The organism is Pseudomonas sp. GW821-FHT09C10 (genome assembly GCF_059418085.1).
Genome location: NZ_JBWKPE010000003.1, coordinates 151,979 through 207,313, shown reverse-complemented (window position 1 = coordinate 207,313; position 55,335 = coordinate 151,979). Strand labels below are relative to the sequence as shown.

The following is a 55,335-nucleotide window of genomic DNA, read 5'->3' as shown; positions in this document are numbered from 1 at the left end:
GGCATTCCAGCTCCAGGTCCGGGTAGCGCTGTTCAAAGGCGCTGAGGGCGACCTCGAAACGGTCGGACTGGTAGGTGTCGGACATGGCGATACTCAGCTTCGGCTCCAACCCCTGGGCCAACTGGCTCGCCGCCAATTCCAGCCGGCTGCTGGCCTCCAGTACCTGCTCGGCGCGTTGCAGCAACACATGGCCCGCCGGCGTCAGCGTCGGCTTGCGGCTGCTGCGATCGAACAGCACCACATCCAGGTCAATCTCCAGGCTCGCCACGGCCGCGCTGACGGTGGACTGGCTCTTGCCGAGCTTGCGCGCCGCCGCCGAAAACGAGCCTTGGGTGGCCGCCTGCACAAACGCCTGCAGCACTTCGTTAGAGGCCATGACTATCGCCTTGATCGATGGTTATTGGTTATGAAGTATCGAGTCAAAGGCTAATGATGACAACCATCGTCACTCACGGAGCCGGGTCATGAACCCTACCAAGTCGATTACTGAACGCGTTTGCCAGGCCATTGGTTTCGAAGCCCTGGCATTGTTGATCTGCACCCCGTTGCTGGCGTGGATCATGGACAAGCCTGCCCTGGAGATGGGTATGGTCACCCTGGCGATCAGCCTGTTGGCGCTGGCCTGGAACGTGATTTTCAACGGCCTGTTCGACCGCCTCAAGGCGCGCCTGCAACTGGCCAGCAACGGTTGGACCCGCGTGATGCACGCCTTGATGTTTGAAGGTGGGTTGATCCTGGTGTGTGTACCGCTGATTGCCGCCTGGCTGAACATCAGCCTGGTGCAGGCGTTTATCCTCGACATAGGCGTACTGCTGTTTTTCCTGCCGTACACCTATGTGTATCACTGGGGGTATGACGTCCTGCGCGACAAGCTCCTACAGAAACATGCCGCCCGACGCCTCGATACGCTGGCCGGTGATCCAGGCACTACCGTCGGCAAGCAGGCTGGCAATCGCGCCGCCGATATCGTCCGGTAACCCGGCGCGGCCCAAGGCGGTATTGCTGGCGACCATGGCGTTGAGGTTGGCGTTGTCGCGCACGGCACCACCGCCGAAGTCGGTTTCAATGGCGCCGGGGGCCAGGATGTTGACGCTGATGCCACGGCCGCCCAGCTCTTTGGCCTGGTAGCGGGTCAGCACTTCCATCGCGCCTTTCATGGCGGCGTAAGCGGCGTAGCCGGGCAGGCTGAAACGCGCCAGGCCACTGGAAATATTGACGATGCGCCCACCGTCGCGGATCAACGGCAACAGCTGTTGGGTCAGGAAAAACGGACCCTTGAACTGGATCGCTACCAATTGATCGAACTGCGCTTCGGTGGTCTCGGCGAAGCTGGCGTGAATGCCGATACCGGCGTTGTTGATCAGAAAATCGAAGCGGTCCCGTGCGAAAACATCCTTGAGCACGCCAGCAACCTCGCCGACGAAATCAGCGAACGTCGCGCTCTGGCTCACGTCCAGTTTCAGCATCGCGGCACGGCCGCCCAGTTGTTCGATCTGTGCGACCAATGCCTGCGCTTCATCGGCCTTGCTGTGGTAAGTGCCAATGATGTCGACGCCTTGTGCCGCCAGGTGCAGGGCGGTGTTTTTGCCCAGGCCACGGCTGGCCCCGGTGATCACTGCGATTTTACGGGTCATGGTGATGTCCTCGGTGATTGAGTGTGGGAAACAGTGTATTTGTCCGGTCGTAACGTGATAAACAGCGCTATACCGGAATCACTGGCCGAATAAGGCGAACAATCCCATGAATAAACTGGAGCTGCTGCGCACCTTCGTGCGCGTTACCGAGCTGTCGAGTTTCACCGGTGCCGGCGAGAGCCTGGGCCTGCCGCGCTCCACGGTGTCGGAACATGTGCAGGCGCTGGAAGAGCTGCTCGGCGCCCGCCTGTTGCAGCGCACCACGCGCAAGGTGCAGGCCACCCAGGATGGCCGCGTGCTGTATGAGCGCAGTAAGGATTTGCTCGCGCACATGGAGGAGTTGGAAGGGCTGTTTCGCCAGGACGAAGCGCAACTGGCCGGGCGGATTCGGGTGGACATGCCCAACATGATGGCGCGGGACCTGATCCTGCCGCGTCTGCCGCAATTCATGGACGCGCATCCGCTGATCGAACTGGAGATCAGCACCACCGACCGCCAGGTCGACCTGCTCGCCGAAGGCTTCGATTGCGTGCTGCGCGTGGGCGCCCAGCCGGACCAGAGCGTGGTGGCGCGGCTGCTGTGCAGCATGCCGATGATCAACTGCGCGAGCGCCACCTACCTGCAACGCTATGGCGTGCCCCGGACACTGGCCGACCTCGCCGACCATCACCTGGTGCATTACGTGCGGCCGTTGGGTGCACGCTCTGCGGGGTTTGAGTACGTGCAGGGCAACAAGGTGCTGCGCATTCCCATGGGCGGGCGGGTCACGGTCAACAGCACCGATGGCTACAAGTCTGCCTGCCTGGGCGGTTTCGGGATTATTCAGGTGCCGGCCCTGGGCATGGGTGACGAATTGGCCAGCGGGGAGTTGGTGGCGGTCCTGCCGGACTATCCGGCCCCGCCGCTGGATGTGTCCCTGCTCTACGCCGGGCAGCGGCATCTACCCCTGCGGGTGCGGGTGTTCATGGACTGGCTGGCGACCATTCTGCATTCGCAGCTTTAACGCCGCGCCGACAGCTGTTGCGGCGCCAGGAAGGCGTCGTGGAAGTACTCGCGAAACGCCTGCATTGCCGGGGTAAAGGCGCGTTCGCGGTGCCAGGCCAGGCCGACGCTCATGGGCGTGACGGGGTCGGTGACGGTCAGGGTTTCGATGCGCTTGCCTTCCAGCGACCAGGGCCGGTGCACCAGGTCCGACAGGATCGCTACGCCGCTGCCATTGGCGACCATGCTGCGCACCGCCTCCACCGAGCTGGTGCGCAGCCGCACCTTGGGCGTTTGCCCGGCCTGTTCCCAGTACCGCATGGCGCTGTGTTCGGCCTCATCGACGGTGAGCAGGATGTACGGCTCCTGCGCCACATCCGCCAGGCTCACCGCACCGCGTTCGCATAATGGGTGATGGCTGGGCAGCCATAAACGACGTTCCGAGTTGAACAGGATTTCCGAGACGATCGCCGGGTGGGTGAGGTTCGCGGTGAGGACCACAGCCATGTCGAACTGGCCATCGAGCAGACCCTGTTCGATGGCCTGGCGCTCCTGCTCGAACACCTCCAGGGTCACATCCGGGTGCCAGTGCTCCATGCGCTGCAAGTGGTGCGGCAGGAAGTAACCCAGCACCGTGTAGCTGGCCGCCAGGCGCAGCACGCCGCTGGCGCGGTAGTCGGGCAACGGGCTGTTAAGCGCATCGTCGACACTGCGCACAATCACGTAGGCGCGGTTGAGAAAGTGCCGCCCGGCATCGGTCAGGTTCATGCCCTGGGCCGAGCGCACAAACAGTTGCACGCCGAGCAAGGCTTCCAGCTCCTTGATCGCCGTGGTCACGGCAGACTGGGAGATGTTCAGGTGAATCGCCGCCTGGGAAATCTGGCCGATTTCGGCGGTGGCCACGAAGTAGCGGATTTGGCGCAAGGTCAGGGACATGGCTTTATCTGATTTTCAGAAGATGAGCCATCTGATAATAGATCTTCCCAAGGGGTCAAGCCGCAGCCTACTTTCGAGCATCACCTTTTGGCGGAGCGTCCCCGATGCAGGCAGTGGATTTCAATTCAGACATGGGCGAAGGCTTCGGTCCCTGGACCATCGGCGACGGCGTCGACGCCGAGCTGATGGCCTATATCAGCTCGGCCAATATCGCCACCGGCTTTCACGCCGGCGACCCCGGCACCATGCGCCGCACCGTCGCGCGGGCCAAGCAATTGGGGGTGGCTATCGGCGCGCATCCTGGCTTTCGCGACCTGGTGGGCTTCGGTCGTCGGCATATCCATGCACCGGCCCAGGAGCTGGTGGACGACATGCTCTACCAACTGGGCGCATTGCGCGAAATCGCCCGCGCCCAGGGCATGCCCCTGCAACACATCAAGCCTCACGGCGCGCTCTACATGCACCTGGCCCGTGACGAAGAAGCCGCGCGCCTGCTGGTACAGAACCTGCAAATCATCGAGCCGACGCTGTTGCTGTACTGCATGCCCAACTCGGTGATCTGGCGCGTGGCCAAGGAACTCGGGCAGCCGGTGGTGCGCGAATTCTATGCCGACCGTGAGTACGATCTGACGGGCTTCATTGTGTTTACCCGCAACGTACGCGCGCTGGATCCGGCCACGGTCGCAGCCCGCGTCCTGCGCGCGTGTCAGACGGGGCTGGTGCGTACCGTAGAAGGCGAAGACCTGTTTATTGAATTCGACTCCATCTGCCTGCACAGCGACACCCCCGGCGCCCTGGAGTTGGTGGAGGCCACCCGTGAAGCATTGGACCAGGCCGGCATCACAGTCAAAACCCCCTAATAAGATCGAACATTTACTTTTTTGCCTGCCTTTCTATAACGATTCCAAGAGGAACAGACATGGCTGAAACGTCCCCCATCCGCTACAGCTTCGGCGGTGATGAACACTTGTTCGCCGAAGTCAGCGAGAGCATGTCCCTTGAGGCTTTTTTCAAGGGCATGGCCGTGACCCGTGCCGTGGAACGCCTGGCGCTGGAGGGCGTGCTGGACGTGTGCCTGGCCAATGCCTCGTTCCAGATTCGCTTCGACCCCGACCGCATCGCCCCCCATGTGCTGCTCGACGCCGTGCAGAGCGCCGAAGCCCAGGCCGTGGCCGAACGCACCCTGCACACGCGCATCATCGAAATCCCGGTGCTCTATAACGACCCCTGGACCCATGAAACCCTGATGCGGTTTCGCGACCGCCATCAAGACCCCGGCGGCACCGACCTGGAATATGCCGCGCGCATCAACGGCCTGGCCGATGTCGAGGCGTTTATCGCCGCCCACAGCGGTGCGCCGTGGTTTGTCTCGATGGTGGGCTTTGTCGCGGGCTTGCCGTTCATGTTCCAGATGGTCGAGCGCGAGCGGCAGTTGCAGGTGCCCAAGTACCTGCGCCCGCGCACCGACACGCCGAAGCTGACCCTCGGCCATGGCGGTTGCTTCGGCTGCATCTACTCGGTGCGCGGCGCCGGCGGCTACCAGATGTTTGGCGTGACCCCGGCGCCGATCTACGACCCGGCGCAGCAGCTGGCTTACCTCAAGGCGCATATGGTGTTTTTCCGGCCGGGTGACATCGTGCAATTCAAACCCATCGACCGGGACGCCTACGACCTGGCGGTTGCCGAGGTGGAGGCAGGACGTTTCGACCTGCGCATTCGCCCGGTGGATTTTTCCCTCGATGCGTTTCTCGCCGACCCCATCGGCTATCCGAAAACCCTGCAGGAGGCGCTGGCATGATCAAGGTCCTCAAACCCGGCCTCGCCACCTCTGTGCAGGACCTGGGCCGCGAAGGTTATTACCACCTGGGCATTCCGCCATCGGGTGCTTTGGACCAATACGCCCTGAGTGCGGCCAATCATCTGGTGGGTAACCCGGTAGGCGCTGCCGGCCTGGAATGCACCTTGATCGGGCCGGAATTGGAGTTTCAACGCGATACCCTGGTCGCGCTCAGCGGTGCGTTGATGTCGCCGCGACTGGACGGTGAAGTGGTGCATCAGGACACCGCCTTCGAGGTGCGCGCCGGGCAGGTGCTGCGTTTCGAATTTCCCAAGGCCGGTGCCCGCACTTACCTTGCCGTTGCCGGTGGCATTGACGTGCCGCTGGTGCTTGGCAGCCGTTCCACCTACACCCTCGGCGCCCTGGGTGGTTTCCACGGGCGACGCTTGCAGGCAGGCGATGAGCTGCCCATCGGTGAAGCCAGCGGTCTCGGGCGGGCAGGCAACAGTTTGCCGATGGCATTGCGCCGCTCGGTGGGCGGCGATGTCACCTTGCGCGTGGTGCCAGGACTGTATTACGAGCGCCTGACCTCGGGCGCCAAGAGCAGCTTTTTTGCCGAACCGTGGACGGTCGGCTCCGAGGCGGACCGCATCGGCTATCGGTTCAAGGGCGGCAGTGCGCTGAGCTTTCAACCGCGTGAGCAGCCGTTCGGCGCGGGGTCGGATCCATCGAATATCGTCGACAGTTGCTACCCGATTGGCTCGATACAGGTACCGGCGGGGCTGGAGCCGATTGTGCTGCATCGGGATGCGGTATCCGGCGGTGGCTACGCGATGATTGGCACGGTGATCAGTGCCGACCTGGACTTGATCGGGCAGATGCAGCCCAACCAGCGGGCGGGGTTTGTGGCGGTGACGTTGGAGCAGGCACTGGAGGCGCGGCGGGTGTACAAGAAGCGGCTCAAGGCCATGGCGGGACTCTTCAACAACTGACACGACACACATGCAAATGTGGGGGGAGCAAGCCCCTCCCACATTTTCAATCTTGGGTTGGTCAGAAGAGTTGGGTGAACAGCCAGTAGAGACTACCCGACAACACAATCGCCGCCGGCAAGGTGAGCACCCACGCCATCAGCAAATTGCGGATGGTCCGCATCTGCAGCCCACCCCCATTGGCCACCATGGTCCCCGCCACACCCGACGACAACACGTGGGTGGTCGATACCGGCAGCCCGAACATATCCGCTGCACCAATGGTCAGCATCGCCACGGTCTCGGCCGAGGCGCCCTGGGCGTAAGTCAGGTGGGTCTTGCCGATCTTCTCGCCCACGGTGACCACGATGCGCTTCCAACCAACCATGGTGCCCAGCCCCAGGGCGATGGCCACGACAATCTTCACCCACAGCGGAATAAAGCGCGTGGCATCGTCGATCTGTTGCTTGAACAGTTGCAGCTTGCCTTGGGTGTCGGCGTCGAAATTGCCGACCTTGCCTTTGTCCATCAGGCGAATGGTTTCGCTGCTCAGGTACATATCGTTACGCACGTTGCCCACGGCTTCGGCGGGGACTTTGGCCAGGGAACCGTAGCCTTTGACCTGGTCACCGATCTGGCCGGCGAGGGCGGCGAGGGCGGGAATCAACTCGGGCGTGGCTTCCTTGGTGCGCATGTAGGTCGACAGCACCGGCCGCGGGTCACCCGCCAACGCCAGCGGCGCTGTTTTCATCAGCGCCACCTGGGTCACTTCGGCGACTGCGGCGAACTGCAACGACTGTTCGGCCGGCATGGCGCGGTTCAGCGCATAGGCCATCGGCAGGGTACCCACCAGGATCAGCATGATCAGGCCCATGCCTTTTTGCCCATCGTTGGAACCGTGGGCAAAGGACACGCCGGTGCAGGTGGCGATCAGCATGCCGCGAATCCACCAGGGCGGCGGAGTGTCGCCCTTGGGGGCCTTGTACAACGCACGGTTTTTCACAAAGGCGCGCAGGGCCAGCAACAGCAAGGCGGCAAAGGCGAAGCCGATCAGCGGCGAGAGCAGCAGCGCATAACCGATCTTGATCGCCTGGCTCCAATCCACACCGCTGGTGCCGTCACGCCCGTGCATCAAGGCATTGGCCACGCCGACGCCGATGATCGAACCGATCAGGGTGTGGGACGACGAGGCCGGCAAACCCAGCCACCAGGTGCCGAGGTTCCACAGGATCGCGGCGATCAGCAACGCGAAGATCATCGCGAAGCCGGCCGATGAACCCACCTGCAGAATCAGCTCCACCGGCAGCAAGGCAATGATGCCGAACGCCACCGCGCCGCTGGACAGCAGCACACCGAGGAAATTGAAGAAGCCCGACCACACCACCGCAAACTGCGGCGGCAGCGAGTTGGTGTAGATCACCGTTGCCACCGCGTTGGCAGTATCGTGGAAACCGTTGACGAACTCGAAACCCAGGGCAATCAACAGCGCCACACCCAGCAGCAGGAACGGCGTCCACGTGGTGAGCTGGGCGCCCATTTCGTGCATGTCGTGCATGAGGCTGTAGGCGGTAAACAACAGGCCCATGGCAAGCACGGCGAAGAAAACGATCACCGTCACCAGGCCGGGTTTCTTGTCCAGGCGCGGTTTTGAATCGACGGAGGATGAGTGCGTGGAGGCAGTCAGGGAAGGGGTGGCCATGCCGGGCATCCGTGTGGGGAGGATGCCGTTCATATTCATTGCAGAATGTTACAGCGATGCTGCCGCAGGTCATTGTTTAGGTAATTGGATCTGCCACTGGTCTATAAACCGCTGGAGAGCCACGTGTCTACACAACTTTTCAGACCTTGAAAAATCTCCCTGTGGCGAGCGGGCTTGTCCCGCGTTGGGCTGCGCAGCAGCCCCAGTAAAGAAGAACGCGGTGTATCAGACACTCTGTAGAGGCTGGTTTTGGGGCTGCTTCGCAGCCCAACGCGGGCGGTGCGACGATTCGACAAGCCCGCTCACCACAACAGCCCTATTTGCCGGACGTTCAGCGTTCAGCTAGCGTTGTGTGGATACCCACGGTCATCGGGACCAAGCCCCTCCGACAATTGATCGCATTTCAATTTGAAAACTTGCGAAACGCCCAGCGCCCGGCGATCAGCGTGAAGGTCGCGACCAACGCCACCAGGATCCAGAACCCCTCCGGGTCCTGTGAAAGCGGCACACCGCCCACGTTCATGCCGAAAAAACCGGCGATGATATTGATCGGCAACGCCAGCACCGTCACCACGGTAAGGGTGAACAGGGTGCGGCTGCTTTGCTCGTTGAGGTTGGCGGCGATCTCTTCCTGCAGCAGCTTGATCCGTTCGCCCAGCGCCGTCAGGTCGTTGATGATCAGCGCAAACTCCTCGGTGGATTTGCGCAACTCCTTCACGTCTTCCTTTTGCAGCCATTGCGGCGGGCGGTTGAGCAGGCGCAGCAGCGAACCCGGCTCCAACGCGAGCAGGCGTTGCAGGCGCACCAGCACCCGGCGCGCCGCGCCCAGTTCCGCGCGGTTGGTGGACAGGCGCGAGGACAGCAACTGGTCCTCGATATGGTCGACGCTGATGCTGGTCTTGCGCACGATCTGGGTCAGCACTTCCCCCTGGTCGCGCAGCAGGTGCACCAGCAGTTCCAGCGGTGAGCGAAAGCGTTCGCCGGCCTTGACCGACGAGCGCAACTTGTCCACCGAGTGCAAAGGTTGCAGGCGTGCGCTGATCAACAGCCGGCTGCGGGCGCAGACCCACAGCGTGGAAATATCCGACGAAACCATGCTGCTGAAGTTGAACACCACGTCGTTGACCACCGCCAGTAAGGCTGAGTCGACGTGTTCGATGCGAGTGGAGCGCGAGCCTTCGTGCAGGGCCTCGAAGAATTCTTCGGGTAAATCCAGGTTGGCCTGCATCCAGCGTTCGCAGGCGGCGTGGGCCAGGTTCAGGTGCAGCCACAGGAACTCTTCCGGGTCGGCGGGTTGCTGCAAGGCCGCGAGGGCCGCGGCCGAATCAATCTGTTCGCCCTTTTCACCGGGACGAAAACGAAAACCGTAAAGCAAGCCAAACAGGTCGGAGTCCTGGTGGCTGTGGTCGAGGCTGTGGTTCATGGAGACTCGCAGAGAAAGCGCCTGTAGGACGTTTCACAGGTTCGCGTGGGCGAATCATTGCAAGGAGGTATGACAGTTATATGACGTTTTAACGGTGCGCATAAAAAAACGCGCCACCCGGAGGTGGCGCGTTTTTTCGAGGTTCAACTCAAGTGTCTTGCTTGTTTTCCAGCACCGCGCCGGTCTTGGCGTCGAGCTTCACTTCAAAGCGCTTGCCGGCGGTGTCGGTCAGGTCGACTTCGTAGACCAGTACCCCGTTTTTGTGGTCCAGCTCGGTGTCGGTGATGCTGCTACCGGCGTGGGTGGCCACGGCGGCGGCGTTGAGTTTCTCGAACGGCATCACGGCGCCGGACTTGAGCAGGCCTTCAATCTGGTCCGGACGAACATCGGCCTGGGCCAGGCCGGCGGTCAGGGTCAGGGCGGTGGCGGTGAACAGGGCGGTCAGGGTTTTCATGGTGTGTGTCCTTCTCTGGTGAGCTGTTTAAGTGGCGCCAGATTAACCGGCGCAACTTAACTCATCCTTAATGGCGCACTGACACCAATGCCCGACTCACTCAGTACTTATAGTCGTTCAGCAGGTCCTGAACGCTGGACGACGGCCAGCGCTTGTAGAACTTCAGCAGCTCGGCGGCGCGATTGGTGAAGATGCCGTCGACGCCGGCCTTCATCACTTTGTCGAAGTCGACCGGCTCATCCACGGTGTAGACGTGCATCAGCAGGCCCTTGTCGTGGGTCAGCTTGTTCATTTCAGGTTTCACCAGGTCGGTGTAGCTCTGGTCGCCATGGGCGGTCAGCTCAGCCGATGGGCCGGTGCCGATGGCGCCGAGGCGCTTGGCTTCGTCGACCCACTTTTCGAACTCGGCGGCGTCTTTCGGCTCTTGCTTGGCGTAGTAGGCGGCCTTGGTGGTTTCGCCGGATTCGGCAAAGGTCTGCGTGGATTTCGGCTCGATGCTGCCCGGGCCAACCCACAACAGCAGGATTTTCGGGGTGTTCGGCATCTCTTTCTGCAGCTCTTTCAAGCTGTCTTTTTCAAACGTCTGCAGCACCACACGGCCCTTGCCCTGGCCGACGCCGGTGTTGCTCTTGCCCAGCTTGGAGCCGGCGGAGCTCAACCAGCCTTTATCCAGCAGCTTGTTTTTCAGGTCGGCTTCGATACCCGGGAATTGCTTGGGCTCCTTGGTTTCGATGTACAGGCCGGGTTTGTGCTGCGGGTTGCCTTCGGCGATCTTGATGATGTCGTCCAGGCTCAGGATCTTCAGGCCAACGAAACCTGGACGCGCACGGTCCGGGTACGCAGCGTTGAACCAGCTGCCGGCGTCGAGGGTTTGCAGTTCTTTCCAGGTGAACTCGTTGGCCGGGGCGTCCTTGCGCTCAGGGAACTTGGTGGCCACGTCGGTGGTGCGCTGCAGGTTGTTGTCATGCAGGGCGAACAGCACGCCGTCCTTGCTGCGCTGCAGGTCCAGTTCCAGGTAGTCGGCACCCAGGTCGCGCGCGACTTTGTAGGCGGCGGCGGTGGATTCCGGCGCGTCGTAGGACGCGCCACGGTGAGCGATCACGGCGGGGTAGGGAATGCCTTCGTTTGTCGCCAATTCAGCCGGGCTGATCGGTTCGGCAGCCTGTGCCTGGCCGAGGCCAAGCGCCAGTGCGAGCAGCAGGGCGCTCTTGGAAAACGTGACAGGCATATGCGAAGTCCTTTCGTGGAGGTAGCTTTGAGAAGGCCTCCTTTTTAACAATTGATTGCGAAAGGCGCTATCACCAAACCGACATTAACGTGCGCACGTGCCAATTTTCTCGGTTTTTTTGCGCTGCATTGCAGTACTCTTGCTCGCAGCCGCCCCGCTAGAGGACGGTATTTTCTGCCACGCGTGTAAACCATCTTTCCAGTCCCTGTGGGACTTTTCAGTGAGGTTTACCATGCGCATCACCTCCGAGCTTATCTGCCAGGCCGCCGACCAACTCCACGGTTTTGTTGGCCTCAACCGCAAGACCGGCCAGTACATCGTGCGTTTCAGCGAAGACTCCTTCGGCATGGACGTGGCCGACGACGGCATTATCCCCACCGCTGAATTTGTCTGGCTGCCGGCCCCCGAGCAGACCATGACCCTGTCCCGCGAGCGTATCCAGTTGCTGCTCGACCAGAATATCGACGACCGCATCAACATCAGCGAGCCGCTGCGCGTGTACATGAAACGGGTGGAGATTCCACAGATCAGTGCGCTGCGCAGTCTGGTGAGCTAGACGGCTTAGGCGGTGAGCGAGCGTTCTGTGGCAGGCCGGCTTTTTAGGGCAGCGGGCCTGTTGTGGTGAGCGGGCTTGCCCCGCGCTGGGGCGCGAAGCGGCCCCTGAGCCAGACGCTGCGGTTAGTCAGGAGAACCGCGTCAACTGAATTGGGGCTGCTTCGCAGCCCAGCGCGGGGCAAGCCCGCTCACCACAACAGGCCCGCTCACCACAACGGGCCCACTCACCACAGAGGGCCAGGCGATACGACGGTTACTGGCCTTGGAATGTGTAGGCCCGTTCCACCTTGCACACCCGTGTCTGAAACGCCGAGTACCAGGTGGCGCGTCCTTGTTCGCGCACCGCCCGGTGCTCGGCCTGCTGCTTCCAGGCCAGGATCGCCGCCTCGCTGCTCCAGTAGGACACGGTAATCCCCAGGCCATCCTCCCGCGCCGATTCCACCCCGAGAAACCCCGGTTGATCGCGAGCCAGCTCCAGCATGCGGGCGGCGGCCTGGCCGTAGCCTTGATCGCCGGCGGTGCGCAATGAGCTGAAAATCACCGCGTAGTAGGGTGGGGCCGGAGTCTTGGCGATCATGCGTATTGCTCCTGGCAGGCCTTGAGCAAGGCAATCGCTAAAGGCGGCGTGATGCCCTTGAGGGCGGCGCGTTCAGGCTGGAACAGCGTGGCGACGAAAAATGGATGGTCGAGCAACTCCACCGCGCGCAGATCGCCGACTGCATCATGCCCGCTGGGAATCATCTCGCGCTCGAGCAGGGCATCGGCGAATTCGGAGTTGATGCCGTAGCGGCAGCGGTAACCTTCCTCGATGTCAAGACGACCGTAGGCCTCGGCGATGCGCGTGTAGGGTGTCAGGCGCAGGCTGTCGGTGGCGTCAACCAGTGCGCAGCTCAGGGGGGTGATCACTGCACGTTCAGCGCCCGGCGCCAGCTCGCCATGTTCGGCATCGGCCCAGCCCAGCACGTTGCGGGCGTATTCCAGCACCGCGTGTTGAAAACCACCGCAAGTGCCGAGGAAAGGTCGCCGCTGTTCGCGGGCAAAACGGATCGCCCGCAACGCGCCGTCGGTGTCGCGGTAGGGGCTGGCGGGCACGCACCAGAAACCGTCGAAGCCGTGCAATGCTGTGGTGGGCGTGAGGGTGTCGGTGTCGAGCCATTGCATTTGAACCTGCAAACCGAGGGTTTCGCCGGCCCGTTGCAGCGCGACGGGAATGGCCTGGTGCGCGATGACATCGGGGTTGTAATCGCCGATCAGGGCGAGGTGCAGGGTGGTGGTTTTCATCGTGTGCGTCCCATGGCTTGTGGTGTCCTGATGCGCACTATAGATTGGCGCGCACGCAATCAATATTGGCGTTTACCCACATGCTCAATGCAGCCACGCACTATCAACTCGATTACCCCGACCTGTCGCTGATCCTCGCCCTGGTGCGTGGCGGCACCCTGGCGCGGGCGGCGGCATTGTTGCGGGTGGATGTGTCCACGGTGTTTCGCGCGGTGCGACGGCTGGAGGCCGCATTGGGCCAGACGCTGTTTGAAAAAAGCCGCGCCGGCTACCTGCCCACCAACCTGGCGAGCAACCTGGCGCAGCAGGCCGAACGTGCCGAACACGCGCTGGAGGCGGCGCGCATCGGCGTGGAGCAGGGCGGCGAGGTGATCAGCGGCACGGTGCGCCTGACCTGTACCGACTCGGTGCTGCAAGGGCTGCTGCTGCCGGCGCTGGCGCAGTTCATGCCGGACTACCCGGCGCTGACCCTGGAGCTGAGCACGTCGAATGATTTCGCCAACCTCAGCCGCCGCGATGCCGACATCGCCCTGCGCCTGACCAGGACTCCGCCGGCGCATCTGGTCGGCCGTTGCCTGGGGGCCGTGGCGTATCAGGTGTGTGCCAGCCCCACGTACGCGGATCAACACGCCGCACGCTCACTGGCGGACCTGGCCTGGATCGCGCCGGACGACTTCCTGCCCGACCACCCCACGGTGACCTGGCGCCGCGAACACCTGCCCGGCGTACGTCCCAGCTATCGCTGCAACAGCATGTTGTCGGTGACCGAACTGGTGCGGGCCGGGTTGGGGGTGGCGGCGCTGCCGGACTTTCTGTTGGATGACGGCCTGCAACCCCTGGGCCCCGCGTTGGCCGGGCACGACACCGCGTTATGGCTGCTGACGCGCCCCGATTGCCGCGCATTGCGCTCGGTGGTGACGCTGTTTGATGAGTTGGGCCGGCATGTGCAGATGAAACCCTGACTCACCGCGATCGGGGCAAGCCCCCCTCCCACATGGCATTCGCGTTGTTATTGAGGTTTCCGCACGTAATGCTCATGCATTTCGCACGTCAGGGTTTCGATGTGTTCGGTCAGTTGCTTGGTCATTTCCGTCAGCCGGGTGTTTTGCTCCAGCAATTCGAGCAACTGTCTGGTGGTTTGCGCGGCCTGGGCCTGGCGTTCGGTATTGGCGATGGCCAGGGCTTCACGGTGTTGCGCGTCGGCGTCGGACTGGGCTTTGTCGCGGGCCGCCTGGCGCGTCTGGGCCAGCAGGATCAGCGGCGCGGCATAGGCGGATTGCAGGCTGAAGGCCAGGTTGAGGAGGATGAACGGGTACACGTCGAAGTGGGTAATGCCGGTCACGTTCAGCGCCACCCACAAGATCACGATCGCGGTTTGCGCACCGAGGAAGGTCGGTGTACCAAAGAAGCGCGCAAAGGCCTCGGCCTTGAGGGCAAAGGTATCGTTGCCGAAGGTCGGCGCCAGGTGGGCGTGGCGGCGGTGAAAACGCAGGTGATCGACGGGGGCGGTTTCGGGCTTGTCGGGGGTCATGGTCGGCTCGGGTCATCAACGTTAAGACAGTGAATCACTATAGTCCTGGCGACCTGTCTTACACATGAATAACCCGTGGCCTACTTAGTGGGCCCCCCGCTCATTGGCAAACGCACTCACCGCGTGCACCGCCTCGCTGGTGCCTTCGCGAATCTGCAGCATCACCGTACCGGCCTGGTCGGCCAACTCCACGCCCTGGGCGGCGCGGTCGCGGGTCGCGTCCATGCTGTCGATGGCTTGGCGGGTTTCAGCCTGGATCACCGCGATCATGCTGGAAATCTCCGTGGTGGACCCGCTGGTGCGCGCCGCCAACTGCCGCACTTCATCGGCCACTACGGCAAAACCACGGCCTTGTTCACCCGCGCGCGCCGCTTCGATAGCGGCATTGAGCGCCAGCAGGTTGGTTTGTTCGGCAATGCCGCGAATGGTGTTGACGATGGTGGTGATCTGCTGCGAGCGCTCGCCCAGCTTGGCGATCAGTTGCGAGGAGTTGTCGATGTCCGAGGAAATTTCACGCATGCCGCTGGCTGTTTTCTGGATCACGTCGGCGCCTTTTTCCGCCATGTCTTGGGTGTGCAGGGACAGGTGATAAGCCTGGGCGGCGCTCTGCGCGTCAGCGGCATGTTGTTGCACGCGCGCGGTGATGTCCGAGGCGAATTTCACCACTTTGCGCAGGCGTCCGCTGGCGTCGTACACCGGGTTGTAGCTGGCTTCGAGCCAAACGGGCCGGCCGTTTTTATCCACGCGCTCGAACTGGCCGCTGAACAATTCACCCTGGTTCAGGCGTCGCCAGAACTCGCTGTAGGCTGAGCTCGCGGCGGTCTCTGGGGTGCAGAACAGACGATGATGCTGGCCCTGGATCTGCGCCAGGCTGTAGCCCATGCGCTGCAGAAAGTTGGTGTTGGCGGTGATGATCGTGCCGTCGAGGTTGAACTCGATGACGGCCATGGCCCGGCCGATGGCTTCCAACTTGGCGTTGGCCTCGCTTTCGGCCTGTAGACGCGGGGTAACGTCCAGGGCGTACTTCACCACTTTGATCACACGGCCCGCGTTATCACGCACCGGGGTGTAGCTGGCTTCCAGCCACACCGACTGACCATTGCCGCCCACCCGTTCAAAGGTACCTGATTGGAACTGACCCTTTTGCAGGTTGGCCCAGAGTTGCTGGTACTCGGCGCTGCGGGCGAAGGCGGGCGTGCAGAACATCCGGTGGGATTGGCCTTCGATCTGCTCGGCGCGGTAGCCCAGGGTACTGAGGAAGTTGTCATTGGCCCGCAGCACGAGGCCTTGCGGATCAAATTCGATCACCGCCATGGAGCGTTCGATGGCGTCCAGCAGGCTGGCCTGGTGAGCCACGGTGTGTTGCAGGGAATCAATGGTTTTCTTATGGGCGTTGAATAGCATGTTCGGGGGCTCGGGCAAGCACGCGTCTGGGAGGATCCATGTATAGGCGCCTGCCTCCGTAAGACTTTTGCCCTACGGTTGACCTGCTCATTGTCAGCTCCCTTGTGCTGACAGCGGGGGGTGGAACAACGGGTTAAGAGTCATCAGCCTGACAAGAAGTTCGCCCCATGGGCAGGACCATTTTTGGGTAGGCGACCAATGGAGGCATTATGCTATCTAGTGCGGGGCTGCACGGAGGATTCAGACCTGTGTCGCAGGACAACGTCAGGCGGAACAGGCTATCCGGTCGTCGTTGACACTGACTCGATTACGCCCGGTGTCCTTGGCGGCATAAAGTGCCCGGTCCGCCGCGTTCAGCCACATGGCTGCGTCGGTGAAGCGCGGCTGGAAGTCCGCCAGGCCGATGCTCAGGCTGACGCGCAATTCCGGTATGTGCGGGGTGCGGTAGTTGCCGAATGTTTCGCGCATCTGCTCCATGATCTGCGCCGCTTGCTCCAGAGGCATTTGCGGAAGAATCACACAGAACTCATCGCCCCCGTAACGTCCGGCCAGGTCGTTTTCCCGCAGGTTGCGCCGCAGTTCCAGGCTCAGTTGCCGCAGCACCGTGTCGCCGACGATATGGCCGTGGGTATCGTTGATCCGCTTGAAGTGGTCAATATCGATCAATGCGATGGTGGCGTGGCTTTGCTGCTGCTGGCACTTGTGGAACTTGAGGTGCAGCAGGTCTTTCCACGAGCCGTGGTTGAGCAGGCCGGTGAGGCTGTCGGTGCGGCTCAGGGCACTGAGGGCGCGTTTATGTTCCGAGAGCTTGATCGCCAGTTGATAACAGACCATGCCGATGGCCATAGGGTAGAGGGTCAGCATCGGCAGGCAGGAGTAGACCTGCAGCAGGCTGACGTCGGGGTTGAACTGGATGCCGAACAGCGCCCACGCCACGCCGATCCCCAGCCCCTGGGCGAGCAGGCCACGCAGGAACAGGCGCCGGCCGCCGGCGGCGACGTTGTTCATGGTCATCATCGACAGGATGGTCACGGCTGTCAGCGGCGTGAACTGCGTGGCCGCCGCCCAGAACCCGCCGAGTACCGAGTCATACAGAAAGTTGCGCTGTTCAGCCTGGTAAGGGAACGGCGAGCGGGTGGACAGCTGGTACGCCAGGTGCGCCCAGGCAAACCCATTGAACAGTACTAATGCCCAGACCCAGCCCGGCATGGCGAGCGGGTACAGGGCGCCGGTGACGCTGATGCTGCCGACACCCAGGCCGATGATCCTTGGCTGGTAGATACGCCGGGCAAATGAGAGCCCTTTGCCTCGTCTGTTTTCCATAAATTCCTGGTTCAGCTGTTTTCCACATTTACCGCGGCGCGCGGTCACCGGATCGACCGTTGATCGCATAAGGCCTGTGAATATTGTCAGTTATTCCCATAGGAATAATCAGTGGCCTTCCAGGCCATTTGCGCAAAACAGAGGGCGAATGCGTCAAAAGCGACCACGAATGTCGCTCCTGCAATGGTTTTTACTCGGGGCGGGGGGCGCTGACTTCATAGCCGGCCAGGAACAGGTCAATGGCCGACTCAATGACGCGCGCCTGGTGAGCGGCATCCAGGGTCGGCTGGCCCAACGTGATCTGCGGCCAGAACGCGAAGGCCTTGAGCAGGCTTTGGATCTGGTGGGCGGCAAACGCCGGGTCGGTGCAGGAGAGGCGGCCGTCTTCCTGGGCGGCGCGTACCCACTGGGTAAAGCCTTCTTCGCGCTGGCTCAGGCGGGTGACCATGTCTTGCGCACGTTCCGGCGAGTGGATGGTGGCGGCGATGGCTACCCGGGCCAGATCGAGGAAATTAGTGTCCGACATCATCTTCATCTTGGCTTCCAGCAACCCGCGCAATTGTTCGCGCAGCGGGCGCTCGCTGGTATAGCTGACGTCGAGTTGGGCGACGCTGCTGGCCCAGAGCTGGTGAAGGATTTCGGCGAACAGCTCTTCCTTGCTGGCGAAATGGTTATACACCGTGCGCTTGGAAACCCCTGCGGTGGAGGCAACCTTGTCCATGCTGGTGACCTCGAAGCCGTTATCGCGAAACTCAGCGATGGCCGCTGCCACGATGGCTTGGCGTTTGCGGTTGGTGAGGCGTTGAGGGGCAGTCATGGGTGGCGTTCGGCTCTTGAGGGTAAATTACACTGGGTAGTTTACTTGCTGCGGATTTTGTTGCAATCTTGAAACTACACTGTGCAGTGTAACTTATGAGCGGACCGTAGGAGTCACTCTGTAATGGCCACCATCTCAACCCGCCTCCAGTCTCCACCTGCGGCGCCCAAGCCTGCCGAACAGGACCTGGGGCGCTTCAGCAACGAGGCCCCCGTGCAGCACGGTGGCTTTGGCAAGACCTTGCGTATTTTCTGGAACATGCTGTTTAACAAACCACGCAGCACGCGCCCGGTGGGGCAGATCCCGGTGCAACCGCTGACCCGCGAGCAATTGTTGGCGGCGCCTGATCACAGCGTGTTCCGCCTGGGGCATTCCACCGTATTGCTGAAAATGCGCGGCAAGTTCTGGCTGACCGACCCGGTGTTCGCCGAGCGTGCTTCGCCATTCAGTTGGGCTGGCCCCAAGCGTTTCCACCAGCCGCCTATCCGTCTTGAAGAGCTGCCGCCCCTGGAGGCGGTGATTCTTTCCCACAACCACTACGACCATCTTGACCATAAGGCTGTGGTCCAACTGGCCGACAAGACCCGTTACTTTCTCGCGCCGCTGGGCGTGGGCGACATCCTGGTCAAGTGGGGTGTCGACGCCAGCAAAGTGCGGCAGCTGGATTGGTGGCAAGGCACCGAGGTGGATGGCATTCGCTTTGTCGCCACGCCGGCGCAGCACTTTTCCGGGCGCGGCCTGTTTGATGCCAACCAGACCCTCTGGTGTTCCTGGGTGATGATCGACGGCACGCGCCGCATCTTTTTCAGCGGCGACACAGGCTACTTCGACGGCTTTAAACGCATCGGCGAACAGTACGGCCCGTTCGATCTGACGTTGATGGAAACCGGTGCTTACAACGTCGACTGGCCCCATGTGCACATGCAGCCGGAGCAAACCCTGCAAGCGCATATCGACCTCAGGGGCCGTTGGCTGCTGCCGATCCACAACGGCACTTTCGACCTGGCGTTCCATGCCTGGCACGAACCTTTCGACCGCATCATGGCACTGGCGTGGGAGCGCAATGTGTCGATTACCACACCGCCGATGGGCCAGGCGTTCAGCTTGAACCAGCCGGAGCGTGGATATGCATGGTGGCTGGAAGTGGAAACCCAAGGTGCACAAGAGCACCTTGTGGGCTGAGGGCGCAGAGGTAATGGAAAAGGAGTTTTCAAGCTGTTTCGGGCCTGCGACAGGCTCCGGAGAAGAATGCGATGATCCCCGGAAAATGATTTCAGGGGAGGCGTTCCGATGGACAGCCAATGCAAAAAGTTTTCGCGAGCGGATGCGGTTTGCCAAGTGGGCCAGCCGTTGTCTGCGCTTTTGGATATGACCTATTCGGCCCCTTCATGCCCCCGCCCTTCCACCGATCAAGCACCCCCCCGCAGTATCGCGTTTGATGTCGATCCCCACCCTCAAACCCACCCCAATGGTGGCGTCCTGATCCCCGGGTATAACGTACCGGCACTTCCCATCAGACCCATGCGTGATCCCTCGTTGATGCTGATTGCCTTAAGCGGTATCGAACCAGAGGGCCAGGTGATGGTGGAGGTTCCGCTGGTGCAGAACAACAGTCCCTTTTCCGCCATGCAAATGTTGGCCGGCAGGCGCGTGGGGTATGCCGACCGATATGGGCGTGGCGATGGTCACGAACCGATTCAACACCGAGCGCCCTTCATACGGGCGCTGGACGTTTTGCGCCGGGCCGGGGCGCAACTGATACCGGTGCCGGCGCAACGGGTCGACGGCACCCTCACGTTCAACCTGCACACGCATAATGAAATCGATGAACTTGTAAATGAGTACCGGCTGGATGCTCTCGTGTCGGACAGCCAAAGTGCTGCATTCCATGGCGCGTGCTGGAGTGGTTACCCGAGGTTTGGCGAGGCTCTCGATGGCGGTGGGACGTTGTGGCTCTACGGTGCACGATGGTCGAAGGAATCGTTGGCGGCGCTGGCGCAGGGTTATCGCAATGCTTGTTGCCTGGAAAATGCACAGCATGGGCTACCGGGTGTGTTGAACAATCCCACGGGTTGAACTGCCTGCATCAGGCAGGATGGGGAGAGGGAAGTTTTTAGACTGGCGCACGGCTCAATGATGGTCCTTCGTCATTTCTTACTCTTCTCCCGAGGTGGTTCATGTTTGGAATTGGATATGGTGTGAATGCGTTTGTCAGCCATGCGGCGTCTTGGATGGGGTTGCCGTTGACAGCCGATACCTCCAAGCCGGTACCGCCGGGAACGGAATGGGCCAGTGTTCGCGCGCTCAGTGAACAAATGGCCAGGCCAGGCGGGCTCACGTCGGAAGATCTGGTCACTTTCCTGCAGGAGCGCATTCGCAAACGCGACCCTGGATTAAACGCCATCATCGAGCTCAACCCCCAGGCGCTGGAGATTGCTTGCGAGTTGGATCGCGAGCGCGCCAGCGGCAAGGTCCGAGGACCGCTGCATGGCATTCCCGTGCTCCTCAAGGACAATATCGAGACGGGCGACTCCCAGCAAACCAGCGCAGGCGCCTTTGGGTTGGTGGGGACTGCGGCGATCAAGGACGCGTTTATCGTCGAACGCCTGCGCCAGCAAGGCGCAGTGATCCTGGGCAAAACCAACCTGACCGAACTGGCCGGCTTTCGCGGCAGCCCCGACGGTTTCAGCCACCGGGGCGGGCAAACGCTCAACCCGCATCAAGCGGACGCAGAGGTGGGTGGGTCAAGCTCGGGCTCGGCTGTAGCGGTCGCCGCTGGTTTGGCGCCCTTGGCCGTCGGCACCGAAACCAATGGTTCGATCGTGGTCCCGGCGGCGTTTAACGGGGTGGTCGGTTTCAAGCCGAGCGTGGGCGTGCTGAGCCGCAGCGGCATCATTCCAGCCAGCCATCGACAGGACACGCCGGGGCCCATGACGCGTTCGGTGTTTGATGCCGCGTTGTTGCTCAACGCCATGTCGGGCAGCGACCCTCAGGATTCAGCCAATGTGGATGCCCCCCAAGGCATTGACTACACCGCGTTGCTCAAGCCAGGCGCCTTGAAGGATAAACGTATTGGTTATCCCGCAACCTTTTCCGTGAATGGTGAAAACCTGCCGGTGGACAATAGCCCTCAGTTTCAAAAAACCCTTGATGTGCTTCGCGCACAAGGTGCAGTACTCGTACCGGTGAACATGCGGCTGGCGGATGCATCACGCTATGGCGAACTATTGTTTGCCGATGTGAAGAGTGAGTTGAATGATTACTTGGACAAGCGCGGTGGGCTGCCGGTCAAGTCAGTTTCCGAGTTGATCGCGTTCAATGAAAAACGCGATGGCAGCGACACCGACCACCAGCCGCTGCTCAAGGAAATCGACGCATCCACCCTGACATCCGAGGAGCGCAAGCCGCTATGGGATGCACTTATCCAGGATTTTCGCAGCACAGTGGATGAGCTGATTGACGGTGAAAAGCTCGATGCCGTGGTGTCGGACTTTGAAACGAACAGCTATTTTGCAGTCGCAGTGGCCGGTTATCCGGGGATCTCGGTACCTTCCGGCAAAGACGAGCACGGCATGCCGGCCAGTGCATACTTCTTTGGTGCCCGCTGGACCGAACCCACACTGCTTGCCGTAGCCCATGGCTACGAGCAAGCCGCGAAGGCAGGTTCCAGGACCGGGCGTTGAGCAACAGGCGGTTGTTGGCGTTGGCGTCTACAAACGCAAGGGCTGACGCCTTCAAAAGATACACTCAATGCGATGGAGGGACGCCATGGCCTATCGAATTCATATCCTCGGTGCTGCGGGGGCGGGCACTACCACCCTGGGCAGGGCCTTGGCAGAGAGTCTGAACGTCGCTTACTTCGACACCGACGACTACTACTGGCAGCAAACCGACGCCCCCTTCACCGTTGCCCGGCCCAAGGATGAACGCATTCGCCTGTTGCAGGAGCAGACTGCCGGCCTGGAAGGTTGGGTGGTGTCCGGTTCACTGTGCGGCTGGGGCGACGCGATGATCGCGCAGTTCACCCACGTGGTGTTCCTGCGCCTCGACCCGCACGTGCGCCTGCACCGCCTGCGCCTGAGGGAAGTGCAACGCTACGGTGATGAAATCCTGGAAGGTGGCAGTCGCCACGAGAACAGCGTCGCCTTCCTGGCCTGGGCCGCTCGTTACGACAACGGCAACCACAGCCTACGCAGCCTGCGTCGGCATGAAACCTGGTTGACGGCACTGACCTGTCCGGTGATCCGCTTGGACTCTACGCACCATGGGGTTGGGGCGCTGGTGAATCAATTGATGCCGCTGTTGAGCCCATCAACTGCGACATAATGTTTTGTGCTGCGGGTTCGGCAGGGGCGGTGTCAAACCGCCGTACACTCATGCCCCACCCCGGCGCAAATCCCGGAAAAAACACCAGCCCCTGCGCCTCAAACCGAAACGCCAATGCCAGGCGGGTTTCATCAGCCACGTCGCCCTGGCTTTCGAACTGTTGGATGGCATCCACCGCTACACCCGCCTGGCGGGCGAGCTCCTCGCGGCTCCAGCCCAGCATCGCGCGGGCTTGTACGCTGTGTTTGGCGGTGAATTGATGCAGGACGATCTGCTGTTCTACGAAAGAGCTCATTGCCAGGGAGGACATGGGGTTTCTCCAGGGTTCGACGGGGGAGGACAAACTATACTGTGTTTTTGTACAGTTGTTTTGACCGCTCATCAACTGGATGTTTATCGATCCCCTAATCCAACCCAGGCACGTCCCGAATGATCAGGTGATCGAGGTTCTCGATATTCGCGCTGAACACCCCGAACGTCTGCTCGGGGTTTTTCTTGCTGGGCACGTGTTTCAGCTCCGGTGTGACCCCGTAGAAGAAACAATACAACGCCCGCTCACTGTCCGCCGCCGCCCTGATCTGCTCCAGGAACGCCTTGCGCTTGCGGTAGTTCTCGATGAGCTTTTTGCTCAGGTAGACGTTGACCGAGTAGGGCTTTTTGTCGAGCCACACCTTCTTTTCGAAGTCGATGCGAAAGCTGCTGGTGTAGTCCTTGATCGCTTTGACCTTGCCCCAGTAGATCAGGCCCTTGTTGTCTTGCAGGTATTCGATCTTCTTGAAAAACGTCGCGTAAGTCGCGGTGTGCTCGCCGATTTTCAGCGGCATGTTTTTCAGCTTTTCCTTGTCGTCGATGTTCGACACAAAACACTCCACCGGATGGGCAAACACGCTGGTTTTTTCCGGGGTGGTGTGGCTGGCACTGACAGATTCGCCGCTGCGGGTTGAAAGTGTTTTCGCTGAATCTTGCAGGGCCAGCCCCTCGGTGCCGACCTCCGCGGTTTTACGCTCGTACGTACGACGGGTGAGGACAAATTCCGATGGGAAATTATCCTCACGCTCATCGTCGCTTTCGCCTGCTGCACCCTTGTGGAGACTGGCATAGCGGCAGCCGTCGATATGCCGGGTGCTCGGCGTGTTTTTGAAATGCGGGGTGCGTTGGTAGTTGACGTTCCTGGCGTTGAACGTGCTCAGCACATTGCCTGCTTCGAAGGCGGCACGACAGACATCGTTGGGGCACAGGAAACTGTCCTGGTCGGAATCGTAGGCGGCGGTTTCGTCGAAATTCAGGTCTCGTACGTCGTAGATCGACAGCTTGTCATCGAGACTCAGGCTGTAGGCCGTGTCGAATTTCATGGAGCTCGGGTCCGTGAGAGGTTTCGCTATTAATAGCGGGAACCCGCGCAAATATCAGCTAGAACCTGCAACCCGCCGTCCGCTCAGGAAGCACAAGGTCCCACCTATCGCCGTGAGTGCACCCAAGGCATAGAACATGCTGGCCGGCGGCGCGTTGATCAGCAGATACCCGCATATCACCGGGCTCATTGCCCCACCGAACGCCGCCAGGTTCTGCGCCCCCCCGCATCACCGCTGCAACCGAGCCCGCTTTTTCTTCTTCGCATGAAAATGCCGAAAATGCGCATCCTGCGCCGCCGCCAACAACTCCCGATCCCCACGCGTATCGCCCCAGGCCCGCAGTCGATATTCGCCCAAATCGCCATACACCGCTTCCAGCCTTAGCACCTTATTCTCACACCGGCAGTTATTCCCGGTGAGCTTGCCGGTCAACACCCCGTCGACCACCTCAAGCTCGGTGCCAATCAACTTGATCCCGAGCCGATCAGCAAACGGCTGCAACACCAACGCCGGCGACGCCGAACACAGCGTCACCACCGCCCCCGAGCCCAACTCCTGCTCCACCGACAACACCCCGGCCGGGCGCATCAATCGTGCCCAATTGCGCTGGCAATACTCCTCGGCCTTCTGCTGCACCCACGTCTTCTCCACCCCGGTCATAAAGGTGCGGATCAACTGCGCCTTCAACTCATCCCGGCTGATCTGCCGCACCAAAAAGCGCAGCCCAGGCACCGCCAGCTTGACCATCCGGCCATAAAACTCGCCGGTGCCAAAGGCAAACTTGAGGAAGGGCACGAAACTGTCGTGGTGGGTGAGGGTGCCGTCGAAGTCAAAGACGGAGAGTACTTTGGCATCCACAGGGCCGGCTTCGAGCATGTCTGGGTTCACGGGTTGGCCTCGGTCCTATCTAGTATTTTTTGAGCGTGCATCAGGTGTGACAGCAGGAGTCTACTCCCGTGCCAATCTTCCGACCTTGGCGTAAAGCCCCTCGGTGAAAGCCTCCCGGTCACTCGACCGGTGACAACGCTGATGGCAATTGGGGCACAAGGCTACAGCATTGGTGATGCGATCCGAACCCTTCTGGGCCAGGTGCTTGACGTGATGTACTTCAAGAAATGGCAAACCGTCGACCTCAAACGGCGCGTTAGCGCTGCAGCCTTCGCAGATGCCGTTGGCTTCTTTCAGCACCCAGGCGCGTACCTTTGGGTCGCGAACAAAAGCGGTGCTGACGGTCGAGACCTTCTGCGGCTGGGCAATGCCGTCCGGTAGCTGAGTGAACGGTTGTTGCTGCAGTTTGGACGCGCGGCGGATAAGCGTTTGCTCGTCTGCTGTTTGGGCGGCGTCTTCGGATTCGAATACACCCTGTGCGGCAAGCGCTTGGCGGATGCGTTGTTCGACGCCTGAGCCTACGTTCTTCGCGGGCTTAAAGCCTTTTATCGGCTCCAGGCCCATACGGATAAGAACGGTAGAGATGTTTAGCATGCGGAACTCTACGGAGCCTTTTGCACGACCGGCTATCGGCCCCTCGCGCAAGAGGCGGTTTTCGAGCGCTTTGTTGAAAGGCTGGCCGTTCTTTTCCCTGGCCAACATCTTCAAGTAAGCCTCGACCGCTGCCGCCAACTCCGCGTCGTTCCAGTCCGTGTTGTCTTTCGTAATATCCATACAGCCGCCGAGGGTAGAAAACCCTCGGACGATACTGAGTAGCCATTATTGCGTCTACGAAATTTCCTACGCATTGGTAGGATTTGGCGGTCGTCCGCGTTAGTAGATTCGCTGCTTCATTCGGAAAGGTTGAGTGACCTTGCGCCACCACGGAGTCCTTGCTGACTCTTTCCGATAGGTTCGATTAACCAACAGATATGGCATATCTCGGAGGCGAATCCAGCCTTCATCCTGCCAGTGCAGCAGGTTCAACGACATCTCCGGCCAATCCAACATGCTCAATAGTGGTCGCTCCACCGTTCGGGGCTGACGCTCGTCGCGCAAAGTCGGGACGACTTCATGGGTGAGCCAGCTACGCAGTAGGCGATTCCCAGGTGTGTAGTGATAGACCAGCAACGCGTATGCACCGGACTCGCTAATCATCAGCATTTCTTCCGGCTGACCGTGGAACAGCAGTTTTACGGTTCTTCGTTGGTCTTCATCGAGTTTGCGCGTCGTTCGTTCATCCAGGTACCAGCCCATCAAACGCCCAAGTTCGCGAGCGCAAAACCAGGGTTGGTTTTCCAGAAGGAGGGCGTGCAAAGGAAGGTTTTGACGGGTAAAGACGGTGGGGACAAAAGGGTCATACATGGCACACCTCCGGGTTGGGAAGTGCTTGAAGGATGGCTCTTACCTTGAAGGATGGCTCTTACGCAGTAGATAGCCTTCGCAAGGAAGGTGAAAATTCTAGGCATTTTCCATTACCTCTGTGTGATGTCAGCTTTCTTAGGGCTGGGTGCCGGGAGTTAAGAAACCCCACACAGAGGGCCGGACATATTCCCCTTTCGGGTCTTGTATTAGCCCACTCCCGGCATAACAGAGATTTTCGATGCCCACGGGGCAACCGTAGGCACAAAAAAGCCGCTACTGTCGGGTGCGGTCAGTCCGCTGTGTGAGGTGTTTCTTAGGCACCAAGCTGGAAGCCTATTGGCTTCCAGGGGTTCGGTCAAGACTGAGAGCGCGGGTAAATTAAATTTATCTTTGGGCTACTTTATAGTGTTTCAGATTTCGTTATAGCTATAAATGTTCTTTATGTTCGCATGAAAGTAACCTCCGGGGGAGCCAGCATTTACCAAACTATCAAATTCACTTTCTGGGACGTCATAATACTCGTAGACTTTTCCACTAAGAAACTCAATTTGGAGTGAGGAGGTAGCAGCGTCGTACCCAACACTTGCAATATTGCTGGAGCTTACTGGGGTTCTTTCCATTTATATTTCTTCCTTTCTAATTACCTGGTTTCGCCAGGCCGATACTAATGGCTCATAATTTTCTACAGCTCTATCCTTCGCCCAATTCTTTGAGACTTCTGGGTCTTTGCTGTTGGGGTACTTGTTTGAGGGGAGTATATTTATACGACATCTTGTCGGGAGTTTTGCGGCTTCGCCTACTATAATCGCTTCACCTGTTCGTAGTATAGGAAGCGAGTCGATGATACCAGCTAGACCCTCTGACATTGCGGACTTTACTATGCTGCGATCAGTAGAATTATTAATTCTTAAGGCAATAATTGTTCCGCATTGAGATAGAATTGTTTCATCGATTTCTGAAGGTCGCTGACTTACTATCATTGCCCCGACACCAAACTTTCTGCCTTCTTTTGCTATGCGTTGGACCATTTGTTTTGCTAGTCCATCTTCTTTTTTTGATAAGTATCTATGGGCTTCCTCGAGTACTACCAGTAGAGGGCGCTTTCTCATACCAGTATTAAGGTTTTTTCCCCATATTGATGATTCGAAAAGTATATCTAGGATAGAGCCCAGTAATAGGCTTAGGCGAGTGGAAGGCATTCCTGAAAGATCTAAAATTGTAATGGGTTTGTCGTGCCCTAGCCAGTCCATAAGTAATTGGTCTAAATCTTTACTAATAATTCCATCTTTGTCTGGGGACCAGGGTCCAGGGTTCAATAGAAACGAATATTGCGAATCTAGCAATCTGGATTTCATCAGCTCCAGCTGTCTCTTCATTGATCCCGGACCGCCTTTATAAGGAGCGGCTCCTCCCGTCGCAGGCGGTAGAAAGCGTGGAGGGATTAGTTTTTCGGCGTCACCTTCTCCGTTTTCAGCGAAAGCGGGCCTTACATGTTCTTTCTCTTGCCAGTTTACGGTGTCATCGGAATATAACTCATGCCATATTTTTTTTATTCGATAGGGTAAAGGGGAAAGTGTATTGACTGATTCTTCTAGCGTATTCTTTATTTTATTTGTTTTTATAGAAAGCTTTTTTTCATCAATGGTTTTGTCTAAATATTGGGTTTTCTGACTTTCTGTTAAATTTCCACATAAAAATTCCAGTAAGCTTTCTGGTGAGACGCACCAGTATGGAATATAAAGAGGGTTTTTGCTGTCGGGAAGAACCGAGAATACCTTTGCTATATCTCCAAGGGCTGATTCGTACTCGCCATGAATGTCTATTAACAAAATCCTAGAGGACGGCAGGCTTATCGCTTCGTTTTTTGTGACGAGTGATCTGATGATGGACGCTGTGCTGGTTGATTTACCTGAGCCTGTTGATCCCAGAATTGCCGAGTGGCGAGAAACCAATTTGTCTAAGTCTAGACTCACGTCAATTCCATCAGAACTTGAGAGTTTGCCGATGGTAAATTGACCAGTTGAGGACAATCCAAAAATTTTCTTTAAGTCGCTATCTACCACAACATGTACGTCATCTCCGATGCTCGGATATTCGCTAATTCCTCGATCAAATTCACCACCTATCATTTCGCCGACTAGTTCAACTTTTATCCAGCGGCGGCCTTTGGGTATTATATTTTCATCTTCGTTGCCAGAAGACTCATTTGACTCTGAAGTTACGCCAAAAAGCTGATTGTAACCTATAGGTATTTTAATGAAGCTTCCGACTTGACCAATTCTATAGTTCTTACCCTCAATTATTATAATTCCTGACTCCATAGATTCCGCGAGTTCTACTATTATAGAAGAGCTGGAAACTGAACTTATGCTGCCCATGTATGTCGGATTTTTAATCATTTTTCGGATCATCTACGACAGAAAGTTGGAGGTCAAGATCGGACTGTTGTTCCTCTTTTAGGGCAGGAGTGGAACTTTCTATCTCAAATCCGAAATCACCGCCTGCTGTCGCTAGGAAACGGGTTAGGGCATTAAAGTCGCCAAGTTGAAATTCTTTATTTTTAAAATATTCATCTCTAATAGATTGCCAGTTTTTGGCGGGTAATATTCCTGTCCTCCAAGGTGCCTCAACTCCGTTTATTATTGCGCCATCTCGACAGAATAAACTGAAGTTGGGGCAGTTAAATGCGATTTCACGTGCGTGAGGTTCTTTTTCTAAGTTGTTATATTGAAATGCAAATAATGCAGTTGAGGGATTCGCTATAAGACTTTCAGTTATTTTTGAAGATATGTGCGCATCAGCAAATGAGAAGCCGGATGCTATGGTAAGTGTGTCACTTTCATTTAAAAAGTTTTTGAATCGTTCGAATAATGAAGAGAATGGAGCGGCTTGGGTCTGGTCGTATTTTATGTGGGAGGGATAGACCATGTTTGTGTTTGTTGAAAATGGTAGTCTAATTACCTCCTGGTTTTCACTGATTTCCCAGCCTATCGATCCATGTAGTTTCCATAATCTAACCCAGCGTGGTGGTAGATCGTTTCGTGAAATACTTGAAGGGTCGAAGAAAGCGTTTCTTGATCCGCTAAAGCCATCAAAGTAGGGGGTCTTGACTCTTTCAAGTGCTTGTTCTAGTAATAAATCATAATTGGTAGTAAAGATTTCAACGCCGTATCGTCTTTTTATTCCATTTATCCAAGATATTAATTCTGAGTATGGGTTTTTTCCAGCTGGCAGATCTTTGTTTACCACCTGTTTAATGGCGTTGCAGATGTTTTCGGTTAGCTGTGAGAATTTTTTGCTGTCGTAATCGTGGACTGTAGAACTACCAATGACGTCTGCAAGAGTTCTTATTTTTGAAAGAACTTTTTCAAAGTTTCTATCCGGTATTGACTCTTCTATTAGGTTAAATACTGTTAGATCATCTTTCTCTAAGTTGTCTTTGATCGTTTTGGTCAAGCCTACTACGTTCGGAATCAGCGGTTGCCAAGGACCGTCCCCTCCAACATTTATACTAAATGGAGCGCCGGCCCCTAAAAGCAGTCCGATTTTTTTCTTTCCGTTAGTGATTACCTGGCGGAAACCAAACATATATTGATCAGGGTTGTGTACTGACTCGCTCACTGGATGTCCTTATAAAATAGAAAAACCCCGCAATGGCGGGGTCTCTATTTTCGCTACCCCAACATCCATGCTCAGGTAAAGCGCGATCTACAACAAATCTACCGTATCATCAATCCCAGCTAAGCGCACCACCCGTCTGATACTCAATAACCCGAGTCTCAAAGAAATTCTTCTCTTTCTTCAAGTCCATGATTTCACTCATCCACGGGAACGGGTTGGTCGTGCCTGGATACTCTTCCTTCAACCCAATCTGCGACAGGCGACGGTTAGCGATGAACTTGAGGTAATCCTCCATCATCGCCGCGTTCATCCCCAGCACACCGCGCGGCATGGTATCCCGCGCATATTCAATCTCCAGCTGAGTCCCCTGCAGGATCATCTGGGTCGCTTCTTCCTTCATCTCGGCATCCCACAAATGCGGGTTTTCGATCTTGATCTGGTTGATCACATCGATACCGAAGTTCAGGTGCATCGATTCATCGCGCAGGATGTACTGGAACTGTTCGGCAACGCCGGTCATTTTGTTGCGGCGGCCCATGGACAGGATCTGGGTGAAGCCGCAATAGAAGAAGATGCCTTCCAGCACGCAGTAGTAGGCGACCAGGTTGCGCAGCAGTTCCTTGTCGGTGTCGACGGTGCCGGTTTCGAACTTCGGATCGGAGATCGAGCGGGTGTATTTCAGGCCCCAGGCTGCCTTCTTAGCCACCGATGGGATCTCGTGGTACATGTTGAAGATCTCGCCTTCATCCATGGCCAACGATTCGATGCAGTACTGGTAGGCGTGGGTGTGGATCGCTTCTTCGAAGGCCTGGCGCAGGATGTACTGGCGGCACTCCGGGTTGGTGATCAGGCGGTACACGGCCAGGACCAGGTTGTTGGCGACCAGGGAGTCGGCGGTGGAGAAGAAGCCGAGGTTGCGCATGACGATGCGGCGTTCGTCGTCGGTCAGGCCTTCGGGGTTTTTCCACAGGGCGATGTCGGCGGTCATGTTGACCTCTTGCGGCATCCAGTGGTTGGCGCAGCCGTCGAGGTATTTCTGCCAGGCCCAGTCGTACTTGAAGGGCACGAGTTGGTTGAGGTCGGCGCGGCAGTTGATCATGCGCTTTTCGTCAACGGCGACGCGGGCGGAGGCGCCTTCGAGTTCGGCGAGGCCTTCGGCGACGTCGAGTTTGTCCAGGGCGGCCTTGGCGCGCACGATGGCGGCGGAGTCACTGGCGGTGACGGCGCGGGCTTCGATGGCGGCAGCGGCGCCGGCACCGTCGAGGCGGTCCATGTTGGCTTCGGTGGCGTGGCCGGCGTTGGCGCCTTTGGTGGCTACTTCGCCGTCTTCTTCTTTGTCGAATTCGTCCCAGCTCAGCATGACGTGTCGTCTCCTGCGTGAGGGCTCAAAGGTGCCCGTGTGAAACCGGATGGTTGGGTGTTCACACGGCCCTCGGGCCGCGGTGGATCTTAAGGAATCGTTTGTTGCAACAGCTCGCGCAGGCAAATAAACGGAATTGGGTAACGGGTACTGCATGAGGCTTGAGGGGCGGAGCGGTGGATGCATACTCCAGCGCAGGCTCAAGGTCTGGCTCTTCGTCCCCTGTGTAAAGGGATATTGCAGGCCCGATTTACCCGCGCATTATAGGGAAAAATTCGGCTTTGTGTTGCGGCGGATGGTCTCGGATCAGAGACAAAAAGGCGGCTATCTGAGCCAGAGTGAGGGTTTGCGGGGGGTTGGTGGGGTAGGAAATTTTTGACGGGCGGTGGGCTATTTATTGTGGGGAAGAGGGGAGGGCTTTTTGAGGTAAGGAAGGGAGGACCGGTTCTTTGCCGCAAGAACGATTTCTTGCGGCGAATAAGATCCGGGTCTGTTCCAACTAACGAAGTTGTTATCCGTTAGAGCAGCCATTACCCATGACATGGTAATTAAGGATATGGCGCTGACCCTGGGAATCCTCATATTCCATCTTTACCGGTACAACTTCGCAAACTTCCGGGATCGTGCTCATGGACAATACTTTGGCCACATCCAGCTTGGTGCTATAGGTGTAGTCCTCAACAATCGGGGCGTTCTGGCCGGCCAGCTCGGTCGGGGCCTCGTCGGCCAGGGCGGCGGTGGCGCACAAGCTGCTGAGGGCCATAACTACGAGAGCTTTCATTTCTTTACTTACCTTCTTCAGGGCGAAAGGGGTCACGGGGCCCTTGTGAGGCCACGTGTGTAACTTAGGATTGGTTAGTTCGGATTAACGTGCCTTCGTGGGGGCTGTTACGTTGTTAATCACTGTTGTGTTAATCACAATGCCTTGGTTGGCGGAAGTGATTCTAGGCCTGCGGGTTATATTCATATACCCGTGCTTTTGATAAAGACTGTTGGCGGTTTTTGTAACAATCCCGTGGTAAAGGTTTTTTCACCCACCCGCAAAGCCCCGCAGGCTGCGGGCCAGAGCGGCAAACGGGGATAGCAGGGCATTTTGTAGGGTCTTGTTACTACCATCGTCGAATGGTTCTATAGGCCCACCCCGGATACAACTGGGTCATACAACAACAACTATGTCACCGAGGTAAGAAAGATGAGTGCGGCTTCCCTGTACCCCGTTCGCCCCGAAGTAGCAGCCAACACGCTGACCGACGAGGCAACCTACAAGGCCATGTACCAGCAGTCGGTGGTCAACCCCGACGGTTTCTGGCGCGAGCAAGCCAAGCGCCTTGACTGGGTCAAGCCTTTCACCGCGGTGAAGCAGACCTCTTTCGACGATCACCATGTCGACATCAAGTGGTTCGCCGATGGCACCCTGAACGTTTCCTACAACTGCCTGGACCGTCACCTCGCCGAACGTGGCGACCAGGCGGCGATCATCTGGGAGGGCGATGACCCGGCCGAGAGCCGCACCATCACCTACCGCGAGCTGCACGAGGAAGTCTGCAAGTTCGCCAACGCCCTGCGTGGCCAGGATGTGCACCGCGGCGACGTGGTGACCATCTATATGCCGATGATTCCCGAAGCCGTGGTCGCCATGCTGGCGTGTACCCGCATCGGTGCGATCCATTCGGTCGTGTTCGGCGGTTTCTCGCCGGAGGCCCTGGCCGGTCGCATCATCGACTGTAAGTCGAAGGTGGTGATCACTGCCGATGAAGGCATTCGCGCCGGTAAGAAAATTCCGCTGAAGGCCAACGTCGACGACGCGCTGACCAACCCGGAAACCAGCAGCATCCAGAAGGTCATCGTGTGCAAGCGCACCAATGGCCAGATCAAGTGGAACCAGCATCGCGACATCTGGTACGAAGACCTGATGAAGGTGGCGGGCACCGTGTGTGCGCCCAAGGAGATGGGCGCCGAAGAAGCGTTGTTCATCCTCTACACCTCGGGCTCCACCGGCAAGCCTAAAGGCGTGCAGCACACCACCGGCGGCTACCTGTTGTACGCGGCCCTGACCCACGAGCGTGTATTCGACTACCGCCCGGGCGAAATCTACTGGTGCACCGCCGACGTCGGCTGGGTCACCGGTCACACCTATATTGTCTACGGGCCGCTGGCCAATGGCGCGACCACCTTGCTGTTCGAAGGTGTGCCGAACTACCCGGACATCACCCGGGTGGGCAAGATCGTCGACAAGCACAAGGTCAATATCCTCTACACCGCCCCGACCGCGATCCGCGCGATGATGGCGTCCGGCACCGCTGCCTGCGAAGGCGTCGATGGCAGCAGCCTGCGCCTGTTGGGGTCGGTGGGTGAGCCGATCAACCCGGAAGCGTGGGACTGGTACTACAAGAACGTCGGCCAATCCCGTTGCCCGATCGTCGACACCTGGTGGCAGACCGAAACCGGCGCCACCCTGATGAGCCCGCTACCGGGCGCCCATGCACTCAAGCCGGGTTCTGCCGCGCGGCCGTTCTTCGGCGTGGTACCGGCGTTGGTGGACAACCTGGGCAACATCATCGAAGGCGCCGCCGAAGGCAACCTGGTGATTCTCGACTCGTGGCCAGGCCAGGCCCGTACCCTGTACGGCGACCATGACCGTTTTGTCGACACGTACTTCAAGACCTTCCGTGGCATGTACTTCACCGGTGACGGCGCCCGTCGCGATGAAGATGGCTACTGGTGGATCACCGGCCGTGTGGATGACGTGTTGAACGTATCCGGCCACCGTATGGGCACTGCCGAGATCGAAAGCGCCATGGTTGCCCACCCTAAAGTCGCCGAAGCGGCGGTGGTGGGTGTGCCGCACGACATCAAGGGCCAGGGCATCTATGTGTATGTGACCCTGAAGAATGGCGAAGAGCCCAGCGAAGCCCTGCGCCTGGAGCTGAAGAACTGGGTGCGCAAGGAAATCGGGCCGATTGCCTCGCCGGACGTGATCCAGTGGGCACCGGGATTGCCGAAGACGCGCTCGGGGAAAATCATGCGCCGTATCCTGCGCAAGATTGCCACGGCCGAGTACGACGGGCTGGGCGATATTTCCACCCTGGCGGACCCGGGCGTAGTGGCGCATTTGATTGAGACACACAAGACCATGAACGTCGCGTAAGGCGGGCTGGTCAGACAAGCCCCATTCGGTGTGAGCCGGGTGGGGCTTTTTTGTGATTGCTTGAAATCGGAGGAGATCCAATGTGGGAGGGGGCTTGCCCCCGATAGCAGTGGGTCAGTCAACTCATCTATAGCTGAAACACCGCTATCGGGGGCAAGCCCCCTCCCACATTTGGATTGCATTCCAAGGTGGGTATGGAGGAGGAACTGACAGACCCGCATGACCACCAGTCAAATAAATATCGGTTTTTCGCGTAGGAGGTTTCTGAATGTTACCGAGTCGCGCAAATGTGTAACCGCCCGCCCAAACCTGAGGCAAAGGGCTACGCTTATGCCCCGAAAAACCGCGCTTTAGACACCCCGAGCCATAAGATTAAACGCCACACTTGCCGTGCTAGAAGGGTTTGCGAATAATAGGCCCGCAATTTGCAGCATCAACAGGTTTAATATCTTTTGTCTCTGCATAAAATTCAGAGGCTGTCAATGTGCTGGAACCGCTTTCTCAGTGCTTCTGTAAATTGTTGTCGCATTGAGGAAATATCGGCTTCCGGCCTGTCGTTAGAATGCCGATCACTCGCTCGTCGTCTCCACTGTTGAATTGGTGTAGGACGCAGCACCGCTATTCGGTTTCACTCAGTCGCATCGTGGGCCATGGCTCATACTGCTGTTTTGCCCTATACCGATGGAGTCCCAAGATGAAGAAACTCGTGCTGTTGGGCGCCCTGGCGCTGTCCGTGCTGTCCATGCAGGCTTTCGCTGAAGGCAAGCCTCTGAAAATTGGTATCGAAGCGGCTTACCCTCCGTTTGCCTCGAAGGCGCCGGATGGCAGCATCGTCGGTTTTGACTACGATATCGGCAACGCCCTGTGCGAAGAGATGAAGGTCAAGTGCACCTGGGTCGAGCAAGAGTTCGACGGCCTGATCCCGGCGCTCAAGGTGCGCAAGATCGACGCGATCCTGTCGTCCATGTCCATCACCGAAGACCGCAAGAAGTCCGTGGACTTCACCAACCGCTACTACCTGACCCCAGCGCGCCTGGTATTGAAGGAAGGCACCGCCGTCAGCGACAGCCTGGATGAACTCAAAGGCAAGAAGATCGGCGTACAGCGCGGTTCGATCCACGACCGTTTCGCCAAGGAAGTCCTGGCACCTAAAGGCGCCACCGTTGTGCCTTACAGCTCGCAGAACGAAATCTACCTGGACGTGGAGGCCGGTCGCCTCGACGGCACCGTGGCCGACGCCACCCTGTTGCAGGAAGGTTTCCTCGATACGCCAGCCGGTAAAGGCTATGCGTTCACCGGCCCGGCATTCACCGACGTCAAGTACTTCGGCGACGGCGTAGGCATCGCCGTACGCAAGGGCGACAAGGAAAACCTGGACCGCATCAACGCTGCCATCGCCGCGATCCGTGCCAACGGTAAATACAAAGAAATCGAGAAAAAGTACTTCAACTTCGATATTTACGGCCCAGAAGCCAAGTAAGTATTCGCAGCTGTCTGTCCGAAATGGCGCAAGCAACAGAATTCCTGCGGTTTGCGCCATTTTTTCATCCCCCTTTTCGAGGACCTGAATCATGTTGAAAGGCTACGGGGCCGTCATCCTCGATGGCGCATGGTTGACGCTTCAGCTCGCCTTGTCGTCCATGGCCTTGGCCATTGTTCTGGGTCTGATCGGGGTCGCGTTACGCCTGTCGCCGGTGCGCTGGTTGGCCTGGCTGGGTGACTTGTACTCCACGGTGATCCGCGGGATCCCCGACCTGGTGCTGATCCTGCTGATTTTCTACGGCGGTCAGGACCTGCTCAACCGCGTCGCGCCGATGCTCGGCTATGACGACTATATCGACTTGAACCCCTTGGCCGCCGGTATCGGCACCCTGGGTTTCATCTTTGGCGCCTACCTGTCGGAAACCTTCCGTGGCGCCTTCATGGCCATCCCCAAGGGCCAGGCCGAAGCCGGCCTGGCGTATGGCATGAGCAGCTTCCAGGTGTTTTTCCGGGTGATGGTGCCGCAGATGATCCGGCTGGCGATCCCCGGGTTTACCAACAACTGGCTGGTACTCACCAAGGCCACCGCGCTGATCTCGGTGGTGGGCCTGCAAGACATGATGTTCAAGGCCAAGCAGGCGGCTGATGCCACCCGCGAGCCTTTTACCTTCTTCCTCGCAGTGGCGGCGATGTACCTGGTGATCACCAGTGTGTCGTTGCTGGCCCTGCGTCATCTTGAGAAGCGCTACTCGGTAGGCGTAAGGGCGGCTGATCTATGATCTTCGACTACAACGTCATCTGGGAGGCCATGCCGCTGTACCTTGGCGGCCTGCTGACCACCCTGAAACTGCTCGCCATCTCGCTGTTCTTCGGCCTGCTCGCCGCCTTGCCCCTGGGCTTGATGCGTGTGTCCAAGCAACCGGTCGTCAACGGTGCGGCCTGGCTCTACACCTACGTGATCCGCGGCACGCCGATGCTGGTGCAGCTGTTTTTGATCTACTACGGCCTGGCGCAGTTCGAAGCGGTGCGCGAGAGCGTCCTGTGGCCACTGCTGTCCAGTGCGACCTTCTGCGCGTGCCTGGCCTTTGCGATCAACACCAGCGCCTACACCGCCGAGATCATTGCCGGTAGCCTCAAGGCCACCCCCAATGGCGAGATCGAAGCGGCCAAGGCCATGGGCATGTCGCGCTACAAGCTGTACCGCCGCATCCTGCTGCCGTCGGCCCTGCGCCGCGCGCTGCCGCAGTACAGCAACGAAGTGATCATGATGCTGCAGACCACCAGTCTCGCGTCCATCGTCACCCTGATCGACATCACCGGTGCCGCGCGCACGGTCAACGCGCAGTTTTATCTGCCGTTCGAAGCCTACATCACCGCCGGCGTGTTCTACCTGTGCCTGACCTTTATCCTGGTGCGCCTGTTCAAATTGGCCGAGCGCCGCTGGCTGAGCTACCTGGCTCCACGGAAGCACTGATATGGAACGTATCGATCACCTGTTGCCCTGGGGCCACCTGGGCTGCGAGCGCCAGCTGAGCGTGTTCCGTTTCGGCAGTGGCGAGCGCAAGGCCTATATCCAGGCCAGCCTGCACGCCGATGAATTGCCCGGCATGCGCGCCGCGTGGGAACTGAAAAAACGCCTCGCTGAACTTGAAGCGCAAGGTGCCCTCAACGGCGTGATCGAGCTGGTGCCGGTGGCCAACCCGATGGGCCTGGGCCAGTTGCTGCAAGGCAGCCATCAGGGCCGTTTCGAAGTGGGCAGCGGCAAGAATTTCAACCGCGATTTCGTTGAGTTGAGCGAGCCGGTGGCCGAGTTGCTCACAGGCAAGCTGGGGGATGATGCTCACGCCAACGTGCGCATGATTCGCCAGGCGATGGCCGATGCGCTCAACGCATTGCCCGAGCCGAGCAGCCAGTTGCAAGGCATGCAGCGCATCCTGCTGAGCCATGCGTGCAGCGCCGACATTGTCCTCGACCTGCACTGCGACGCCGAAGCCGCACTGCACATGTACGCGCTGCCCCAGCACTGGCCGCAGTGGCGTTCGCTGTCGGCGCACTTGAATGTGAAAGTCGGTCTGCTCGCGGAAGATTCCGGTGGCAGCTCGTTCGATGAGGCCTGCTCGTTGCCGTGGCTGCGGTTGTCTCGCGCCTTCCCCGACGCACAGATCCCGCTGGCCTGCCTGGCGACAACCCTGGAATTGGGCGGTCAGGCGGACACCGGCCGTGACGAAGCGATCTTCCACGCCGAAGGCATCCTCGCGTTTCTTGCCGAGCAAGGCCTGATCAAGGGCGAATGGCCGGCGCCGCAACACGAACCGTGCGAAGGCATGCCCTTCGAAGGCACCGAATTGCTGTTTGCGCCCCACGCCGGGGTGATCAGTTACCTGCGTAAAGCCGGCGACTGGATCGAGAAGGGCGAGCCGATTTTTGAAGTGATTGATCCCCTGGAAGACCGCGTGAGCATTATCTGCGCAGGCACCTCGGGGGTGTTGTTTGCCGTTGAACGGCTACGTTATGCCCAAGCGGGTTTCTGGCTGGCCAAGGTGGCGGGGCGCGAAGCGCTGCGTCACGGGCGCTTGCTCAACGACTGACCACCTGTTTTTGTGAGAACCGACCGCATGTACAAGCTTGAAGTCCAAGACCTGCATAAACGCTATGGCAGTCATGAAGTGCTCAAAGGCGTGTCCCTGGCCGCCGCAGCCGGCGATGTGATCAGCATCATCGGTTCCAGTGGCTCGGGCAAAAGTACCTTTTTGCGTTGCATCAACCTGCTGGAGCAACCCCACGCGGGCAAGATCCTGCTCAATAACGAAGAGCTGAAACTGGTGGCCAACAAGGACGGCGCCATGAAGGCCGCCGACCCTAAGCAGCTGCAACGCATGCGCTCGCGCCTGTCGATGGTGTTCCAGCATTTCAACCTGTGGTCGCACATGACCGCGATTGAAAACGTGATGGAAGCCCCGGTGCACGTGCTGGGCATGTCGAAAAAAGACGCCCGTGAAAAGGCCGAGCACTACCTGGCCAAGGTCGGCGTGGGCCATCGCAAGGATGCGTTCCCGGGCCATATGTCCGGTGGCGAGCAGCAGCGCGTGGCGATTGCCCGAGCCCTGGCGATGGAACCGGAGGTGATGCTGTTCGACGAACCCACCTCGGCCCTCGACCCCGAGCTGGTGGGCGAAGTGCTCAAGGTCATGCAGGACCTGGCCCAGGAAGGCCGCACCATGGTGGTGGTGACCCACGAAATGGGCTTTGCCCGTGAAGTGTCGAACCAGCTGGTGTTCTTGCACAAAGGCATCGTCGAAGAGCGTGGCAACCCGCGGGAAGTGCTGGTCAACCCGCAGTCCGAGCGGTTGCAGCAGTTCCTGTCCGGCAGCTTGAAATAATCAAGGCCGCTGCTCCCCCCTGTAGGAGCGAGCTCGCTCGCGAAGATCGTCAACGATAACGCGGGAAGCCTGATGCCCCGTGGTGTTCTCAGGTTTTTCGCGAGCAAGCTCGCTCCTACAGGAAAGCAGGTCTTTATCGTTTTTAAGCTTTGTGTTGGTTTACGGGCTAGCATTGGCCTCTGTCTTCATTACTGTTACTCGCTTCGGATAGCACTCCATGACCGCCCACAAAATTGGTTTCCTGATTTGGCCCAGCACAAAAGCACTCACGCTTGCGCTGGCTGAGGAGGCCTTGCGCGTTGCTCAGCGGGTGCATCCGGAGGTGGTCTACGAGCTGTCGTTTTTGCTCGCAGAGCCGGCCACCGAAGGCGCCTGGCAACTGCCGGGTGAACCGTGGGCCGGCAAGCTGGAAGGCTTCCAGAAACTGTTCCTGCTGGCGGACGAGCCGCCTGCCGTGATCGCCTCGCAACTGAGTACCGCCCTCAAGCAGTTGGTGCGCGCCGGTTGTGTGATCGGCGGCTTGTCGGCCGGTGTCTACCCGTTGGCCCAGCTCGGCCTGCTCGACGGCTACCGTGCCGCCGTGCACTGGCGTTGGCAGGATGATTTTGCCGAGCGTTTCCCCAAGGTCATCGCCACCAGCCATCTGTTCGACTGGGACCGTGATCGCCTGACCGCCTGCGGCGGTATGTCGGTACTCGACCTGTTGCTGGCGGTGCTGGCCCGTGACCACGGTGCCGAACTGGCCGGTGCGGTGTCGGAAGAGCTGGTGGTGGAGCGCATTCGCGAAGGCGGCGAGCGCCAGCGCATCCCGCTGCAGAACCGCCTGGGCTCCAGCCATCCGAAGCTGACCCAGGCAGTGTTGCTGATGGAAGCCAATATCGAAGAGCCGCTGACCACCGACGAAATCGCCCAGCATGTGTGCGTGTCGCGACGGCAACTGGAGCGGATCTTCAAGCAATACCTCAATCGCGTTCCCAGCCAGTACTACCTGGAACTGCGCCTGAACAAGGCCCGCCAGATGCTCATGCAAACCAGCAAGTCGATCATCCAGATCGGCCTGTCCTGCGGCTTCTCCTCGGGGCCGCACTTCTCCAGCGCCTACCGCAACTTCTTCGGCGCCACCCCGCGTGAAGACCGCAACCAGCGGCGCAGCAGCAGCCCGTTCGAACTCTCGTCGGTGCCGTCCGAGCGTGGTTGACGTGGGGTGAATACGATTGGCGCGGTGTGTCGCGTCCATCGAACAACTTCCCTGCATACTGCCGAAAACCCCTGCATCCGTTTAAACTGCGCCATTGCGACGCTATTTGTCGCATTGGCGTAAACCCGCGTAAAACGGGGGTTGGCGCTATAAGAAGTTGTCGCTTGGCGGCAAGGCCGCGCTGAAAACTGTCCTTACAATCCCTGCATCGCCCGCCAGTTCCAGGCAGGCGTTCCTCTTCAGGAGACTCCGATGTCCGTTGAGCAAGCCCCGGTGCAACGTGCCGATTTCGACCAGGTCATGGTTCCCAACTACGCACCTGCCGCATTCATCCCCGTGCGTGGCGCAGGTTCCCGTGTATGGGACCAGGCGGGTCGCGAGCTGATCGACTTTGCCGGCGGCATCGCGGTCAACGTGTTGGGCCACGCCCACCCCGCGCTGGTCGGTGCACTGACCGAACAGGCCAACAAGCTGTGGCACGTCTCCAACGTCTTCACCAACGAGCCGGCCCTGCGCCTGGCCCATAAGCTGATCGACGCCACGTTTGCCGAGCGTGTGTTCTTCTGCAACTCCGGCGCCGAAGCCAACGAGGCCGCGTTCAAGCTGGCCCGTCGCGTGGCGTTCGACCGTTTCGGCAGCGAGAAGTACGAGATCATTGCCGCGCTGAACAGCTTCCACGGCCGTACCCTGTTCACCGTCAACGTCGGTGGCCAGTCGAAGTACTCCGATGGTTTCGGACCTAAAATCACCGGCATCATCCACGTCCCTTATAACGACCTGGCTGCGCTGAAAGCCGCCGTGTCGGACAAGACCTGCGCCGTGGTACTGGAACCGATCCAGGGCGAAGGCGGCGTACTGCCGGCCGAGCTGGCTTACCTGCAAGGTGCCCGCGAACTGTGCGACGCCAACAATGCGCTGCTGGTGTTCGACGAAGTGCAGACCGGCATGGGCCGCAGCGGCCATCTGTTTGCCTACCAGCACTACGGCGTGGTGCCCGACATCCTCACCAGCGCCAAGAGCCTGGGCGGCGGTTTCCCGATTGCGGCGATGCTTACCCGTGAAGACCTGGCCAAGCACCTGGTGGTCGGTACCCACGGCACCACCTACGGCGGCAACCCGCTGGCGTGCGCGGTGGCCGAAGCGGTCATCGACGTGATCAACACCCCTGAGGTGCTGGCCGGCGTCAACGCCAAGCACGACCTGTTCAAGGCGCGCCTGGAGCAGATCGGCAAGCAGTACGGCATCTTCACCGAAGTGCGTGGCATGGGCCTGCTGATCGGTTGCGTACTGAGCGATGCGTTCAAAGGCAAGGCCAAGGACGTGTTCAACGCGGCCGAGAAAGAAAACCTGATGATCCTGCAAGCCGGCCCTGACGTGGTGCGTTTTGCGCCGAGCCTGGTGGTGGAAGACGCGGACATCAACGAAGGCCTGGATCGCTTCGAGCGTGCGGTAAAAACGCTGACCCAAGCCTGATACATATCTGTCTGTCGGACCGGATCAAATGTGGGAGGGGGCTTGCCCCCGATAGCAATCTGTCAGTTGATGCATCTGGTGACTGATACACCGCTATCGGGGGCAAGCCCCCTCCCACACTGGAATATGCCCCACATGAAGATATGGGGTGTTCCTGACCTGTTCGGTATTTTTTTCCTGTGAGTTCTAGAGTTAAGGAGTGACACCATGCTGGTGATGCGCCCCGCGCAAATGGCTGATCTGGGCGAGGTACAGCGTCTGGCTGCGGATAGCCCGATTGGTGTCACCTCCTTGCCGGATGATGTGGAACGCCTGAGCGACAAGATCGCCGCCAGCGAAGCGTCCTTCGCGGCCGAGGTGAGTTTCAACGGTGAAGAAAGCTATTTCTTCGTGCTCGAAGACACCGAGACCGGCAAGCTCGCCGGCTGCTCGGCCATCGTCGCCTCGGCCGGTTACTCGGAGCCGTTCTACAGTTTTCGTAACGAGACCTTCGTGCACGCCTCCCGCGAGCTGAAGATCCACAACAAGATCCACGTGCTTTCCCAGTGCCACGACCTCACCGGCAACAGCCTGCTCACCAGCTTCTACGTGGTGCCGGAGCTGGTCGGCTCGCCGTGGTCGGAACTCAATTCCCGTGGCCGCCTGTTGTTCGTCGCCAGCCACCCCGAGCGCTTTGCCGACTCGGTGGTGACCGAGATTGTCGGCTACAGCGACGAGCACGGTGATTCGCCGTTCTGGGACGCCATTGGCCGCAACTTCTTCGACCTCAACTACGCCGCCGCCGAGCGCCTGTGCGGGCTGAAAAGCCGTACGTTCCTCGCCGAGCTGATGCCGCATTACCCGATCTACGTGCCGTTGTTGCCGGACGAAGCCCAGGAAGCCATGGGCCAGGTGCACCCGCGTGCCCAGATCACCTTCGACATCCTGATGCGCGAAGGCTTCGAGACCGACCACTACATCGACATCTTCGACGGCGGCCCAACGTTGCACGCACGGGTCTCGGGCATTCGCTCGATCGCCCAGAGCCGCGTGGTGCCGGTGAAGATCGGCGAGATGGTCAAGGGGGTCGGCCGCCAGTACCTGGTGAGCAACGCGCAGTTGCAGGATTACCGCGCGGTCATGCTGGAGCTGGACTACGCGCCGGGCAAACCGGTGACCCTGGACCTGGCAGCCGCCGAAGCCCTGGGCGTTGGTGAAGGCGCGAGTGTGCGCCTGGTAGCGGTATAAACAGAGTGTCGCGGGTGGCTGGCAGCAGCGGCCCGTCTGAGGAGATAGCATGATCGTTCGTCCCGTACGCAGCAGCGATTTACCGGCCCTGATTGATCTGGCGCGCAGCACCGGCACCGGCCTCACCACCTTGCCGGCCAACGAAGAGCGCCTGACCCACCGGGTAGGCTGGGCGGAAAAAACCTTTCGCGGCGACGCCGGGCGCGGTGATGCCGACTACCTGTTCGTGCTGGAAAACGACGAAGGCCGCGTGGTGGGGATTTCCGCCATCGCCGGTGCCGTCGGCCTGCGCGAGCCGTGGTACAACTTCCGGGTCGGCCTGACGGTCAGCGCCTCCCAGGAACTGAATATCTACCGTGAGATTCCGACGCTGTTCCTGGCCAACGACCTCACCGGCAATTCCGAACTGTGCTCGTTGTTCCTGCATGCCGATTACCGTAACGGCCTCAACGGCCGCATGCTGGCCAAGGCGCGCCTGTTGTTTATCGCCGAGTTCCCGCAACTGTTCGGCAACAAGATCATCGCCGAGATGCGTGGCGTGTCCAACGACGCCGGGCGTTCGCCGTTCTGGGAAAGCCTGGGCCGGCACTTCTTCAAGATGGAATTCAGCCAGGCGGATTACCTCACGGGCGTGGGCAACAAGGCATTTATCGCTGAGCTGATGCCCAAGTTTCCGTTGTACAGCTGCTTCCTTTCCGAGGACGCGCGCAACGTGATCGGCAAGGTCCATCCGGACACCGAGCCGGCGCTGAGCATGCTCAAGAGCGAAGGCTTCAGCTACCAGGGCTACGTCGATATTTTCGACGCCGGCCCGGCCGTGGAGTGTGAAACCAGCAAGATCCGTGCGGTGCGTGACAGCCAGTCGCTGGTGTTGGCCATCGGCACACCGGGGGACGACGCCACGCCGTTCCTGATCCATAACCGCAAACGCGAAGATTGCCGCATCACCGCCGCACCGGCGCGCCTGGCGGCCGGCACGCTGGTGGTCGATCCGCAAACCGCCAAGCGCCTGCAGCTGGTGGTGGGTGATCAAGTGCGTGCCGTACCGTTGTCTGCTGCCCGGGAGTCGAAATAATGAATTCGCTGTATATCGCAGGTAGCTGGCTGGCTGGCCAGGGGGAACTGTTTGAATCGCGTAACCCGGTGACCCAGCAGGTGCTGTGGGCCGGTAATGGCGCCACGGTCGAGCAGGTCGAGTCGGCCGTGCAGGCCGCGCGCCAGGCGTTCCCGGCCTGGGCCCGGCGCCCGCTGGAAGAGCGCATCAGCGTGCTGGAAGCCTTCGCCGCGAGCCTGAAAGGCCGCGCCGATGAAATAGCGCGCTGCATCGGCGAGGAGACCGGCAAGCCACTGTGGGAGTCGGCCACCGAAGTCACCAGCATGGCCAACAAGATCGCTATCTCGGTGCAAAGCTACCGCGAGCGTACCGGCGAGAAGAGCGGCCCCCTGGGCGACGCCACCGCCGTATTGCGCCACAAGCCCCACGGCGTGGTGGCGGTGTTCGGTCCTTACAACTTCCCCGGCCACCTGCCCAACGGACATATCGTCCCGGCGTTGCTGGCGGGTAATACCGTGCTGTTCAAGCCCAGCGAGCTGACCCCGAAAGTTGCCGAGCTGACCGTGCAGTGCTGGATCGACGCCGGTTTGCCGGCGGGCGTGTTGAACCTGCTGCAAGGCGCGCGCGAGACCGGCATTGCGTTGGCCGCCAACCCCGGTATCGATGGGTTGTTCTTCACCGGTTCCAGCCGTACCGGCAATCATCTGCACCAGCAGTTCTCCGGGCGTCCGGACAAGATCCTGGCCCTGGAAATGGGCGGCAATAACCCACTGGTGGTGGACGAGGTGGCCGATGTGGATGCGGCGGTCTACACCATCATCCAGTCGGCGTTTATCTCCGCCGGCCAGCGTTGCACCTGTGCCCGTCGCCTGCTGGTGCCGGAAGGCGCCTGGGGCGATGCGCTGCTGGCGCGGCTGGTGGCGGTGAGCGCGACGATTGAAGTCGGCGCGTTCGACCAGCAACCGCCGCCGTTCATGGGCTCGGTGATATCCCTGGCGGCGGCAAAAGCCCTGATGGACGCCCAGGAATTGATGTTGGCCAATGGCGCCGTGGCGCTGCTGGAGATGACCCAGCCCCAGGACCAGGCCGCCTTGCTGACCCCAGGCATCATCGACGTGACCGGCGTGGCCGAGCGCGAAGACGAAGAACTGTTCGGCCCGCTGTTGCAGGTGATCCGCTACGCCGATTTCGCGGCGGCGATCGCCGAAGCCAACAACACCCAGTACGGCCTGGCCGCGGGCCTGTTGTCCGATTCCGAGGCGCGTTACCAGCAATTCTGGCTGGAAAGCCGTGCCGGCATTGTCAACTGGAACAAACAGCTGACCGGCGCCGCCAGCACCGCGCCGTTCGGCGGGGTAGGGGCCTCGGGCAACCATCGCGCCAGTGCGTATTACGCGGCGGATTATTGCGCGTACCCGGTGGCGTCGCTTGAAACGCCAAGCCTGGTGGTACCGGCCACGCTAACCCCCGGCATTACGCTGATCTAAATGTGGGAGGGGGCTTGCCCCCTCCCACAGGGGGTCAGTGGTGTATTCAAGTCATTTGAAGCCTATAAAAACAGATGTTCGTGGAGCCTCGCCGATGAAATCCTATGAAGTCAATTTTGACGGTCTAGTGGGGCCGACCCATAACTACGGCGGTTTGTCCTTCGGCAACGTCGCGTCCCAGAGCAACAGCCAGCAGCATTCCAACCCCAGGGAAGCGGCGTTGCAGGGCCTGCAGAAAATGAAAGCCCTGATGGACATGGGCTTTGTGCAAGGCGTGCTCGCGCCCCAGGAACGTCCGGACGTAGCGGCGTTGCGCAACCTCGGTTTCAGCGGCACCGACGCCCAGGTCATCCAGCAGGCGGCCAAGCAGGCCATGCCGTTGTTGGTCGCCAGTTGCTCGGCGTCGAGCATGTGGGTGGCCAACGCCGCCACCGTCAGCCCGAGCGCCGACACGGCAGATGGCCGCGTGCATTTCACCGCCGCCAACCTCAATTGCAAATACCACCGCAGCATCGAACACCCCACCACCAGCCGCGTGCTGGGGGCGATGTTTGCCGACCAGAAACACTTTGCCCACCACGCCGCGTTGCCGGCGGTGGCGCAGTTCGGCGACGAAGGCGCGGCCAACCACACGCGTTTCTGCCGTGAGTATGGCGAAGCGGGGGTGGAGTTTTTCGTGTTCGGGCGCAGCGCGTTCGACCCCCGTTACCCGGCCCCGCAGAAGTACCCGGCGCGCCAGACCCTCGAAGCCTCCCAGGCCGTCGCCCGCCTGCATGGCCTGAAGGATGAAGGCGTGGTCTACGCCCAGCAGAACCCGGCGGTGATCGATGCCGGCGTGTTCCACAACGACGTGATCGCGGTGGGCAACGGCGAGGTGCTGTTTTATCACGAGGACGCGTTCCTCAATACCGAGCAGATGCTGGCCGAGTTGCAAGGCAAGTTGGGTGCGCTGGGCGGCAACTTCCAGGCGGTGTGTGTGCCGCGTGCCCAGGTCAGCGTCGAGGACGCGGTGCGCTCCTACCTGTTCAACAGCCAGTTGCTGACCCGCGCCGACGGTTCGATGCTGCTGATCGTGCCGGAAGAATGCCGCGCCAATGAGCGCGTCTGGCAGTACCTGCAAGGCCTGACGGCGTCCGCTGGGCTGATCCGCGAAGTCAAAGTCTTCGACCTCAAGCAAAGCATGCAGAACGGCGGCGGCCCGGCGTGCCTGCGCCTGCGCGTGGCCCTCAACGAAACCGAGCTGGCAGCGGTGAACCCAGGGGTTATCATGACCGCGCCGTTGTACGACACACTGACCCAATGGGTCGACAAGCACTACCGCGACAGCCTGCGCGAAACCGACCTGGCTGACCCGCAATTGCTGCTTGAGTGCCGGACGGCACTGGATGAGCTGACGCAAATCCTTAAACTGGGCTCGGTTTATCCTTTCCAGATCAATTAACGCCACCTCTTTTTACACCCTATGGCTGAGAATTATTTATGACCACCGACACCCTGCAACTGATCCTTGAAGACACCGACGGCACCCAGCTGGAAACCTCCTGCACCCGCGTCGCCGTGGTCTGGCAGGGCAAGGAAATCTGGATCCAGCACGACGGCCGTGGCCAACTGCTGATCGGCGTGGACGTGGAAGAAGGCGACGCCGAATACGCCAACCTGTTGATGCGCCCACTGGCCACCAACCTGATGAGCCTGCAACTGGAAATGGAACCGGCCGACGTTGAAGGTGATGACGACGATCACGTCCACGGCCCAGGCTGCAACCACTAAGGAAGCTGCGTATGCTCGCCCTTGGCAAACTGCTTGAACTGACCCTCGCCGGTCGCGAACCGGCGCAAAAAATTCAACTGACTGTCGACGGCGTGCAGATGCGCTGGCTCAGCGAGGGCGCACTCGAAGTGCGCCCGCCGCAGGCAACGGACAATGGCCGCGACCTGCTGCTGTCTTCCGGCATCCATGGCAACGAAACCGCGCCGATCGAATTGCTCGACCGTCTGTTGCATGGCATCGCCCGTGGGGAGATCAAGCCCCGCACCCGTATTCTGTTCCTGTTCGGCAACCCCGAGGCCATGCGCCGCGGCGAGCGTTACCTTGAACTGGACGTCAACCGGCTGTTCAACGGCCGGCATGAAAAAAACATCGGCCCCGAAGCCATGCGCGCCGCCGAGCTTGAACAGCTGGCCCGCAGCTTCTTCAGCCAGCCTGGCCGTTCGCGCCTGCATTACGACCTGCACACCGCCATCCGCGGCTCGAAGATCGAGCAGTTTGCGCTGTACCCCTGGAAGGAGGGGCGCCAGCATTCACGCCACGAACTGGCGCGCCTGAACGCTGCCGGCATGGAAGCGGTGCTGCTGCAGAACAAGAGCTCGATCACCTTCACCGCGTTTACCTACGAGCAGCTGGAGGCCGAGGCCTTCACCCTGGAACTGGGCAAGGCGCGACCGTTCGGGCACAACCAGGGCGTGAATGTTTCCCGCCTGGAGCTGCGCCTCAAGCAGATCATCGAAGGCACCGAGCCTGAGACTGACAGCCTGGACGGGTTGAAACTGTTCGCCGTGTCGCGGGAAGTCATCAAGCACAGCGATGCATTCCTGCTGCACTTGCCGGCGGACGTGGAAAACTTTTCGGAGTTGGAAAAGGGTTATCTGCTGGCCGAAGACGTGGCCAAGACCCGTTGGGTGATCGAGGAGGAGGGGGCGCGCATCATTTTCCCCAACCCGAAGGTGAAGAACGGCTTGCGGGCGGGGATATTGATTGTGCCAACCACGGATGTGGGCCTGGCATAGGTCTCAAGGCGTATCCGGATCCAAATGTGGGAGGGGGCTTGCCCCCGATGGCGGTGTCTCAGCTCCAGATGAGCTGACTGACACACTGCTATCGGGGGCAAGCCCCCTCCCACATTTTGTTTTGCAGTGTTGCTTAGACCGCTACAGCCCGTGGCTCGCTGCGACGGATCGCCCGCACCTTGTGCAGGGTGTCGGCGCATGTACGTGCAGCTTCCTGGCCCTTGTGCACGAAGTGCTCATGGAAGAACGCGGTGTGTTCGCTACCGGCATGGAAGTGATGCGGCGTCAGGGACACTGAGAACACCGGCACTTCAGTTTCCAGCTGCACCTGCATCAGGCCGCTGACCACCGATTGGGCGACGAATTCGTGACGGTAGATCCCGCCGTCCACCACCAGCGCGGCGGCCACGATACCGGCGTAACGGCCGGTCTTGGCCAGCAGCTTGGCGTGCAGGGGCATTTCAAAGGCGCCGCCGACTTCGAAGAAATCGATGTCCGATTCCTGGTAGCCCTGGGCGATCATTTCGGCGAGGAAGCCTTTGCGCGATTGGTCGACAATATCCTTGTGCCAGCAGGCCTGGATAAATGCGACGCGCTCGCCGTGATGGTTTTTGCTTTTGCTGTCGATTGCGGTGGGTTGCATGTTCTGACTCCTGTTTAAGAAAAAAACAGGGCGTTATGAATCGAATGGGATTTAAGGGTACGAACCGCCGAGTCATGCAGGCATGCGCTCAACGTACGGCCCTTAGGTGCCAATCCCGTTCTCTCTTCATCCGGACTATGACCGTCGGCCCCGGGATCACACCGGGTCTGCTGACCTTGTCGCCGTCCTGCGTGAGCAGTTCGAGGCGCCAAGCGCTCGCGGGCTATGCACATTGCGTGCAATTACCGCCGGTGGGGAATTGCACCCCGCCCTGAGAACGTTGCCACCAGAACCCTGGCGGCGGAGAGTTTTTAACATGGTTTTTCATAAACTGCACGAGCGTCGTATCGATAAGCTATATCGGTTTGTTTGGTTGGTATTCGATTGAGAACGCGTGGGGCTTGATATTCCGCGGCTTTGCCCGCAGTAATCATCCTCATGAGAATCTTAATGAACCCCTTCGAGGCTTGTTTCATGTCTGTGATCGACCTGCGCAGCGACACCGTGACCCAACCCACCCCTGGCATGCTCGACGCCATGGCCAATGCCGCCAGCGGCGATGACGTCTACGGCGAAGACCCCAGCGTCAACCGCCTGGAGGCCGAGCTGGCCAAGCGCCTGGGCTTTGCGGCCGCGCTGTTCGTGCCCACCGGCACCATGAGCAACCTGCTGGCGCTGATGGCCCACTGTGAGCGTGGCGAGGAGTACATCGTCGGCCAGCAGGCCCACACCTACAAATACGAGGGCGGCGGGGCGGCCGTGCTGGGTTCGATCCAGCCGCAGCCGCTGGACGTGCAGGCGGATGGCTCCCTCGACCTGAATCAGGTGCTCGAGGCCATCAAGCCCGACGACTTCCACTTCGCCCGCACCCGCCTGCTGGCCCTGGAAAACACCATGCAGGGCAAGGTGCTGCCGCTGGACTACCTGGCGAAGGCGCGGGCGTTGACCCGCGAACATGGCCTGGCCCTGCACCTGGATGGCGCGCGACTCTACAACGCGGCGGTCAAGCTTGGGGTCGATGCACGGGAGATCGCCCAGCATTTCGACTCGGTGTCGGTGTGCCTGTCCAAGGGCCTCGGTGCACCGATCGGCTCGGTGCTGTGCGGCTCCACGGCGTTGATCGCCAAGGCGCGCCGTTTGCGCAAGATGGTCGGCGGTGGCATGCGCCAGGCCGGTTCCCTGGCAGCGGCGGGGCTGTACGCCCTGGATCACCAGGTGCAGCGCCTGGCCGACGACCATGCCAATGCGCAATGGCTGGGCGATGAGCTGCGCAACGCCGGTTACGCGGTGGAGCCGGTGCAGACCAACATGGTCTACGTGCAGATCGGCGACCAGGCCCAGGCCTTGAAGGTGTTTGCCGCCGAGCGTGGGATCAAGTTGAGTGCTGCGCCGCGCCTGCGCATGGTGACGCATCTGGATGTGAGCCGGGCGCAGATCGAGCAAGTGCTCAAGGCATTCGTCGATTTTTCGCGCAAATGAGTGTGCAGACCGTCTAATTGAACCTCTCTATCGCATAAACACGCTGTACCACCGGCAAAGGGCCGATATAATGCGGCCTTTTGCCGTCGCTCCGTCTGATGATGTTGCGCACTGGCCTTTGGCCGCAGCCTCCGTGGAAGAACCTATGAAAAGCGCAGAAATCCGTGAAGCCTTCCTTCGCTTCTTCGAAGAGCAAGGTCACACCCGTGTCTCCTCCAGCTCCTTGATCCCAGGCAATGACCCCACCCTGCTGTTCACTAACGCGGGGATGAACCAGTTCAAGGACTGCTTCCTGGGCCAGGAAAAACGCGCCTACACCCGCGCCACCAGCAGCCAGAAGTGCGTGCGTGCCGGCGGTAAGAACAGTGACCTGGAAAACGTCGGCTACACCGCTCGCCACCACACGTTCTTCGAAATGCTGGGTAACTTCAGCTTTGGTGACTATTTCAAGAAAGACGCGATTACCTTCGCCTGGACCTTTCTGACCGGCGTGTTGAAGCTGCCCAAGGAAAAACTCTGGGTGACGGTCTACGCGACGGACGATGAAGCGTATGACATCTGGACCAAGGAAATCGGGGTGCCCGTCGAGCGCATGATTCGCATCGGCGACAACAAGGGCGCGCCTTACGCTTCCGACAACTTCTGGACCATGGGCGACACCGGCCCATGCGGCCCCTGCACCGAGATTTTCTACGATCACGGCGCTGACATCTGGGGTGGCCCACCGGGTTCGCCGGAAGAAGACGGCGACCGTTACATCGAGATCTGGAACAACGTGTTCATGCAGTTCAACCGCACCGCCGATGGCGTGCTGCATCCGCTGCCAGCGCCGTCGGTGGACACCGGCATGGGCCTGGAGCGGATCAGTGCGGTGATGCAGCACGTTCACTCCAACTATGAGATCGACCTGTTCACCAACCTGCTGAGCGCGTCGGCCGCGGCCATTGGTTGTGCCAATGAAAGCCAGTCGTCCCTTAAGGTGGTGTCGGACCACATCCGTTCCTGCGGTTTCCTGATCGCCGACGGTGTACTGCCGTCCAACGAAGGCCGTGGTTACGTGCTGCGTCGCATCATCCGTCGCGCCTGCCGCCACGGTAACAAGCTGGGCGCCACCGGCAGCTTCTTCTACAAGATCGTCGCCGCACTGGTTGCCGAGATGGGCGATGCCTTCCCGGAACTCAAGCAGCAGCAGGACAACATCGAGCGTGTGCTCAAGGCTGAAGAAGAACAGTTCTCCAAGACCCTGGAGCACGGCCTGAAGATTCTGGAACAGGACTTGGCCGAGCTCAAAGGCACCGTGGTGCCGGGCGATGTCGTGTTCAAGCTGTACGACACCTATGGCTTCCCGATGGACCTGACCGCCGACATTGCCCGTGAGCGCGAGCTGACCATCGACGAAGCCGGGTTTGAGCGTGAGATGGAAGCCCAGCGCGTGCGCGCCCGTTCCGCCAGTTCCTTTGGCCTGGACTACAACACCCTGGTCAAGGTTGACGTGCCCACCGAATTCACCGGTTACAAGGCGACCGTTGGCGCGGCCAGGATCGTTGCCATTTATAAAGACGGCAAGTCGGTCGACGTGTTGAGCGAAGGCGAAGAGGCAGTTGTGGTCCTGGACCAGACGCCGTTCTACGCCGAATCCGGTGGCCAGGTCGGTGACTGTGGTTTCCTGAGTTCGACCTCCGGTCGTTTCGAGGTGCGCGACACCACCAAGACCGGCGGTGCGTTCCTGCATCACGGCGTGCTGGTGCTGGGCAACCTGACCGTCGGTGCGCCGGTGGACACCCAGGTCGATGCCGACGTACGCCATGCCACCGCGCTGAACCACTCGGCCACGCACTTGCTGCACGCCGCGCTGCGCCAAGTGCTGGGCGAGCACGTCCAGCAGAAGGGGTCGTTGGTCGACAGCCAGCGCCTGCGTTTCGACTTCAGTCACTTCGAAGCGATCAAGCCTGAGCAGATCAAGGCCCTGGAAGACATCGTCAACGCTGAGATTCGCAAGAACTCCCCGGTAGAAACCGAAGAGACTGACATCGAGACGGCCAAGGCCAAGGGCGCCATGGCGCTGTTCGGCGAGAAATACGGCGACAGCGTGCGCGTGCTGAGCATGGGCGGCGACTTCTCGGTGGAACTGTGTGGCGGTATCCACGCCAACCGTACCGGCGACATCGCCCTGCTGAAGATCATCAGCGAAGGCGGCGTGGCGTCGGGTGTGCGTCGTATTGAGGCGGTGACCGGCGCTGCGGCCCTGGCCTACCTGAATGCGGCTGAAGAACAACTCAAGGAAGCGGCCAGCCTGGTCAAGGGCAGCCGCGACAACCTGATCGACAAGTTGTCCGCCGTTCTGGAGCGCAACCGTGCGCTGGAGAAACAGCTGGAGCAGTTGCAGGCCAAGGCGGCCAGCGCTGCGGGCGACGATCTGTCGGCTTCGGCCGTTGACGTCAAGGACGTGAAAGTCCTGGCTGCACGCCTGGACGGCCAGGACGGCAAGGCGCTGTTGGCCCTGGTCGATCAGTTGAAGAACAAGCTCGGCCGCGCAGTGATCCTGCTCGGCAGTGTCCATGAGGAGAAGGTCGTGCTGGTTGCCGGTGTAACCAAGGACCTGACTGGCCAACTCAAGGCCGGTGATTTGATGAAGCAAGCCGCTGCGGCAGTGGGCGGAAAGGGCGGCGGTCGTCCGGACATGGCGCAAGGCGGTGGTGTAGACGCCAGTGCCCTGGACGCGGCCCTGGCCCTGACCGTGCCATTTGTCGAGGCAGGTATTTAAGGCACTGTTAACCCGCCCGTGGTCTAGTCACGGGCTGTTCTGTGCTGGTTGATTGGATATTAGGCGCCCCTTTACGGGCTGAGGCGGCTTGGAAATGGCTTTGATCGTACAGAAATTTGGAGGCACCTCGGTCGGCTCTGTCGAAAGAATCGAGCAGGTGGCCGACAAGGTTAAGAAATTCCGCGATGCCGGTGACGACCTGGTCGTGGTGCTGTCGGCCATGAGCGGCGAGACCAATCGCCTGATCGAACTGGCCAAGGCCATCAGTGGCGAGCAACAGCCGCTGCCGCGTGAGCTGGATGTGATCGTGTCCACCGGCGAGCAGGTGACCATCGCCTTGCTGGCCATGGCCCTGAACAAACGTGGCGTGCCTGCCGTTTCCTACACTGGCAGCCAGGTGCGCATCCTCACCGACAGCGCGCACACCAAGGCGCGGATCCTGCAGATTGACGACCAGAAAATTCGCAGTGATCTGAAAGCCGGGCGCGTGGTAGTTGTAGCGGGCTTCCAGGGTGTGGACGAGCACGGCAATATCACCACCCTCGGGCGTGGCGGTTCTGATACCACCGGTGTGGCCCTGGCTGCGGCCCTCAAGGCTGACGAGTGCCAGATCTACACCGATGTGGATGGCGTCTACACCACCGACCCGCGTGTGGTGTCCGTGGCCCAGCGCCTGGACAAGATCACCTTTGAAGAGATGCTGGAAATGGCCAGCCTCGGCTCCAAGGTGTTGCAGATCCGCGCGGTGGAGTTCGCCGGCAAGTACAACGTTCCGCTGCGCGTATTGCACAGCTTCAAGGAGGGTCCGGGCACCCTCATTACTATTGATGAAGAGGAATCCATGGAACAGCCGATCATTTCCGGCATCGCTTTCAACCGCGATGAAGCCAAGCTGACGATCCGTGGCGTGCCAGACACCCCGGGCGTGGCCTTCAAGATTCTGGGCCCTATCAGCGATGCGAATGTTGAAGTCGACATGATCGTGCAGAACGTCTCGCACGATAACACCACCGATTTCACCTTCACCGTGCACCGCAACGAGTACGATGCGGCGTTGAAAATCCTGGAGAACACCGCGAGCGAAATTGGCGCCCGTGAAGTGGTCGGCGATACCAAGATTGCCAAGGTCTCGATCGTAGGTGTGGGCATGCGTTCCCATGCCGGCGTTGCCAGCCGCATGTTCGGGGCTTTGGCCAAGGAAAGCATCAATATCCAGATGATCTCTACCTCGGAAATCAAAGTTTCGGTGGTGATTGAAGAGAAGTACCTGGAGCTGGCTGTACGCGCGCTGCATACCGCTTTCGAGCTGGATGCTCCGGCCCGACAGGGCGAGTGACGCAATGCCAGGAAGGCGCGGTTTACCGCGCCTTTCATTTTTTTGTAGGGCGCATGGTCTTTTGCGTGCGCTCGACAATACTTAGGCCGTTAGGGCTATGGCTATCGAGTCGTAGGTCGAACGCCTTTTTTTTGCAGACTGTTGTTCCTGAAATGAAATGCGTGAGGAGAAAGGTATGCTGATTCTGACTCGTCGGTGCGCAGAAAGCCTGATTATCGGTGATGGCGAAATCACCGTGACCGTGCTCGGCGTCAAAGGCAATCAAGTACGTATCGGGGTGAATGCTCCGAAAGAGGTAGCGGTCCACCGCGAGGAAATCTACCAGCGGATCAGTAAAGAGAAGGACAGGGAGAAGGGTAAAGATCAGGACGCGCAAAACGACGAACAGAAGGACGAGGAAAAGGACTGAGAACCAAGCCTTTAATTTTTATCGTTTTTTATGTTTGCAAACGGGGATGAACGTGGTTAATATACGCCCCGTGTTGCGGAGAGCTGGCCGAGTGGCCGAAGGCGCTCCCCTGCTAAGGGAGTACACCTCAAAAGGGTGTCGGGGGTTCGAATCCCCCGTTCTCCGCCATTATTTGCTTAGTACGTTGCAATCTGGTTTTTTCGCTAAGTTGTTGAAATTAAACGAAAAAATAGCTTTACATAGAGATTGAACGGCCTATAATGCGCGGCAACAAATGCACTCGTAGCTCAGCTGGATAGAGTACTCGGCTACGAACCGAGCGGTCACAGGTTCGAATCCTGTCGAGTGCACCATTTAAGAGTTAGTTGCAGCAATGCAGGTAGCTTGGCTTCAACCAGTTGTGATCTGGTCTAAAAACACAATCTGCACTCGTAGCTCAGCTGGATAGAGTACTCGGCTACGAACCGAGCGGTCACAGGTTCGAATCCTGTCGAGTGCACCAAC

52 protein-coding genes, 3 tRNA genes, 3 pseudogenes and 1 riboswitch (1 of these 59 running past the window's edge) are annotated in these 55,335 nt (G+C 59.6%); of the genes and pseudogenes, 32 read left to right on the top strand and 26 right to left on the bottom strand.

Annotated features, from left to right (window positions below):
- Positions 1 to 376: the beginning of a LysR family transcriptional regulator gene (locus AC07OT_RS07960; RefSeq protein WP_065925265.1), read on the bottom strand. Its footprint begins 479 nt before the window's first position; only the first 376 of its 855 coding nucleotides appear in the window; it begins with the start codon at positions 374 to 376; the stop codon falls past the left edge of the window.
- An 88-nt stretch (positions 377 to 464) separates the two neighbouring features.
- Between AC07OT_RS07960 and AC07OT_RS07955 the strand changes: the two genes are divergently transcribed.
- On the top strand, positions 465 to 977 hold the full coding sequence (locus AC07OT_RS07955) for a multidrug/biocide efflux PACE transporter (RefSeq protein ID WP_495107847.1): 513 nt from the start codon (positions 465 to 467) through the stop codon (positions 975 to 977).
- Here AC07OT_RS07955 and AC07OT_RS07950 read toward each other — a convergent pair.
- Entirely contained in the window at positions 876 to 1,634 is a 759-nt protein-coding gene (locus AC07OT_RS07950; protein WP_495107846.1) for an SDR family NAD(P)-dependent oxidoreductase, read from the bottom strand. The genes AC07OT_RS07955 and AC07OT_RS07950 overlap by 102 nt on opposite strands.
- Before the next feature lie 106 nt (positions 1,635 to 1,740).
- Here AC07OT_RS07950 and AC07OT_RS07945 point away from each other — a divergent pair, with 106 nt between their 5' ends.
- Positions 1,741 to 2,637, top strand: coding sequence for a LysR family transcriptional regulator (locus AC07OT_RS07945; RefSeq protein ID WP_098478869.1), 897 nt, complete (start codon positions 1,741 to 1,743; stop codon positions 2,635 to 2,637).
- Here the strand turns inward: AC07OT_RS07945 and AC07OT_RS07940 are convergent.
- Positions 2,634 to 3,551, bottom strand: a complete 918-nt coding sequence (locus AC07OT_RS07940) for a LysR family transcriptional regulator (protein ID WP_115487111.1) — start codon at positions 3,549 to 3,551, stop codon at positions 2,634 to 2,636. The genes AC07OT_RS07945 and AC07OT_RS07940 overlap by 4 nt on opposite strands.
- Positions 3,552 to 3,655: 104 nt before the next feature.
- Here AC07OT_RS07940 and AC07OT_RS07935 point away from each other — a divergent pair, with 104 nt between their 5' ends.
- Genes AC07OT_RS07935 through AC07OT_RS07925 form a run of 3 tightly spaced genes read left to right on the top strand, consistent with a single transcriptional unit; the run spans position 3,656 to position 6,320 of the window.
- Positions 3,656 to 4,411, top strand: a complete 756-nt coding sequence (locus AC07OT_RS07935; protein WP_495107845.1) for a 5-oxoprolinase subunit PxpA — start codon at positions 3,656 to 3,658, stop codon at positions 4,409 to 4,411.
- A 59-nt stretch (positions 4,412 to 4,470) separates the two neighbouring features.
- Entirely contained in the window at positions 4,471 to 5,349 is an 879-nt protein-coding gene (locus AC07OT_RS07930) for a 5-oxoprolinase subunit B family protein (protein ID WP_495107844.1), read from the top strand.
- Positions 5,346 to 6,320: a 5-oxoprolinase subunit C family protein gene (locus AC07OT_RS07925; RefSeq protein ID WP_495107843.1), complete on the top strand. Its 975-nt coding sequence runs from the start codon at positions 5,346 to 5,348 to the stop codon at positions 6,318 to 6,320. Before AC07OT_RS07930 ends, AC07OT_RS07925 begins: the two co-directional genes overlap by 4 nt.
- A gap of 61 nt (positions 6,321 to 6,381) precedes the next feature.
- Here AC07OT_RS07925 and AC07OT_RS07920 read toward each other — a convergent pair whose 3' ends face one another.
- The 4 genes from AC07OT_RS07920 to AC07OT_RS07905 form a co-directional block, all read right to left on the bottom strand.
- A complete protein-coding gene (locus AC07OT_RS07920) occupies positions 6,382 to 7,998 on the bottom strand; it encodes an inorganic phosphate transporter (RefSeq protein WP_495107842.1) in 1,617 nt (538 codons plus the stop codon).
- A gap of 403 nt (positions 7,999 to 8,401) precedes the next feature.
- A complete protein-coding gene (locus AC07OT_RS07915; RefSeq protein WP_027605631.1) occupies positions 8,402 to 9,421 on the bottom strand; it encodes a transporter in 1,020 nt (339 codons plus the stop codon).
- Between the two features lie 148 nt (positions 9,422 to 9,569).
- Positions 9,570 to 9,875: a PepSY domain-containing protein gene (locus AC07OT_RS07910; RefSeq protein ID WP_495100560.1), complete on the bottom strand. Its 306-nt coding sequence runs from the start codon at positions 9,873 to 9,875 to the stop codon at positions 9,570 to 9,572.
- A gap of 100 nt (positions 9,876 to 9,975) precedes the next feature.
- Complete coding sequence (locus tag AC07OT_RS07905) at positions 9,976 to 11,103, bottom strand: glycerophosphodiester phosphodiesterase family protein (RefSeq protein WP_495107841.1); 1,128 nt, start codon at positions 11,101 to 11,103, stop codon at positions 9,976 to 9,978.
- A 232-nt stretch (positions 11,104 to 11,335) separates the two neighbouring features.
- On the opposite strand from AC07OT_RS07905, the gene AC07OT_RS07900 reads away from it, so the two are divergent.
- Positions 11,336 to 11,659 (top strand): DUF2025 family protein, encoded by a 324-nt coding sequence (locus AC07OT_RS07900; protein WP_027605634.1) that lies wholly within the window; start codon positions 11,336 to 11,338, stop codon positions 11,657 to 11,659.
- A gap of 252 nt (positions 11,660 to 11,911) precedes the next feature.
- Here AC07OT_RS07900 and AC07OT_RS07895 read toward each other — a convergent pair whose 3' ends face one another.
- Both AC07OT_RS07895 and AC07OT_RS07890 read right to left on the bottom strand, forming a co-directional pair.
- Positions 11,912 to 12,235: an antibiotic biosynthesis monooxygenase family protein gene (locus AC07OT_RS07895; RefSeq protein ID WP_495107840.1), complete on the bottom strand. Its 324-nt coding sequence runs from the start codon at positions 12,233 to 12,235 to the stop codon at positions 11,912 to 11,914.
- Positions 12,232 to 12,939, bottom strand: coding sequence for a CTP synthase C-terminal region-related (seleno)protein (locus AC07OT_RS07890; RefSeq protein WP_495107839.1), 708 nt, complete (start codon positions 12,937 to 12,939; stop codon positions 12,232 to 12,234). Before AC07OT_RS07890 ends, AC07OT_RS07895 begins: the two co-directional genes overlap by 4 nt.
- An 80-nt stretch (positions 12,940 to 13,019) precedes the next feature.
- On the opposite strand from AC07OT_RS07890, the gene AC07OT_RS07885 reads away from it, so the two are divergent.
- Positions 13,020 to 13,901: a LysR family transcriptional regulator gene (locus AC07OT_RS07885; protein WP_495107838.1), complete on the top strand. Its 882-nt coding sequence runs from the start codon at positions 13,020 to 13,022 to the stop codon at positions 13,899 to 13,901.
- Positions 13,902 to 13,948: 47 nt separating this feature from the next.
- Here AC07OT_RS07885 and AC07OT_RS07880 read toward each other — a convergent pair whose 3' ends face one another.
- The 5 genes and pseudogenes from AC07OT_RS07880 to AC07OT_RS07860 all read right to left on the bottom strand — a co-directional run bounded on the left by AC07OT_RS07880 (position 13,949) and on the right by AC07OT_RS07860 (position 18,014).
- Positions 13,949 to 14,470, bottom strand: a complete 522-nt coding sequence (locus tag AC07OT_RS07880) for a DUF1003 domain-containing protein (protein WP_092358450.1) — start codon at positions 14,468 to 14,470, stop codon at positions 13,949 to 13,951.
- 84 nt (positions 14,471 to 14,554) lie between these two features.
- Positions 14,555 to 14,992: pseudogene (locus AC07OT_RS07875) on the bottom strand (methyl-accepting chemotaxis protein); the annotation flags it as partial.
- A gap of 111 nt (positions 14,993 to 15,103) precedes the next feature.
- Positions 15,104 to 15,874 (bottom strand): annotated as a pseudogene (locus tag AC07OT_RS07870) (PAS domain-containing protein); the annotation flags it as partial.
- Between the two features lie 264 nt (positions 15,875 to 16,138).
- Positions 16,139 to 17,197, bottom strand: a complete 1,059-nt coding sequence (locus AC07OT_RS07865) for a diguanylate cyclase (RefSeq protein ID WP_495107837.1) — start codon at positions 17,195 to 17,197, stop codon at positions 16,139 to 16,141.
- Between the two features lie 190 nt (positions 17,198 to 17,387).
- On the bottom strand, positions 17,388 to 18,014 hold the full coding sequence (locus AC07OT_RS07860; protein WP_495107836.1) for a TetR/AcrR family transcriptional regulator: 627 nt from the start codon (positions 18,012 to 18,014) through the stop codon (positions 17,388 to 17,390).
- Between the two features lie 123 nt (positions 18,015 to 18,137).
- Between AC07OT_RS07860 and AC07OT_RS07855 the strand changes: the two genes are divergently transcribed.
- The 4 genes from AC07OT_RS07855 to AC07OT_RS07840 all read left to right on the top strand — a co-directional run bounded on the left by AC07OT_RS07855 (position 18,138) and on the right by AC07OT_RS07840 (position 22,340).
- Positions 18,138 to 19,196, top strand: coding sequence for an MBL fold metallo-hydrolase (locus AC07OT_RS07855; RefSeq protein WP_495107835.1), 1,059 nt, complete (start codon positions 18,138 to 18,140; stop codon positions 19,194 to 19,196).
- Positions 19,197 to 19,553: 357 nt separating this feature from the next.
- Complete coding sequence (locus tag AC07OT_RS07850; RefSeq protein ID WP_495107834.1) at positions 19,554 to 20,090, top strand: hypothetical protein; 537 nt, start codon at positions 19,554 to 19,556, stop codon at positions 20,088 to 20,090.
- A 101-nt stretch (positions 20,091 to 20,191) separates the two neighbouring features.
- Complete coding sequence (locus tag AC07OT_RS07845) at positions 20,192 to 21,697, top strand: amidase family protein (RefSeq protein WP_495107833.1); 1,506 nt, start codon at positions 20,192 to 20,194, stop codon at positions 21,695 to 21,697.
- Positions 21,698 to 21,782: 85 nt separating this feature from the next.
- Entirely contained in the window at positions 21,783 to 22,340 is a 558-nt protein-coding gene (locus AC07OT_RS07840) for an AAA family ATPase (RefSeq protein WP_495107832.1), read from the top strand.
- On the opposite strand, the gene AC07OT_RS07835 is transcribed toward AC07OT_RS07840, so the two are convergent.
- The 11 genes and pseudogenes from AC07OT_RS07835 to AC07OT_RS07785 form a co-directional block, all read right to left on the bottom strand.
- Positions 22,270 to 22,650: a helix-turn-helix domain-containing protein gene (locus AC07OT_RS07835; protein ID WP_495107831.1), complete on the bottom strand. Its 381-nt coding sequence runs from the start codon at positions 22,648 to 22,650 to the stop codon at positions 22,270 to 22,272. The two genes, AC07OT_RS07840 and AC07OT_RS07835, sit on opposite strands and share 71 nt — an antisense overlap.
- Positions 22,651 to 22,744: 94 nt before the next feature.
- Complete coding sequence (locus tag AC07OT_RS07830) at positions 22,745 to 23,692, bottom strand: hypothetical protein (RefSeq protein WP_495107830.1); 948 nt, start codon at positions 23,690 to 23,692, stop codon at positions 22,745 to 22,747.
- 54 nt (positions 23,693 to 23,746) lie between these two features.
- Positions 23,747 to 23,914, bottom strand: a pseudogene (locus AC07OT_RS07825) (MFS transporter); the annotation flags it as partial.
- 6 nt (positions 23,915 to 23,920) lie between these two features.
- The gene (locus AC07OT_RS07820) at positions 23,921 to 24,568 is read right to left on the bottom strand and encodes an HAD-IB family hydrolase (RefSeq protein ID WP_043293519.1); all 648 of its coding nucleotides are present in this window, start codon (positions 24,566 to 24,568) and stop codon (positions 23,921 to 23,923) included.
- A gap of 72 nt (positions 24,569 to 24,640) precedes the next feature.
- The gene (locus AC07OT_RS07815) at positions 24,641 to 25,354 is read right to left on the bottom strand and encodes an HNH endonuclease (RefSeq protein ID WP_495107829.1); all 714 of its coding nucleotides are present in this window, start codon (positions 25,352 to 25,354) and stop codon (positions 24,641 to 24,643) included.
- A 99-nt stretch (positions 25,355 to 25,453) separates the two neighbouring features.
- The gene (locus AC07OT_RS07810) at positions 25,454 to 25,984 is read right to left on the bottom strand and encodes a BRO-N domain-containing protein (protein ID WP_495107828.1); all 531 of its coding nucleotides are present in this window, start codon (positions 25,982 to 25,984) and stop codon (positions 25,454 to 25,456) included.
- A 410-nt stretch (positions 25,985 to 26,394) separates the two neighbouring features.
- Positions 26,395 to 26,604 carry a KTSC domain-containing protein gene (locus AC07OT_RS07805; RefSeq protein WP_495107827.1) on the bottom strand — a complete coding sequence of 70 codons (210 nt, stop codon included), beginning with the start codon at positions 26,602 to 26,604 and terminating at the stop codon, positions 26,395 to 26,397.
- Entirely contained in the window at positions 26,605 to 28,383 is a 1,779-nt protein-coding gene (locus AC07OT_RS07800) for an ATP-binding protein (protein WP_495107826.1), read from the bottom strand.
- Positions 28,376 to 29,605, bottom strand: coding sequence for an SIR2 family protein (locus AC07OT_RS07795; RefSeq protein ID WP_495107825.1), 1,230 nt, complete (start codon positions 29,603 to 29,605; stop codon positions 28,376 to 28,378). Before AC07OT_RS07795 ends, AC07OT_RS07800 begins: the two co-directional genes overlap by 8 nt.
- A 109-nt stretch (positions 29,606 to 29,714) precedes the next feature.
- Positions 29,715 to 30,965 (bottom strand): ribonucleotide-diphosphate reductase subunit beta, encoded by a 1,251-nt coding sequence (locus tag AC07OT_RS07790; RefSeq protein WP_024077017.1) that lies wholly within the window; start codon positions 30,963 to 30,965, stop codon positions 29,715 to 29,717.
- Positions 30,966 to 31,476: 511 nt separating this feature from the next.
- Entirely contained in the window at positions 31,477 to 31,746 is a 270-nt protein-coding gene (locus AC07OT_RS07785; RefSeq protein WP_027607759.1) for a DUF2790 domain-containing protein, read from the bottom strand.
- Between the two features lie 411 nt (positions 31,747 to 32,157).
- Between AC07OT_RS07785 and acs the strand changes: the two genes are divergently transcribed.
- From acs to astE, 14 genes are all read left to right on the top strand, one after another.
- Positions 32,158 to 34,113 carry an acetate--CoA ligase gene (gene acs, locus AC07OT_RS07780; RefSeq protein WP_027607760.1) on the top strand — a complete coding sequence of 652 codons (1,956 nt, stop codon included), beginning with the start codon at positions 32,158 to 32,160 and terminating at the stop codon, positions 34,111 to 34,113.
- A 694-nt stretch (positions 34,114 to 34,807) separates the two neighbouring features.
- The gene (locus AC07OT_RS07775; protein ID WP_027607761.1) at positions 34,808 to 35,593 is read left to right on the top strand and encodes an ABC transporter substrate-binding protein; all 786 of its coding nucleotides are present in this window, start codon (positions 34,808 to 34,810) and stop codon (positions 35,591 to 35,593) included.
- A 91-nt stretch (positions 35,594 to 35,684) separates the two neighbouring features.
- The gene (locus AC07OT_RS07770; protein WP_010208305.1) at positions 35,685 to 36,374 is read left to right on the top strand and encodes an ABC transporter permease; all 690 of its coding nucleotides are present in this window, start codon (positions 35,685 to 35,687) and stop codon (positions 36,372 to 36,374) included.
- Positions 36,371 to 37,069, top strand: coding sequence for an ABC transporter permease (locus AC07OT_RS07765; protein ID WP_065939097.1), 699 nt, complete (start codon positions 36,371 to 36,373; stop codon positions 37,067 to 37,069). Before AC07OT_RS07770 ends, AC07OT_RS07765 begins: the two co-directional genes overlap by 4 nt.
- 1 nt (position 37,070) lies before the next feature.
- Positions 37,071 to 38,183, top strand: coding sequence for a succinylglutamate desuccinylase/aspartoacylase family protein (locus tag AC07OT_RS07760; RefSeq protein WP_495107824.1), 1,113 nt, complete (start codon positions 37,071 to 37,073; stop codon positions 38,181 to 38,183).
- A 27-nt stretch (positions 38,184 to 38,210) separates the two neighbouring features.
- Positions 38,211 to 38,975: an ABC transporter ATP-binding protein gene (locus tag AC07OT_RS07755; protein WP_124528187.1), complete on the top strand. Its 765-nt coding sequence runs from the start codon at positions 38,211 to 38,213 to the stop codon at positions 38,973 to 38,975.
- 217 nt (positions 38,976 to 39,192) lie between these two features.
- Positions 39,193 to 40,173: a transcriptional regulator ArgR gene (argR, locus tag AC07OT_RS07750; protein WP_027607764.1), complete on the top strand. Its 981-nt coding sequence runs from the start codon at positions 39,193 to 39,195 to the stop codon at positions 40,171 to 40,173.
- A gap of 252 nt (positions 40,174 to 40,425) precedes the next feature.
- Positions 40,426 to 41,646 (top strand): aspartate aminotransferase family protein, encoded by a 1,221-nt coding sequence (locus tag AC07OT_RS07745; RefSeq protein ID WP_495107823.1) that lies wholly within the window; start codon positions 40,426 to 40,428, stop codon positions 41,644 to 41,646.
- A 207-nt stretch (positions 41,647 to 41,853) separates the two neighbouring features.
- The gene (gene aruF, locus AC07OT_RS07740) at positions 41,854 to 42,873 is read left to right on the top strand and encodes an arginine/ornithine succinyltransferase subunit alpha (RefSeq protein ID WP_098478880.1); all 1,020 of its coding nucleotides are present in this window, start codon (positions 41,854 to 41,856) and stop codon (positions 42,871 to 42,873) included.
- Between the two features lie 49 nt (positions 42,874 to 42,922).
- Positions 42,923 to 43,948 (top strand): arginine N-succinyltransferase, encoded by a 1,026-nt coding sequence (gene astA, locus AC07OT_RS07735; protein ID WP_065939094.1) that lies wholly within the window; start codon positions 42,923 to 42,925, stop codon positions 43,946 to 43,948.
- The gene (gene astD / locus AC07OT_RS07730; RefSeq protein ID WP_495107932.1) at positions 43,945 to 45,414 is read left to right on the top strand and encodes a succinylglutamate-semialdehyde dehydrogenase; all 1,470 of its coding nucleotides are present in this window, start codon (positions 43,945 to 43,947) and stop codon (positions 45,412 to 45,414) included. Before astA ends, astD begins: the two co-directional genes overlap by 4 nt.
- Positions 45,415 to 45,508: 94 nt before the next feature.
- Complete coding sequence (astB, locus tag AC07OT_RS07725; protein ID WP_141155838.1) at positions 45,509 to 46,855, top strand: N-succinylarginine dihydrolase; 1,347 nt, start codon at positions 45,509 to 45,511, stop codon at positions 46,853 to 46,855.
- A gap of 38 nt (positions 46,856 to 46,893) precedes the next feature.
- Positions 46,894 to 47,184, top strand: coding sequence for a topoisomerase II (locus AC07OT_RS07720; protein WP_495107822.1), 291 nt, complete (start codon positions 46,894 to 46,896; stop codon positions 47,182 to 47,184).
- Positions 47,185 to 47,195: 11 nt separating this feature from the next.
- Positions 47,196 to 48,200 carry a succinylglutamate desuccinylase gene (gene astE / locus AC07OT_RS07715; protein ID WP_092359547.1) on the top strand — a complete coding sequence of 335 codons (1,005 nt, stop codon included), beginning with the start codon at positions 47,196 to 47,198 and terminating at the stop codon, positions 48,198 to 48,200.
- 133 nt (positions 48,201 to 48,333) lie between these two features.
- Here the strand turns inward: astE and AC07OT_RS07710 are convergent, their stop codons facing one another.
- A complete protein-coding gene (locus tag AC07OT_RS07710; protein WP_065926190.1) occupies positions 48,334 to 48,843 on the bottom strand; it encodes a 6,7-dimethyl-8-ribityllumazine synthase in 510 nt (169 codons plus the stop codon).
- A gap of 113 nt (positions 48,844 to 48,956) precedes the next feature.
- Positions 48,957 to 49,126, bottom strand: a riboswitch (FMN riboswitch).
- Positions 49,127 to 49,317: 191 nt separating this feature from the next.
- On the opposite strand from AC07OT_RS07710, the gene ltaE reads away from it, so the two are divergent.
- From ltaE to AC07OT_RS07675, 7 genes are all read left to right on the top strand, one after another.
- A complete protein-coding gene (ltaE, locus tag AC07OT_RS07705; RefSeq protein ID WP_495107821.1) occupies positions 49,318 to 50,322 on the top strand; it encodes a low-specificity L-threonine aldolase in 1,005 nt (334 codons plus the stop codon).
- A 145-nt stretch (positions 50,323 to 50,467) separates the two neighbouring features.
- Complete coding sequence (gene alaS, locus AC07OT_RS07700; RefSeq protein WP_065939089.1) at positions 50,468 to 53,086, top strand: alanine--tRNA ligase; 2,619 nt, start codon at positions 50,468 to 50,470, stop codon at positions 53,084 to 53,086.
- 94 nt (positions 53,087 to 53,180) lie between these two features.
- On the top strand, positions 53,181 to 54,422 hold the full coding sequence (locus AC07OT_RS07695; RefSeq protein ID WP_065939088.1) for an aspartate kinase: 1,242 nt from the start codon (positions 53,181 to 53,183) through the stop codon (positions 54,420 to 54,422).
- A 175-nt stretch (positions 54,423 to 54,597) separates the two neighbouring features.
- Entirely contained in the window at positions 54,598 to 54,831 is a 234-nt protein-coding gene (csrA, locus tag AC07OT_RS07690; protein ID WP_065939087.1) for a carbon storage regulator CsrA, read from the top strand.
- A 77-nt stretch (positions 54,832 to 54,908) separates the two neighbouring features.
- Positions 54,909 to 54,999: transfer RNA gene (locus AC07OT_RS07685), tRNA-Ser, on the top strand.
- 108 nt (positions 55,000 to 55,107) lie between these two features.
- Positions 55,108 to 55,184: transfer RNA gene (locus AC07OT_RS07680), tRNA-Arg, on the top strand.
- A gap of 72 nt (positions 55,185 to 55,256) precedes the next feature.
- Positions 55,257 to 55,333 (top strand) — tRNA-Arg (locus AC07OT_RS07675).
- Positions 55,334 to 55,335 lie beyond the last annotated feature (2 nt).

Coding starts and splice junctions, on each gene's coding strand:
- AC07OT_RS07845 (WP_495107833.1), top strand. CDS start 20,192: ATGTTTGGAATTGGATATGGTGTGAATGCGTTTGTCAGCCATGCGGCG.
- AC07OT_RS07940 (WP_115487111.1), bottom strand. CDS start 3,551: ATGTCCCTGACCTTGCGCCAAATCCGCTACTTCGTGGCCACCGCCGAA.
- AC07OT_RS07765 (WP_065939097.1), top strand. CDS start 36,371: ATGATCTTCGACTACAACGTCATCTGGGAGGCCATGCCGCTGTACCTT.
- AC07OT_RS07695 (WP_065939088.1), top strand. CDS start 53,181: ATGGCTTTGATCGTACAGAAATTTGGAGGCACCTCGGTCGGCTCTGTC.
- AC07OT_RS07930 (WP_495107844.1), top strand. CDS start 4,471: ATGGCTGAAACGTCCCCCATCCGCTACAGCTTCGGCGGTGATGAACAC.
- AC07OT_RS07945 (WP_098478869.1), top strand. CDS start 1,741: ATGAATAAACTGGAGCTGCTGCGCACCTTCGTGCGCGTTACCGAGCTG.
- AC07OT_RS07950 (WP_495107846.1), bottom strand. CDS start 1,634: ATGACCCGTAAAATCGCAGTGATCACCGGGGCCAGCCGTGGCCTGGGC.
- astA (WP_065939094.1), top strand. CDS start 42,923: ATGATCGTTCGTCCCGTACGCAGCAGCGATTTACCGGCCCTGATTGAT.
- AC07OT_RS07860 (WP_495107836.1), bottom strand. CDS start 18,014: ATGACTGCCCCTCAACGCCTCACCAACCGCAAACGCCAAGCCATCGTG.
- argR (WP_027607764.1), top strand. CDS start 39,193: ATGACCGCCCACAAAATTGGTTTCCTGATTTGGCCCAGCACAAAAGCA.
- AC07OT_RS07745 (WP_495107823.1), top strand. CDS start 40,426: ATGTCCGTTGAGCAAGCCCCGGTGCAACGTGCCGATTTCGACCAGGTC.
- AC07OT_RS07830 (WP_495107830.1), bottom strand. CDS start 23,692: ATGAAATTCGACACGGCCTACAGCCTGAGTCTCGATGACAAGCTGTCG.
- AC07OT_RS07760 (WP_495107824.1), top strand. CDS start 37,071: ATGGAACGTATCGATCACCTGTTGCCCTGGGGCCACCTGGGCTGCGAG.
- AC07OT_RS07865 (WP_495107837.1), bottom strand. CDS start 17,197: ATGGAAAACAGACGAGGCAAAGGGCTCTCATTTGCCCGGCGTATCTAC.
- AC07OT_RS07790 (WP_024077017.1), bottom strand. CDS start 30,965: ATGCTGAGCTGGGACGAATTCGACAAAGAAGAAGACGGCGAAGTAGCC.
- AC07OT_RS07820 (WP_043293519.1), bottom strand. CDS start 24,568: ATGCTCGAAGCCGGCCCTGTGGATGCCAAAGTACTCTCCGTCTTTGAC.
- AC07OT_RS07915 (WP_027605631.1), bottom strand. CDS start 9,421: ATGAACCACAGCCTCGACCACAGCCACCAGGACTCCGACCTGTTTGGC.
- AC07OT_RS07910 (WP_495100560.1), bottom strand. CDS start 9,875: ATGAAAACCCTGACCGCCCTGTTCACCGCCACCGCCCTGACCCTGACC.
- AC07OT_RS07955 (WP_495107847.1), top strand. CDS start 465: ATGAACCCTACCAAGTCGATTACTGAACGCGTTTGCCAGGCCATTGGT.
- acs (WP_027607760.1), top strand. CDS start 32,158: ATGAGTGCGGCTTCCCTGTACCCCGTTCGCCCCGAAGTAGCAGCCAAC.
- AC07OT_RS07720 (WP_495107822.1), top strand. CDS start 46,894: ATGACCACCGACACCCTGCAACTGATCCTTGAAGACACCGACGGCACC.
- AC07OT_RS07710 (WP_065926190.1), bottom strand. CDS start 48,843: ATGCAACCCACCGCAATCGACAGCAAAAGCAAAAACCATCACGGCGAG.
- AC07OT_RS07805 (WP_495107827.1), bottom strand. CDS start 26,604: ATGGAAAGAACCCCAGTAAGCTCCAGCAATATTGCAAGTGTTGGGTAC.
- AC07OT_RS07900 (WP_027605634.1), top strand. CDS start 11,336: ATGCGCATCACCTCCGAGCTTATCTGCCAGGCCGCCGACCAACTCCAC.
- AC07OT_RS07885 (WP_495107838.1), top strand. CDS start 13,020: ATGCTCAATGCAGCCACGCACTATCAACTCGATTACCCCGACCTGTCG.
- AC07OT_RS07835 (WP_495107831.1), bottom strand. CDS start 22,650: ATGTCCTCCCTGGCAATGAGCTCTTTCGTAGAACAGCAGATCGTCCTG.
- AC07OT_RS07855 (WP_495107835.1), top strand. CDS start 18,138: ATGGCCACCATCTCAACCCGCCTCCAGTCTCCACCTGCGGCGCCCAAG.
- AC07OT_RS07925 (WP_495107843.1), top strand. CDS start 5,346: ATGATCAAGGTCCTCAAACCCGGCCTCGCCACCTCTGTGCAGGACCTG.
- aruF (WP_098478880.1), top strand. CDS start 41,854: ATGCTGGTGATGCGCCCCGCGCAAATGGCTGATCTGGGCGAGGTACAG.
- AC07OT_RS07850 (WP_495107834.1), top strand. CDS start 19,554: ATGCTGATTGCCTTAAGCGGTATCGAACCAGAGGGCCAGGTGATGGTG.
- astB (WP_141155838.1), top strand. CDS start 45,509: ATGAAATCCTATGAAGTCAATTTTGACGGTCTAGTGGGGCCGACCCAT.
- AC07OT_RS07905 (WP_495107841.1), bottom strand. CDS start 11,103: ATGCCTGTCACGTTTTCCAAGAGCGCCCTGCTGCTCGCACTGGCGCTT.
- AC07OT_RS07890 (WP_495107839.1), bottom strand. CDS start 12,939: ATGAAAACCACCACCCTGCACCTCGCCCTGATCGGCGATTACAACCCC.
- AC07OT_RS07755 (WP_124528187.1), top strand. CDS start 38,211: ATGTACAAGCTTGAAGTCCAAGACCTGCATAAACGCTATGGCAGTCAT.
- AC07OT_RS07770 (WP_010208305.1), top strand. CDS start 35,685: ATGTTGAAAGGCTACGGGGCCGTCATCCTCGATGGCGCATGGTTGACG.
- alaS (WP_065939089.1), top strand. CDS start 50,468: ATGAAAAGCGCAGAAATCCGTGAAGCCTTCCTTCGCTTCTTCGAAGAG.
- astE (WP_092359547.1), top strand. CDS start 47,196: ATGCTCGCCCTTGGCAAACTGCTTGAACTGACCCTCGCCGGTCGCGAA.
- AC07OT_RS07935 (WP_495107845.1), top strand. CDS start 3,656: ATGCAGGCAGTGGATTTCAATTCAGACATGGGCGAAGGCTTCGGTCCC.
- AC07OT_RS07800 (WP_495107826.1), bottom strand. CDS start 28,383: ATGATTAAAAATCCGACATACATGGGCAGCATAAGTTCAGTTTCCAGC.
- AC07OT_RS07785 (WP_027607759.1), bottom strand. CDS start 31,746: ATGAAAGCTCTCGTAGTTATGGCCCTCAGCAGCTTGTGCGCCACCGCC.
- AC07OT_RS07920 (WP_495107842.1), bottom strand. CDS start 7,998: ATGGCCACCCCTTCCCTGACTGCCTCCACGCACTCATCCTCCGTCGAT.
- AC07OT_RS07775 (WP_027607761.1), top strand. CDS start 34,808: ATGAAGAAACTCGTGCTGTTGGGCGCCCTGGCGCTGTCCGTGCTGTCC.
- AC07OT_RS07815 (WP_495107829.1), bottom strand. CDS start 25,354: ATGGATATTACGAAAGACAACACGGACTGGAACGACGCGGAGTTGGCG.
- ltaE (WP_495107821.1), top strand. CDS start 49,318: ATGTCTGTGATCGACCTGCGCAGCGACACCGTGACCCAACCCACCCCT.
- csrA (WP_065939087.1), top strand. CDS start 54,598: ATGCTGATTCTGACTCGTCGGTGCGCAGAAAGCCTGATTATCGGTGAT.
- AC07OT_RS07895 (WP_495107840.1), bottom strand. CDS start 12,235: ATGATCGCCAAGACTCCGGCCCCACCCTACTACGCGGTGATTTTCAGC.
- AC07OT_RS07880 (WP_092358450.1), bottom strand. CDS start 14,470: ATGACCCCCGACAAGCCCGAAACCGCCCCCGTCGATCACCTGCGTTTT.
- AC07OT_RS07840 (WP_495107832.1), top strand. CDS start 21,783: ATGGCCTATCGAATTCATATCCTCGGTGCTGCGGGGGCGGGCACTACC.
- AC07OT_RS07810 (WP_495107828.1), bottom strand. CDS start 25,984: ATGTATGACCCTTTTGTCCCCACCGTCTTTACCCGTCAAAACCTTCCT.